General features: G+C 46.8%; 60 protein-coding genes, 2 tRNA genes, 1 pseudogene and 1 riboswitch (1 of these 64 only partly in view). Of the genes and pseudogenes, 32 read left to right on the forward strand and 31 right to left on the reverse strand.

All coding sequences use genetic code 11. The annotated features are described in order from the left end of the window. Positions 1-2 precede the first annotated feature (2 nt). Positions 3-93 (forward strand) — tRNA-Ser (locus FCU94_RS09330). 97 nt (positions 94-190) lie between these two features. On the opposite strand, the gene FCU94_RS09335 is transcribed toward FCU94_RS09330, so the two are convergent. The 6 genes from FCU94_RS09335 to FCU94_RS09360 all read right to left on the reverse strand — a co-directional run bounded on the left by FCU94_RS09335 (position 191) and on the right by FCU94_RS09360 (position 3,617). Next, positions 191-736: a hypothetical protein gene (locus FCU94_RS09335; RefSeq protein ID WP_176288260.1), complete on the reverse strand. Its 546-nt coding sequence runs from the start codon at positions 734-736 to the stop codon at positions 191-193. Beyond that, positions 733-1,179 (reverse strand): nucleoside deaminase, encoded by a 447-nt coding sequence (locus tag FCU94_RS09340; RefSeq protein ID WP_255199244.1) that lies wholly within the window; start codon positions 1,177-1,179, stop codon positions 733-735. Before FCU94_RS09340 ends, FCU94_RS09335 begins: the two co-directional genes overlap by 4 nt. A 102-nt stretch (positions 1,180-1,281) precedes the next feature. Next, entirely contained in the window at positions 1,282-1,671 is a 390-nt protein-coding gene (locus FCU94_RS09345) for a DMT family transporter (protein ID WP_176288262.1), read from the reverse strand. A gap of 45 nt (positions 1,672-1,716) precedes the next feature. Further along, positions 1,717-2,040 (reverse strand): DMT family transporter, encoded by a 324-nt coding sequence (locus FCU94_RS09350; protein ID WP_176288263.1) that lies wholly within the window; start codon positions 2,038-2,040, stop codon positions 1,717-1,719. Between the two features lie 51 nt (positions 2,041-2,091). Then, positions 2,092-2,679, reverse strand: a complete 588-nt coding sequence (locus FCU94_RS09355) for a DsbA family oxidoreductase (RefSeq protein ID WP_176288264.1) — start codon at positions 2,677-2,679, stop codon at positions 2,092-2,094. A 23-nt stretch (positions 2,680-2,702) separates the two neighbouring features. Further along, positions 2,703-3,617 (reverse strand): AMP-binding protein, encoded by a 915-nt coding sequence (locus tag FCU94_RS09360; RefSeq protein WP_176288265.1) that lies wholly within the window; start codon positions 3,615-3,617, stop codon positions 2,703-2,705. Positions 3,618-4,010: 393 nt separating this feature from the next. Between FCU94_RS09360 and FCU94_RS09365 the strand changes: the two genes are divergently transcribed. Together FCU94_RS09365 and FCU94_RS09370 are read left to right on the forward strand one after the other, a co-directional pair. Continuing rightward, positions 4,011-4,436, forward strand: coding sequence for a MarR family winged helix-turn-helix transcriptional regulator (locus tag FCU94_RS09365; protein ID WP_176288266.1), 426 nt, complete (start codon positions 4,011-4,013; stop codon positions 4,434-4,436). A 378-nt stretch (positions 4,437-4,814) separates the two neighbouring features. Further along, entirely contained in the window at positions 4,815-5,933 is a 1,119-nt protein-coding gene (locus FCU94_RS09370; protein WP_176288267.1) for a GGDEF domain-containing protein, read from the forward strand. 21 nt (positions 5,934-5,954) lie between these two features. Here FCU94_RS09370 and FCU94_RS09375 read toward each other — a convergent pair whose 3' ends face one another. Together FCU94_RS09375 and FCU94_RS09380 are read right to left on the reverse strand one after the other, a co-directional pair. After that, entirely contained in the window at positions 5,955-6,437 is a 483-nt protein-coding gene (locus FCU94_RS09375) for an NUDIX domain-containing protein (protein ID WP_176288268.1), read from the reverse strand. 14 nt (positions 6,438-6,451) lie between these two features. Beyond that, positions 6,452-7,375, reverse strand: a complete 924-nt coding sequence (locus FCU94_RS09380) for a histone deacetylase family protein (RefSeq protein WP_176288269.1) — start codon at positions 7,373-7,375, stop codon at positions 6,452-6,454. A gap of 104 nt (positions 7,376-7,479) precedes the next feature. Here FCU94_RS09380 and FCU94_RS09385 point away from each other — a divergent pair, with 104 nt between their 5' ends. After that, positions 7,480-8,160, forward strand: coding sequence for an SDR family oxidoreductase (locus FCU94_RS09385; RefSeq protein ID WP_176288270.1), 681 nt, complete (start codon positions 7,480-7,482; stop codon positions 8,158-8,160). Positions 8,161-8,224: 64 nt separating this feature from the next. Then, positions 8,225-9,202: a DUF3080 domain-containing protein gene (locus FCU94_RS09390; RefSeq protein ID WP_255199245.1), complete on the forward strand. Its 978-nt coding sequence runs from the start codon at positions 8,225-8,227 to the stop codon at positions 9,200-9,202. On the opposite strand, the gene FCU94_RS09395 is transcribed toward FCU94_RS09390, so the two are convergent. Next, positions 9,199-11,154, reverse strand: coding sequence for a DNA topoisomerase III (locus tag FCU94_RS09395; protein WP_176288271.1), 1,956 nt, complete (start codon positions 11,152-11,154; stop codon positions 9,199-9,201). The two genes, FCU94_RS09390 and FCU94_RS09395, sit on opposite strands and share 4 nt — an antisense overlap. Positions 11,155-11,242: 88 nt before the next feature. Beyond that, the gene (locus FCU94_RS09400) at positions 11,243-11,575 is read right to left on the reverse strand and encodes a Grx4 family monothiol glutaredoxin (RefSeq protein ID WP_176288272.1); all 333 of its coding nucleotides are present in this window, start codon (positions 11,573-11,575) and stop codon (positions 11,243-11,245) included. 300 nt (positions 11,576-11,875) lie between these two features. Between FCU94_RS09400 and sodB the strand changes: the two genes are divergently transcribed. The 3 genes from sodB to FCU94_RS09415 all read left to right on the forward strand — a co-directional run bounded on the left by sodB (position 11,876) and on the right by FCU94_RS09415 (position 14,017). After that, complete coding sequence (sodB, locus tag FCU94_RS09405; protein WP_176288273.1) at positions 11,876-12,460, forward strand: superoxide dismutase [Fe]; 585 nt, start codon at positions 11,876-11,878, stop codon at positions 12,458-12,460. Between the two features lie 132 nt (positions 12,461-12,592). Further along, entirely contained in the window at positions 12,593-13,096 is a 504-nt protein-coding gene (locus FCU94_RS09410) for a VC2046/SO_2500 family protein (RefSeq protein WP_176288274.1), read from the forward strand. 258 nt (positions 13,097-13,354) lie between these two features. Beyond that, entirely contained in the window at positions 13,355-14,017 is a 663-nt protein-coding gene (locus FCU94_RS09415; protein ID WP_176288275.1) for an SDR family oxidoreductase, read from the forward strand. Positions 14,018-14,039: 22 nt separating this feature from the next. Here the strand turns inward: FCU94_RS09415 and FCU94_RS09420 are convergent, their stop codons facing one another. Next, entirely contained in the window at positions 14,040-14,492 is a 453-nt protein-coding gene (locus tag FCU94_RS09420; protein ID WP_176288276.1) for a low molecular weight protein-tyrosine-phosphatase, read from the reverse strand. A gap of 110 nt (positions 14,493-14,602) precedes the next feature. Between FCU94_RS09420 and cobO the strand changes: the two genes are divergently transcribed. Both cobO and FCU94_RS09430 read left to right on the forward strand, forming a co-directional pair. Continuing rightward, on the forward strand, positions 14,603-15,208 hold the full coding sequence (gene cobO, locus FCU94_RS09425; RefSeq protein ID WP_176288277.1) for a cob(I)yrinic acid a,c-diamide adenosyltransferase: 606 nt from the start codon (positions 14,603-14,605) through the stop codon (positions 15,206-15,208). Positions 15,209-15,341: 133 nt separating this feature from the next. Continuing rightward, positions 15,342-16,106: a substrate-binding periplasmic protein gene (locus tag FCU94_RS09430; protein ID WP_176288278.1), complete on the forward strand. Its 765-nt coding sequence runs from the start codon at positions 15,342-15,344 to the stop codon at positions 16,104-16,106. 74 nt (positions 16,107-16,180) lie between these two features. On the opposite strand, the gene FCU94_RS09435 is transcribed toward FCU94_RS09430, so the two are convergent. From FCU94_RS09435 to apbC, 3 genes are all read right to left on the reverse strand, one after another. Next, positions 16,181-18,349, reverse strand: coding sequence for an AsmA family protein (locus FCU94_RS09435; protein WP_176288279.1), 2,169 nt, complete (start codon positions 18,347-18,349; stop codon positions 16,181-16,183). Positions 18,350-18,503: 154 nt separating this feature from the next. Continuing rightward, complete coding sequence (gene udk, locus FCU94_RS09440) at positions 18,504-19,145, reverse strand: uridine kinase (protein ID WP_176288280.1); 642 nt, start codon at positions 19,143-19,145, stop codon at positions 18,504-18,506. Between the two features lie 258 nt (positions 19,146-19,403). Continuing rightward, entirely contained in the window at positions 19,404-20,477 is a 1,074-nt protein-coding gene (gene apbC / locus FCU94_RS09445) for an iron-sulfur cluster carrier protein ApbC (RefSeq protein ID WP_176288281.1), read from the reverse strand. A gap of 157 nt (positions 20,478-20,634) precedes the next feature. On the opposite strand from apbC, the gene metG reads away from it, so the two are divergent. The 3 genes from metG (at position 20,635) to FCU94_RS09460 (ending at position 24,598) form a co-directional block, all read left to right on the forward strand. Further along, positions 20,635-22,710: a methionine--tRNA ligase gene (gene metG / locus FCU94_RS09450; protein ID WP_176288282.1), complete on the forward strand. Its 2,076-nt coding sequence runs from the start codon at positions 20,635-20,637 to the stop codon at positions 22,708-22,710. 199 nt (positions 22,711-22,909) lie between these two features. Continuing rightward, the gene (locus tag FCU94_RS09455) at positions 22,910-23,722 is read left to right on the forward strand and encodes a hypothetical protein (RefSeq protein WP_176288283.1); all 813 of its coding nucleotides are present in this window, start codon (positions 22,910-22,912) and stop codon (positions 23,720-23,722) included. Positions 23,723-23,851: 129 nt separating this feature from the next. Continuing rightward, complete coding sequence (locus tag FCU94_RS09460) at positions 23,852-24,598, forward strand: substrate-binding periplasmic protein (protein ID WP_176288284.1); 747 nt, start codon at positions 23,852-23,854, stop codon at positions 24,596-24,598. A 72-nt stretch (positions 24,599-24,670) separates the two neighbouring features. Here the strand turns inward: FCU94_RS09460 and udp are convergent, their stop codons facing one another. From udp to nrtS, 4 genes are all read right to left on the reverse strand, one after another. Next, entirely contained in the window at positions 24,671-25,429 is a 759-nt protein-coding gene (gene udp / locus FCU94_RS09465) for a uridine phosphorylase (RefSeq protein ID WP_176288285.1), read from the reverse strand. Between the two features lie 255 nt (positions 25,430-25,684). Next, complete coding sequence (locus tag FCU94_RS09470; protein WP_176288286.1) at positions 25,685-27,985, reverse strand: zinc/cadmium/mercury/lead-transporting ATPase; 2,301 nt, start codon at positions 27,983-27,985, stop codon at positions 25,685-25,687. 164 nt (positions 27,986-28,149) lie between these two features. Beyond that, a complete protein-coding gene (locus FCU94_RS09475) occupies positions 28,150-28,566 on the reverse strand; it encodes a CBS domain-containing protein (RefSeq protein ID WP_176288287.1) in 417 nt (138 codons plus the stop codon). Between the two features lie 124 nt (positions 28,567-28,690). Next, positions 28,691-28,891, reverse strand: coding sequence for a nitrate/nitrite transporter NrtS (nrtS, locus tag FCU94_RS09480; protein ID WP_176288288.1), 201 nt, complete (start codon positions 28,889-28,891; stop codon positions 28,691-28,693). An 82-nt stretch (positions 28,892-28,973) separates the two neighbouring features. On the opposite strand from nrtS, the gene FCU94_RS09485 reads away from it, so the two are divergent. Further along, positions 28,974-29,936 (forward strand): diguanylate cyclase, encoded by a 963-nt coding sequence (locus FCU94_RS09485; protein WP_176288367.1) that lies wholly within the window; start codon positions 28,974-28,976, stop codon positions 29,934-29,936. Between the two features lie 42 nt (positions 29,937-29,978). Here FCU94_RS09485 and moaE read toward each other — a convergent pair whose 3' ends face one another. The 5 genes from moaE to moaA form a co-directional block, all read right to left on the reverse strand. Further along, the gene (moaE, locus tag FCU94_RS09490; protein ID WP_176288289.1) at positions 29,979-30,434 is read right to left on the reverse strand and encodes a molybdopterin synthase catalytic subunit MoaE; all 456 of its coding nucleotides are present in this window, start codon (positions 30,432-30,434) and stop codon (positions 29,979-29,981) included. A 1-nt stretch (position 30,435) separates the two neighbouring features. Next, on the reverse strand, positions 30,436-30,681 hold the full coding sequence (gene moaD / locus FCU94_RS09495; protein WP_176288290.1) for a molybdopterin synthase sulfur carrier subunit: 246 nt from the start codon (positions 30,679-30,681) through the stop codon (positions 30,436-30,438). Then, positions 30,678-31,157 carry a cyclic pyranopterin monophosphate synthase MoaC gene (gene moaC / locus FCU94_RS09500; protein WP_176288291.1) on the reverse strand — a complete coding sequence of 160 codons (480 nt, stop codon included), beginning with the start codon at positions 31,155-31,157 and terminating at the stop codon, positions 30,678-30,680. The genes moaD and moaC overlap by 4 nt, the downstream gene beginning before the upstream one ends. Positions 31,158-31,170: 13 nt before the next feature. After that, positions 31,171-31,683 (reverse strand): molybdenum cofactor biosynthesis protein B, encoded by a 513-nt coding sequence (moaB, locus tag FCU94_RS09505; protein WP_176288292.1) that lies wholly within the window; start codon positions 31,681-31,683, stop codon positions 31,171-31,173. 70 nt (positions 31,684-31,753) lie between these two features. Further along, positions 31,754-32,743, reverse strand: a complete 990-nt coding sequence (moaA, locus tag FCU94_RS09510; RefSeq protein ID WP_176288293.1) for a GTP 3',8-cyclase MoaA — start codon at positions 32,741-32,743, stop codon at positions 31,754-31,756. Further along, positions 32,732-32,868, reverse strand: a riboswitch (molybdenum cofactor riboswitch). Its footprint overlaps the gene before it by 12 nt. A 166-nt stretch (positions 32,869-33,034) precedes the next feature. Here moaA and yvcK point away from each other — a divergent pair. Next, positions 33,035-33,922, forward strand: a complete 888-nt coding sequence (gene yvcK, locus FCU94_RS09515) for a uridine diphosphate-N-acetylglucosamine-binding protein YvcK (RefSeq protein ID WP_176288294.1) — start codon at positions 33,035-33,037, stop codon at positions 33,920-33,922. Here the strand turns inward: yvcK and luxU are convergent. The 3 genes from luxU to uvrB all read right to left on the reverse strand — a co-directional run bounded on the left by luxU (position 33,908) and on the right by uvrB (position 37,928). Then, positions 33,908-34,249 (reverse strand): quorum-sensing phosphorelay protein LuxU, encoded by a 342-nt coding sequence (gene luxU / locus FCU94_RS09520; protein ID WP_176288295.1) that lies wholly within the window; start codon positions 34,247-34,249, stop codon positions 33,908-33,910. The genes yvcK and luxU overlap by 15 nt on opposite strands. Beyond that, positions 34,249-35,643 carry a quorum-sensing sigma-54 dependent transcriptional regulator LuxO gene (luxO, locus tag FCU94_RS09525; RefSeq protein WP_176288296.1) on the reverse strand — a complete coding sequence of 465 codons (1,395 nt, stop codon included), beginning with the start codon at positions 35,641-35,643 and terminating at the stop codon, positions 34,249-34,251. Before luxO ends, luxU begins: the two co-directional genes overlap by 1 nt. Before the next feature lie 254 nt (positions 35,644-35,897). Then, positions 35,898-37,928 (reverse strand): excinuclease ABC subunit UvrB, encoded by a 2,031-nt coding sequence (gene uvrB, locus FCU94_RS09530; RefSeq protein ID WP_176288297.1) that lies wholly within the window; start codon positions 37,926-37,928, stop codon positions 35,898-35,900. 548 nt (positions 37,929-38,476) lie between these two features. Between uvrB and FCU94_RS09535 the strand changes: the two genes are divergently transcribed. Next, positions 38,477-38,552, forward strand: a tRNA-Asn gene (locus FCU94_RS09535). Between the two features lie 483 nt (positions 38,553-39,035). Here FCU94_RS09535 and FCU94_RS09540 read toward each other — a convergent pair. Continuing rightward, positions 39,036-39,173: pseudogene (locus FCU94_RS09540) on the reverse strand (LysR family transcriptional regulator); the annotation flags it as partial. 276 nt (positions 39,174-39,449) lie between these two features. Here FCU94_RS09540 and FCU94_RS09545 point away from each other — a divergent pair. The 12 genes from FCU94_RS09545 to FCU94_RS09600 all read left to right on the forward strand — a co-directional run bounded on the left by FCU94_RS09545 (position 39,450) and on the right by FCU94_RS09600 (position 49,792). Continuing rightward, the gene (locus FCU94_RS09545) at positions 39,450-40,607 is read left to right on the forward strand and encodes an ABC transporter substrate-binding protein (protein ID WP_176288298.1); all 1,158 of its coding nucleotides are present in this window, start codon (positions 39,450-39,452) and stop codon (positions 40,605-40,607) included. Then, positions 40,585-41,586, forward strand: coding sequence for a hypothetical protein (locus FCU94_RS09550; protein WP_176288299.1), 1,002 nt, complete (start codon positions 40,585-40,587; stop codon positions 41,584-41,586). The genes FCU94_RS09545 and FCU94_RS09550 overlap by 23 nt, the downstream gene beginning before the upstream one ends. Then, positions 41,583-42,329: an SDR family oxidoreductase gene (locus tag FCU94_RS09555; RefSeq protein WP_176288300.1), complete on the forward strand. Its 747-nt coding sequence runs from the start codon at positions 41,583-41,585 to the stop codon at positions 42,327-42,329. Before FCU94_RS09550 ends, FCU94_RS09555 begins: the two co-directional genes overlap by 4 nt. Positions 42,330-42,527: 198 nt before the next feature. Continuing rightward, positions 42,528-43,109, forward strand: a complete 582-nt coding sequence (gene rsxA, locus FCU94_RS09560) for an electron transport complex subunit RsxA (protein WP_176288301.1) — start codon at positions 42,528-42,530, stop codon at positions 43,107-43,109. Continuing rightward, entirely contained in the window at positions 43,109-43,693 is a 585-nt protein-coding gene (gene rsxB, locus FCU94_RS09565; RefSeq protein WP_176288302.1) for an electron transport complex subunit RsxB, read from the forward strand. The genes rsxA and rsxB overlap by 1 nt, the downstream gene beginning before the upstream one ends. Before the next feature lie 8 nt (positions 43,694-43,701). After that, on the forward strand, positions 43,702-45,762 hold the full coding sequence (gene rsxC, locus FCU94_RS09570) for an electron transport complex subunit RsxC (protein ID WP_176288303.1): 2,061 nt from the start codon (positions 43,702-43,704) through the stop codon (positions 45,760-45,762). Beyond that, on the forward strand, positions 45,762-46,808 hold the full coding sequence (gene rsxD / locus FCU94_RS09575; RefSeq protein WP_176288304.1) for an electron transport complex subunit RsxD: 1,047 nt from the start codon (positions 45,762-45,764) through the stop codon (positions 46,806-46,808). The genes rsxC and rsxD overlap by 1 nt, the downstream gene beginning before the upstream one ends. Positions 46,809-46,817: 9 nt before the next feature. Then, complete coding sequence (gene rsxG / locus FCU94_RS09580; RefSeq protein WP_176288305.1) at positions 46,818-47,453, forward strand: electron transport complex subunit RsxG; 636 nt, start codon at positions 46,818-46,820, stop codon at positions 47,451-47,453. Then, positions 47,446-48,135, forward strand: a complete 690-nt coding sequence (locus tag FCU94_RS09585) for an electron transport complex subunit E (RefSeq protein ID WP_176288306.1) — start codon at positions 47,446-47,448, stop codon at positions 48,133-48,135. The genes rsxG and FCU94_RS09585 overlap by 8 nt, the downstream gene beginning before the upstream one ends. A gap of 45 nt (positions 48,136-48,180) precedes the next feature. Further along, positions 48,181-48,822 carry an endonuclease III gene (nth, locus tag FCU94_RS09590; protein ID WP_176288307.1) on the forward strand — a complete coding sequence of 214 codons (642 nt, stop codon included), beginning with the start codon at positions 48,181-48,183 and terminating at the stop codon, positions 48,820-48,822. A 12-nt stretch (positions 48,823-48,834) separates the two neighbouring features. Next, positions 48,835-49,251 (forward strand): lactoylglutathione lyase, encoded by a 417-nt coding sequence (gene gloA / locus FCU94_RS09595; RefSeq protein ID WP_176288308.1) that lies wholly within the window; start codon positions 48,835-48,837, stop codon positions 49,249-49,251. A gap of 103 nt (positions 49,252-49,354) precedes the next feature. After that, positions 49,355-49,792: a DUF2753 family protein gene (locus FCU94_RS09600; protein ID WP_176288309.1), complete on the forward strand. Its 438-nt coding sequence runs from the start codon at positions 49,355-49,357 to the stop codon at positions 49,790-49,792. Between the two features lie 39 nt (positions 49,793-49,831). Here the strand turns inward: FCU94_RS09600 and motY are convergent, their stop codons facing one another. Then, the gene (motY, locus tag FCU94_RS09605; protein WP_441351740.1) at positions 49,832-50,653 is read right to left on the reverse strand and encodes a flagellar protein MotY; all 822 of its coding nucleotides are present in this window, start codon (positions 50,651-50,653) and stop codon (positions 49,832-49,834) included. 258 nt (positions 50,654-50,911) lie between these two features. Between motY and rnt the strand changes: the two genes are divergently transcribed. Both rnt and FCU94_RS09615 read left to right on the forward strand, forming a co-directional pair. Next, on the forward strand, positions 50,912-51,562 hold the full coding sequence (gene rnt / locus FCU94_RS09610; RefSeq protein WP_176288311.1) for a ribonuclease T: 651 nt from the start codon (positions 50,912-50,914) through the stop codon (positions 51,560-51,562). A 36-nt stretch (positions 51,563-51,598) separates the two neighbouring features. Further along, on the forward strand, positions 51,599-52,924 hold the full coding sequence (locus FCU94_RS09615; protein WP_176288312.1) for a Na+/H+ antiporter family protein: 1,326 nt from the start codon (positions 51,599-51,601) through the stop codon (positions 52,922-52,924). A gap of 70 nt (positions 52,925-52,994) precedes the next feature. Here FCU94_RS09615 and bamC read toward each other — a convergent pair whose 3' ends face one another. Both bamC and dapA read right to left on the reverse strand, forming a co-directional pair. After that, complete coding sequence (gene bamC, locus FCU94_RS09620) at positions 52,995-54,020, reverse strand: outer membrane protein assembly factor BamC (RefSeq protein WP_176288313.1); 1,026 nt, start codon at positions 54,018-54,020, stop codon at positions 52,995-52,997. Between the two features lie 52 nt (positions 54,021-54,072). After that, the gene (gene dapA / locus FCU94_RS09625) at positions 54,073-54,951 is read right to left on the reverse strand and encodes a 4-hydroxy-tetrahydrodipicolinate synthase (RefSeq protein ID WP_176288314.1); all 879 of its coding nucleotides are present in this window, start codon (positions 54,949-54,951) and stop codon (positions 54,073-54,075) included. A 299-nt stretch (positions 54,952-55,250) separates the two neighbouring features. Between dapA and FCU94_RS09630 the strand changes: the two genes are divergently transcribed. Both FCU94_RS09630 and bcp read left to right on the forward strand, forming a co-directional pair. Beyond that, the gene (locus FCU94_RS09630; RefSeq protein ID WP_176288315.1) at positions 55,251-55,793 is read left to right on the forward strand and encodes a glycine cleavage system protein R; all 543 of its coding nucleotides are present in this window, start codon (positions 55,251-55,253) and stop codon (positions 55,791-55,793) included. 13 nt (positions 55,794-55,806) lie between these two features. Beyond that, on the forward strand, positions 55,807-56,274 hold the full coding sequence (gene bcp, locus FCU94_RS09635; protein ID WP_176288316.1) for a thioredoxin-dependent thiol peroxidase: 468 nt from the start codon (positions 55,807-55,809) through the stop codon (positions 56,272-56,274). Positions 56,275-56,329: 55 nt separating this feature from the next. Here bcp and FCU94_RS09640 read toward each other — a convergent pair whose 3' ends face one another. After that, positions 56,330-57,162, reverse strand: the final stretch of a protein-coding gene (locus FCU94_RS09640) for a methyl-accepting chemotaxis protein (RefSeq protein WP_176288317.1). The gene runs 1,039 nt beyond the window's last position; the window shows 833 of its 1,872 coding nt (coding positions 1,040-1,872); its start codon lies off the right edge, out of view — the gene reads right to left on this strand; its stop codon occupies positions 56,330-56,332.

The raw sequence follows: 57,162 nt of genomic DNA on the forward strand, positions 1-57,162 counted from the left end.
ACGGAGAGATGGCTGAGTGGTTGAAAGCACCGGTCTTGAAAACCGGCATACGTTAATAGCGTATCTAGGGTTCAAATCCCTATCTCTCCGCCACTTTCATAAAGCCCAAGTCATTGATTTACAAAGACTTGGGCTTTTTTCTTGTCTGTCACTTTTTGCATGATCCTAACAGGTGTCACGATCATGTATCTTACAAAGAGCCGCAACTCCAGCTATTACACCAAAAGTAGTTTGCTCCTTGGTTTACAAGATCATCATCGAACCAAGCCGGGTTAATCATCGCTAATTTTTGGGTACCCAGCGTTGCAAATGCTCGCTCGGCATAAAGGCATGTCGAAACAATAGGTATCTCTCGCGAAACGCTCTTTAGTCGTTGTATCAAAGCACGTTCTCCCTCAGGGCCATGTTTATATGCCGAACTGGTAAAGGCAAGGCCAACTACATCCAGAGGGGAGGCGCAGAGAGATTCAACGGCATTGTCCAAATATGGTGCTTCAACGAACGATGTAACCGGTGCGTGAGGGATCTTTTCATCCATTTCACCGCCAGCTCGCATTGCTGAAAAGAAAATCCGGCTAGCGTGAACTGTAATATCGCTTGATGCCATAGCTTGGATTTCAACTTCTGGGCCTACATCAGCATGAGGGACGACAACTCCAATTCGAATTGTCCTGTTCCATCCATCAGGTTTGAACAAACGCTTTACATCGTCAGTGATTTTAACTGGATCACTCATCCTAAAATCCTCTTTTCTAATAAAATTTTGAAAGGCTCCAATGCACCTTCTGTTTGATGTTTGCTGATTTGCATTGGCCATCGAGTTGGGAAGTTAGCTAGCATTGAGTAAGTGCTACGGTAGTCAAAACCATGAACTGCCGCTTCGTTAGAGTCTGCTGCAAAAAGGACCTTACTAATTCCCGAATACATCGCATTCAGATAGCACATGGCGCAGGGTTCACCGGAAGCCAACAATGTCAGGCCGCGTAGATGTGGCTTTTTCGTGTTTTTGCACGCATCTCGAATAGCTTCTACTTCAGCATGCGCAGTGGGATCATTATTCTCTAAAACCCTGTTAACACCTCTTCCCAATATCTCGCCCTTGTCATTGATTACAAACGCCGTGAATGGAATACCTCCAGCATTCACATGCTCCTTTGAGAACTCGACAACTTTACTCATGCGTTGGTCTATGATGGTATGGTTCTTACACATTATTTATTTCCTGAAAGCCAACCAAATGACAGACCCGAACATTCAGGGTCTGCTCAAGGTGTTATCACATTACTGAATAGCCAGCTTGTGCTCTTTTTCTTGAAGCTTTTCGCTGCTAGAGAGTTTTAGCCAAATAACACCAAAGATGATGACTGCGAGCCAGAAAGCCTGCGCAAGAGTTAACATCTGGTCGAAGACAAATGCACCGAATACAGAAGCACCGATTGCACCAATCCCAGCCCAAACGGCATAGCCAATACCGACATCAATGGTTTTAAGGCTCACACTCAGGCAATACAAGGTTAACAGGAAGAAAATCGCTGCCGAAACTGACCAACTGACAACAGTAAATGCTTCGCTGCCACCAACACTAAGTGCGTACCCAATTTCAAAGATCCCTGCAAGGATTAACATTAACCATGCATGCGTGTTACTTGATTTCTTAATCGAAGAAGTCATATTTATTTCCTTTTAAATAATGTGAATTTTGTTTGAGTTAACGCTTTATGCTGCTCCGCTCATACGCAGCCCAACCACACCACCAATAACGAAGGTAATTCCAAGTAGCTTTTTGACGTTAAACCGTTCATTGAAGAACATCGCACCTAATATGACGATCCCTACACCAGCTGTAGATGTCCAAATCGAATAGCCAACACCTACATCAAAATCGAGTAAGGCAAGGCTCAAGAAGAATGTCGCGATTGCACCACTAATGAGTGTTGCAGCCGTCCAGCCTGGGTGTCTGAAGCCCTTCGCATTACCAGCAGAAATAGCTACAGCAATTTCGAAGATGACCGCAGATCCTAGATATATCCAACTTAACATTTCACTTCTCCTAATTTATCTTTTATTACAGTACGTTATTGAAATATGAACTTAGAGTTCCTTAAGGGCTTTTCTAAATTCGTCTGGGTTTGGCACACCGGTAAATTTCTTTTTACCGACAATGATTGTGGGAACCGAACTGATCTTTGCTTCCTCCACCGCATGACGTTGAGCTGCCTTGTGAGTAAGCAGGTAAATGTCTTCATCCAAAGCGGTAAGCACTTCGTTCTTATCGAGGCCAATTTCTGCCGCAATCTCAACTAGGACATCTATGTCACCGATGTTCTTGTTTTGTTGAAAAAAGGCCTCCATGGTCGCAATGTTGAACTCGTGGCCTTTGCCTTGCTGTTCTGCCATTGCAAAGATCTGAAACGCTTTGTCAGTTCTTGGTTGTGGTGAAATGGTAGGTAGCTTGATTGACACCCCCAGCTTTTCTGCCGTTGGATAGACCGACCGTTTCCAAATATCAGGGAGATAAGGATCTTCCGGACGAAGCGTCGGAACCGGATAAGGCCTTAATTCGAATGGGCGCCAACGGATACTGACGTCTTCATCTTTGATAAGATCGTGAATCGCATGTTCTGCCAACAGGCAGTACGGGCACACAAGATCCGTATAGATGTCGATTGTTTTCTCCATGATGCTTTCCTTAACTTGTAAATCTATAAAGATGCTGGCCTAGAAATTGTTTTGGGGACTTTACCGCTAGGAGTGACCATTTTGGGATGATAGGCGTCCACAAGTTTTATCAGCTCTGTTGGTACTGGGTTCTCAAACACCTCTGGTGAACCAAGATAGTTCATCTCACTATCGTTCTTGTATGGTTGCGCAATAGCGTCCGATACTCCATCAAATTCAAGAGGTTCTATGGCATACAGTTGGCAAAGTAACTTGTTGAATACTGGTGAAACCTTTAACCATTTGCCGTTCACTTTGACTTCGTTGTACCAGTGCAAGAAAACCTCTCCCCCGACTGAAAGTGTTGCCCGTACATCAAGGAGGCTAAGGTCAAAATTAAGAGGTGCGTACCTCAGAACTTTGCTGGCATGACCAAGATCAAAGAATGACTCTGCCCAGCAAAGAAATGCGCTAACGCCTGCTTCACTGAGGCAAACGACCTTTGGAATACCGGTTGTACCAGACGTTGTCAGCATAAGTGGAGAAGCTTTTAACAATGTAGAGCTTTGATTGATTTCAGTTTTTTCTGACTGAATCATTGATACAGAGATTCTTGCATTTCCAGAAATACGCTGAGCACTTACTTCACAAGACACACCAGCTTTGGAGAAAACGCCTGGTTTAACAGCACTACCGAGGTCAGGTGATAATACTAGAGTTGTGTGACCTCGCTCTCCCAATGCAATCATCAGAGCCAAAGTATCCACCGTCTTTCTTGCCGCAACAGCGACTGGCGTGTGTTCAACGAGATAATGTTTCTCTAGTTCGGAGTTGTACTCACTGATCAGTAAGACTAATTCCTGATAGGTCCAGTTTTTGTCATCAGTAATGACAGCTACACCATTTGGTCTTTGCTCAGCATTTGTCCTTAACGAAGTAATTAATGTCCGTAATTTCATTTTCCTAGTCACTTTTATAAACTTGTTGCATGTGCAAGCATATTACTAACAAAAAACAACTCGTCAATATGCTTGTACATACATGCAACTTCAAAAAAATTAATGACTTCCCAAGTGAGAATTTGATTTTTACAACCAGAAATTAAAAAATCTTTATTAAAAACAACTGCATAAATCACTCTATGTTTCAGGAAAGAATCTCCATAAACAACTAAAACACCGGAATATAAGCAAAAATAAAACTGAATATTCCTTTTATAGTGCGGTAGAGTTCACAAAACCTCGCTTACTGTTATAATTTGATTGACACATATGCATGTATGTACAAGCTAAATCGTGATTAAAGAACTAATTTCCAGCAAATACCCTCTAACAATATTCAAGGAAATCAATATGATACCTAAAAGTACGCTTTGGCTAAGGGTCAAAATAATTGTCGACAGTGTTGAAAACCAAATAGCAAAAGTGTTGCAAAGAGAACATGGTCTTGGCTTAACGGAATACAGAGCTTTGAAGTTACTTTCTGAGTCTGAAAATTCGGAATTGAGGATGCAAGAGTTAGCCAAGCTTCTCGGATTAAACCAAAGCTCGGTAACTCGCCTTGTCGAAAGACTTGAAAAAGGCGGGTATACAATTCGCGATATATGCCCGAAAGACAAACGTGGGGTGTACACCGTTTTAACAGGACGAGGACGGGAGATCCAAGAGAAGGTAGGGAAACATTTCACAACATACCTAAATAATGCACTAGATTCCGTTGCCTCAGAAGACGACAATAAGATCGTAGTGGACTGCTTGCGAAACATCACAAAGGAATGATAATCGCAATTTTATTATGTAGTTAAACGCTGATCGACTAGTTTTCTGGTGGAGGGCAGCTAAGGATCGGTGGCTCTCTTTTAGTCGTTATCTGGTTGCAATAAAATGTTCGGTTGCTAAGACTTTCAAAGAGATGGGGTTCAAATCCCTATCTCTCCGCCACTTTCAGTGAAAAGGCCGCTAAGAAATTAGCGGCCTTTTTCGTTTGCAGCTATTTTAAGCTTTTGTTTCCGAGGGTGTACTACTTGAACTGATATCTCTAGGCACAAAAGTTGATATGACATACAAAAAGCACCTCGACTCTCACCTCCTGCTACCAAAATTTGAACTAATATCCCATAATTGATATCTATATTAATAATTTAATTGAGCACGCATTTGTATAAGCAAAAACGCCTTGAGTTCGAACTTTATTCAAACGCCAGCGGCACTTTGTACTCACACTCGCTTTTCGGCTTAATCGCCGTCATTCTTCTATGGCCCTATCAAGATGCATGGCTACTCGTAATATGGCTTGGCTGTTTGTGGGGCAATATTGCCGTCAGAGGGCTGTTTGTTTGGCGCTGGTTACGTGCCACGAAAGCCGAACGCAACCCACCTCGCATGGCATTGATGGCTAAGCTCACCTCTTTAGTCAATGGCATTATTTGGCCTGTCTCCCTGCTGTTTCTTGATTTACACCTCTACCCAATTGAATCCATGGTGGTCGTGATTGCTATTCTCGGTCTTGCCGCAGGCTCTGCGTTTTATGCCAGTTTCATGCTATCTGCTTTCTATATTTCGACTACCGCGTATCTTCTCAGTCTCGGCGTGTTTTTTGCCGCTCAAAATGAAATGTATGGTTATTTAACCGCATTAGGCTTGGTAACAATTTGGCTGATGCTTCACTCGCAAGCCAAGCACTCACATAGTGTGTACCAAAAGTATTTAAGTAATGATGAAAGAAACCAAGAGCTGATGGCGCGTCTTGAAAAACTCAGCCTGACCGACCAAGTCACGCAACTGAGCAATCGACATTTTTATGCGCAGGTTGCGGAGAAAATCTGGCTCCAGCACGCCAGACATAATCAAGCGCTGTCCTTTTTGATGGTTGACCTAGATAACTTTAAGCACGTAAATGATGCCTACGGGCATCGGGTTGGCGACGATTTACTGAATCAGGTTGGACAAATACTCAAAAGCCATACTCGTAGAACTGACTACCTATTTCGCTGGGGTGGCGACGAGTTTTTAGTTATCCTTCCTTGTACAAGCGCCGACGAAAGCCTTAAAGTCGCAGAGAAAGTCAAACATGCACTTGAGCAGCATTGTCATAGTGTCCATAACAGACAGGTTAGCGTAACAGCCAGTTTGGGGACGTACAGCTGTTTTCCACAGCTTGGTAATTCTATCGCGGGTGCGATTGATTTGGCCGATCTGGCCCTGCTTAGAGCGAAGAAGTCCGGTCGCAATACTGTCTCTTCCTATACACAAGTCGAGCATGCCTCTCTAGGTTAAACGCCCAAACATTCCTGTCCGTTAAAGCTGATTGATGTCTTCACGCATACCTTGGACATAGCTCCCCAAGTGGTTTGAAAACTGGCCAGCTTCGATTAAATCGAGCAGTTTGCCTTTCAGTTCCTTAGGATAGACACGCATGTCTTCCAGCAGTGGGATCGGTACCCAGTCGAGCGCTTGAATATAGTTTTCATCATTGAGCCCAACTAGATTACTTAAATGAGGAACGCCCTCGAACTCGTCAATCAGATAAAAAAACTCGGCGTTATACCGATCTAGGTGGGTTTCATAGAACTCACGAACACAAATGAGTTCACCAACTTCCACCTCTAGCCCAGCTTCCTCCTTGAACTCACGAATTAAGCATTGCTTAGTGCTTTTATCGTCTACTTCTAATCCTCCGCCTGGTGGTATCCAATACTCACCACTGAAGTCTTTGACACGCAGTAACAACATAGCACCGTCTCGAATCAGAACGCCCGCAGCGCGAATACGATGTTGCATAACAACTCCCCCTTTTACTTTCCATGTACTTGAAAAGCGGCCTCTATTAGCTGCATATGGATTGGCACTAATTGCTGATGATCGTTGCGATAACCGCCGCCAACAACACAGGCAAGCGGTAGCTGCTTTTCCTTAGCCAACGAGAGCATAAAGTGATCACGTTGAGCTATGCCATCAGTCGTCACATTAAAGTACCCCAGTTCGTCATCCTGATGAATATCGACACCTGCATCGTAAATAATGATGTCGGGCTGATGAAAGTTGACGGCCATAGTCACCACATGGGTAAAAGCCGATAAAAACTCGTCGTCATCGGTCTCACGCGGTAAGGCGACGTCTAAATCAGAGTCTGGCTTGCGCGCTGGGAAGTTCTTATCACAATGAAATGATAAGGTTACGATCTGATCCGTTTCATTACATAGTGTAGCCGTCCCATCGCCATGATGCACATCGCTGTCGATAATTAACACCTTATCTACTTCGGGTTGCTGTAGCGCCCGCCTTGCCGCCAATACAAGATCGTTAAACAGACAAAAACCACTACCAAAATCATAGTGTGCGTGATGGTAGCCACCGCTTAGGTGAATCGCTAAGCCATGTTGCCACGCTTCGGCCACCGTGCGACATGTTCCGCCAGCCGACTTGAGCGTGCGTTCAATCAATCGCTCACTCCAGGGAAAACCAACTCTGCGCATTTTCGCCGCCGCCAGTTGCCCGCAGATCAGAGCCTCGACATATTGACGACAATGGGTCTGTGCCACTTCTTCAACAGAAACAGATTGAGGAGATATGATGCTAAACAAGGCTTGCCAATCCGCATCTTGGGCTCGACGTTGCTCGATGGCTTGATAGAGCAGACGATATTTATTAATCGGATAACGATGACCATCTGGAAGAGGCAGTTGTGAATAAATGGAATCGTAGATGAGTGGGATCATAATCTGCGTCGTCGGAGAATGTGAGAGCAAATGGTATCACAGTGACGTAGAAATCATGAATCGAGCAGGGTAAGGTTAACCTTATCAACCTAAGAGGTAATTCTATGCACACCGTATTAATCACAGGCGCTAACCGTGGTATCGGCCTAAGCTTGGTCGAACACTACCTCGATCAAGGCTGGCAAGTTCACGCCACGTATCGCTCAGAAACGGATTCACATTCACTACTTGCTATTAGTCATCCACACCTGGTCTGCCATAAACTGGATGTTACCCACTACCAAGAACTCGACAAGTTGGCTGGCGCTCTCCCTGCCCTCGATTTACTGCTCAATAACGCTGGCTATTATGGCCCCAAAGGTTACGGTTTTGGCAACACAGATGTTGAAGAGTGGCGAAAAGTGTTTGAGATCAACACCATCGCTCCTTTGAAACTCGTCGAAGCGCTTTACCCTAGTTTGCAACGAGGCCAGATGAAGAAAATCGCTTGCCTCTCTTCCAAAGTCGGCAGTATGACGGAAAACACATCGGGGGGTGGTTATCTCTATCGTTCGTCAAAAGCGGCGCTCAATTCGGTAGTCAAAAGCTTGAGTAATGACCTAAGCAAAGAGGGATATACCGTTTTAGCACTGCACCCGGGCTGGGTAAAAACGGCCATGGGCGGGCCCAACGCTCTGATCGATACATCGACGGCGGTTCAAGGGCTGACAAGAGTCATTGAGCAAGCGACTCAGCTTAGCACAGGTCAGTTCTTCAACTACGATGGTTCGAGTATTCCTTGGTGAGCGATTGGCGCTCTTATTGCGTAACAAGATGAGGCAATAAGCAAAGAAACGAGAGGCGAAAGTATTGGTTAGATTGTGCGTGTTGCTGCTTGCGAGTTCAGTACTCATTCTGGTCGGTTGCCAGCCGAGCAGCCCTGATTCGATGTTTGATGACTACCTCACGCGAGTCGCTCGGGTGCAAAGTGCGCCTACAGTCGATATCGCGTCGGATGAACAGATCACTTTGCCTCGTAAGCGACACCTTTACATCGATATTCCAACTTTGTCTATTGGCTTACTCGACAGTTATCAGCTTAGGCAGTGCGGACTTTTTAACCTCATCGCTGAACGGAATTCGGTGTTAGGCAAAGTTGCCGATGAATTTCATAACTATGACTATCAGCGTGACATTCTCAAAGGGCTATCACACTGTCTCGAGCATGACGATATCGAGCCATTGCTCAAGACGACACTGATTGAGATAGCAAAGCAAAAACGGACTCAACTGGCCTTACATCAATGGAACCTCATCTATACCAGCGCGGCGATGCAAGCACAGCTCAACGGGTCGCAGTGGCTAAGTCGCGATCTCGGCCAAAGCGTCTCGGCGGTGAATCAAGCGCTTGGTCAGATAGCAGCAGCCTTTGATGGGCAAGGTGACGCTATTGCCAAAGCCCAAGAAGTATTAGATAAACAGCCCATCATTGGCCGCCTTAACTACTCCTTAGCGCAAGCGACTCGGCATCTCAATCGTGTCACCCATCAACTCTACGCGTACGACCAACATATCGTCTGTAAGAAAAACCGTGACAAAACCAAATTTAACTATTTGAACAATGTGTTTGAGCAGCAATATGTTACCAAAGTACAACCTTATCTAGCCCAGCTCGACACCTATTACCAGACACTGTCGCCAAATTTAGCGCTGTTTGAGCCCAAGCCTAACATTCACACTTATGTCTATCCACTGGAACGCCATCACCGCGAGTTTCGTCATGCGACTCGTCAACATATTGAATATTGGCAACAGCTATTTAAGCGCTGTGGACGAAAAGTTGGCTAAGCACGCTTAGCCGTTGACTTTGTTACAGACTTTTTGCGATAGCCGCCTTTTTTGCGTTTGAAAGCAGGGCGCTCCACTTTAGGTAAATGGCGCAATGATTCTGGTACGCCTCCACTTCTTACTTGAACCATCAGCCCATCAATACGTTGCTCTAATGCACGCATAAACGGTTGATAGGCTTGGCTACGCTCTGCCATTCCTTGCAGTTGATGTTCCCAATTGGCCGTCATATCAGGGTAGGTAGACTCAGAGGGTAAGGTATGAACAAGCCCGCGACCTGCGGCAGAGCTGAGTATCGACTTTCCTTGCCGAACCAACAACTGACGTTTAAACAGGGTATCCAAGATACCCGCACGCGTCGCCTCCGTGCCGAGACCATCCGTTTCTTTGAGAATTTTTTTGAGTTGTTTGTCTTCAACAAAACGCGCGATCCCTGTCATCGCTTGCAGCAGCGTTGCCTCAGTAAAGTGTTTAGGCGGCTCCGTTTTTCGGTCTTTGATCTCACCTTCACGGCAGGTTAGTACGTCCCCTTGTGACAAAGGCGGGACAGCATCCACCGCAGCATCCTCATCATCCGCTTTGCCCATCAGTGCTTTCCAACCGGCAGAAACAAGCTGACGCCCTTTCGCGATAAAAGCTCCACCAGCAATATCGAATACCAGCTTTGCCTCTGCGTAGACTGCTGCTGGATAGAACTGCATCAGATACTGGCGCGCAATCTGCTGATAGATCTTCATCTCGTTGCCAGACAGCGCGTTCAATGCGGCCTTCTTCGGCGTAGGGATAATGGCATGGTGCGCATCCACCTTTTTGTCATTCCACGCTTTCGATTTTAGCGACAGCGAAGCGCCTTGTACCGCCGACATCAATTCCTTGGCATTATTACCGATAGCGTCACACACGCTCTGAGCTTGAGCATAATGCTCCATCGGCAAATAACGGCAATCTGAACGCGGGTAGGTGATCAGCTTATGTTTTTCATACAGAGACTGACAGGTATCGAGAACCTGTTGCGCACTCATACCAAAGCGCTTAGCGGCGTCAATTTGTAACGTCGACAGTGAGTAAGGCAATGGCGCGGATTGTTTAGTTTGCTTTTGCTCTGATTCAACGACCTTCGCGGGTTGATTGGCGATCCGGTTGGCGACATTCTCGACCAGTTTTCGATTCAACACACGCCCTTCTTCATCTTGCCAAGGCTGACACGCGTCACTCGGTTTCCAGCGAGCACAGATATCAAACTGACCAAACTGGCCTTGATAGGGAATCAAAGCATCGAGGGTAAAATAATCACGCGGGATAAAGTGCTCGATCTCTTCATCGCGGCGCACAACTAAGCCGAGTACTGGAGTCTGCACTCGCCCAACGGACAATACCCCTTGGTAGCCTGCCTGCTGACCAAGCAAGGTATACGCGCGCGACATGTTCATCCCATAAAGCCAGTCAGCTCGTGAGCGCGCTAACGCAGAGACAGAAAGAGGAATGAAATCGCGGTTGTTGCGCATTTGATTTAAGGCACGCTTCACCGCTGGCAAGTTAAGGTCGCTAATCAAAAGACGTTGAGCGGCCTCTTTCTTAGCCTTAGTGACTTTGCAGTAATCGAGCACTTCATCAACCAGTAGTTGACCTTCTCGATCTGGATCGCCGGCATGGATGATATGTTGGCTCTCTTTGAGTAGCTTTCGCACCACACTAAGCTGTTTGCTCGCCGATTTTCTCGGCCTGAGTTGCCACTGCTGGGGCACAATCGGCAAGTCGGCTAAGTGCCACTTTTTATAACGCTCATCATAAGCATCAGGCTCAACCTGCTCTAGCAAATGGCCGATACACCAAGTGACCACATCACCGTTGCCACAACGGATAAAGCCTTGTTCATTTTTTTTCGGCCCAGGCAAAGCGGCTGCAATAGCGCGGCCAAGGCTAGGTTTTTCGGCAATAAAGAGACGCGACATAAAGTAAAAAGTGTCAGATACAATAAGGGCCACATTAGCGAATGTGGCCCTTAAAAATCAAGAAAAACTGTAAATATAAACAGTATTATTAATCTTCTGATGTCGCTCGTTCTGCCGCCTCTTTAATTAGGGGCTGAAGTTCGCCTTTCTGGAACATCTCGATAATGATGTCACAACCGCCGATCAATTCACCTTCTACCCACAGTTGAGGGAAAGTTGGCCATTGGGCATATGCAGGTAGCTCTGCACGGATATCTGGGTTTTGCAGAATATCAACGTAAGCGAACTTTTCACCACAGGCCATCAAGGCTTGAGCGGCTTGAGAAGAGAAACCGCAGCTTGGAAGTTTTGGCGAGCCTTTCATGTAAAGAAGGATCGTGTTCTCTGCGATTTGTTGTTTGATTTTGTCGATCGTTTCCATTGCTTCCTCTTAATGGAGTTTTTGCAAGTTTGTGGACATTCTAAACCATTAGCACAGAATAAAAAGCCTATTATCTGTATGGTTATGGTGACTTAGACAGTTTTGAGATCAATCACCACTGACTAATAAAGAAATTTCATATAGAAATTTGCCACCGACGCTTTTAATAAAGTAAAAACTTGCTAAACTATAGCGCAAGTCAGCAAATCATTCTTAGCAAAGCGATTTGCCAATCAAGAATAAATAACACTGGAAGCAATCGAAAGGGGCAACTCTTTCCTATAAATGGAGAATCGAGTAATGGCATTTGAACTACCAGCTCTTCCTTACGCAAAAGACGCACTAGAACCACATATCTCTGCAGAAACACTAGATTTCCACCACGGTAAGCACCACAACACTTACGTTGTTAAGCTAAACGGTCTTATTCCTGGCACTGAGTTTGAAGGCAAGTCTCTAGAGGAGATCATCAAAACGTCAACAGGCGGTGTGTTCAACAACGCTGCTCAAATTTGGAACCACACTTTCTACTGGCACTGTCTAGCGCCAAACGCAGGTGGCGAACCAACAGGTGCCGTTGCAGACGCGATCAACGCTGCTTTCGGCTCTTTTGAAGCGTTCAAAGCAAAATTCACAGATGCAGCGATCAACAACTTCGGTTCATCTTGGACGTGGCTAGTTAAGAAAGCTGACGGCTCTCTAGAGATCGTTAACACATCTAACGCAGCAACGCCTCTAACAGAAGAAGGTACTACACCACTTCTTACTGTTGACCTATGGGAACACGCTTACTACATCGATTACCGTAACGTTCGTCCAGATTACATGAATGGTTTCTGGGCTCTGGTAAACTGGGACTTCGTTGCAGAGAACCTAGCAAAATAATCCTTCCCCGAGGATTGAGTATTTAGTCGATTGAAAAGCCAGCATTCGCTGGCTTTTTTACTGCCTGTCATCCTGAATTTCCTAAAGTTTTTTCTTGCTGAGTCGCTATAAAGGCATCACAAGAGAGGCACTATGCAAATTCACACTTTAGACAAAGCAGCGATTATTAACGAGCTTCAATTCGGCGTTGGTATCAACCATGCAGTTCATGAAGGTCGCCGTGCTGATTTTGCCTTGATTTTGTCGATGTTCTCCGGTGATGTTCGTGATAACACCCCGCTTGAACGGCTTGATCAAGTCGACACCAGTGAGCAAGCACTACGAAAACGATTTGAACTGCAAGCCCCTCAGCAGCTACGTTCAGACCAAAGTTCCTATCAGTACTCGGCACAACAAGCGGAGCTATTCCATACTGGAGGACTCCCCGGCGCGAAGCTGAGCCATTACCTCACGCCAGACGCATTGGCTTACTTACCTGAAGAGACTCATGGTCTTCCTGAAGAGATCTATCACAACTTATCTGGTCATCAGCGCAGAATGCTTAATGATCAGCAACCGAAAACGTTAATGCCTATCGATCTCTATAATCAGCTAGTCAAAGCCCAGCGTACTTTTCAGCTTCAAACTCAGGCTTAATCGCCCTAACTGACAGTGACAAAAGATCACTAACAAACACAATAAATGCACAAAGGATCGTTACGATCACACATTACTCGTCTCATTTGTTGAACAGATAAAACATATTCGATCGAGAGTGTGAATGACGCCATAATTTCGCACATTGCTTGAGTATCAGACAAGGTTATTTGACCTTATTCACAACTAAGTCACAGTTAATCTACCATGCTATGTAAGCGCAATCATGCGCGAACATTGCTTATGGGGGATAAGCCAGTGGACATAAAAAATGCTGTAATATTAGTCACTTCTGCGGGTTCTCAAATTGGTAGCACACTCGCTCATCACTTCGCCTCGCTCGGAGCGACCGTGGTATTATGTGACAAAAGAACTCAACAACTGACCCAAGCTTATCAACAGTGCAGTGAGATTTCTCATCAGGTGTACCAATTTGCCATTGACGACCATTCATTGTCCTCAATTCAAGATTTATTTGCGTTTATTGATCAACAAGTGCAACGTTCCCCCGACGTTTTAATCAATGCGCTGACCGCAGAAGCCATGCCCCACTTCTTCGATCAAAGCGCGAGCGATCTTGTTACCCAACGGCTATCGCTGATGGCAACGACCTTATTTAGCTTTGGTCAAGCCACCGCAGAAAGAATGCGGTTAGAGAAGAAAAACGGCGTAATTGTCAATGTCATTGCTCACGCCGACTATCAAGATTTATCCGGTTTTGACAACGCCACTTCAATGATCGCAGGCTTTACCCAAAGCTGGGCGAAAGAACTGACCCCATTTAATATTCGTGTCGGCGGAGTGGTTCCAGCCGTTAAGCATGACGACTCACACTGGGCCGAAATTCAAGATGAACTGATCCGCAACGCCGAGTACATTGTCTCCAACGACTACTTTAGCGGCAGGGTAATGGCTGCCTAAACGACATCGATAAACGGCAGTCTTACAATGATTTCAGCAAGTTCTCGGATGCTTGCTCCACTAAATCGAGCACCAGCTCAAAGCCATGCTCGCCACCATAGTAAGGGTCCGGAATCTCGTCACAATTAGCCTCAGCGTAGCTCAAGAACAGTGTTACCTTATGCTGTAAATGCGTTGGGCACTGCGCAATAAGATCCGATAGGTTGTCGCTATCAGCCGCTAAAATCAGGTCAAAATAGTCAAAATCCTCACTGACGACTTTACGCGCCCGAATCCCTTTAAACGAATAGCCACGATTTTCCCCCGCCGCTTTCGCACGCGGATCGGGCGGATTGCCTTGGTGGTAACCAATGGTACCCGCAGAATCTACCTCGATATCCACACCTAGCTGATTAGCCTTGGCTCTCAGTACCGCTTCACCCGTCGGTGAACGGCAAATGTTGCCCATACACACTACTAACACTTTTGTCTTCATGCTTCTCCCTTCGCGCCAAAACTCGCAGTTTCCCTAAAGAACATAGGTATTTACCTTGCTGTGATTAAGCTATCATAGCCGCAGTTTGATGAGATAAAAAAGGAATTACCATGACGTCTGAAACCAATAAAGAAGCGCGTCACAAAGCTCGGCAGCAAAAAGTAAAAGAACAAGTGGATGCGCGCGTCGCAGCGGCACAAGAAGAAAAAGGGCTCTTGTTGATCATTACCGGTAATGGGAAAGGTAAATCCACTTCAGGTTTTGGTACCGTAGCGCGAGCAGTTGGCCACGGCCTAAAATGCTCAGTGGCTCAATTTATTAAGGGAACCTGGGATAATGGTGAACGTAACCTATTGGAAAAACTAGGCGTTGAGTTCCAGGTAATGGCCACTGGCTTTACTTGGGACACCCAAGACAAAAAAGCCGATACTGAGGCTGCTCAAATTGTCTGGCAAGAGTGTAAACGCATGCTCGCAGACGAGTCTATTGATGTGGTTTTGTTTGACGAGCTAACCTACATGGTCAGTTACGGCTATATCGAACTCGACCAAGTCATTGAGGCGCTAGAAAATCGCCCGAAAATGCAATCGGTGATCATTACTGGTCGCGGCGCACACCGCACACTTATTGAGATGGCTGATACCGTATCTGAAGTAAAAAACGTCAAACACGCTTTTGAGTCCGGCGTCAAAGCGCTTAAAGGTGTCGACTGGTAATTCTCGCTTAACCGCAACATAAAGAACGAGGGCACACTGGTTTGAAGCCGCCCTCTCTGTTTACCCCCCACTCTGCCTCCACCCAAACTGTTTGATTTGCCACATCGCTAAGTTGTTCGACTATGATTAATAAATGGCGAATCACATCTGGGCTTGCACTATGTCTTACTTGAGAAAAGGGCTAATTTTTGCCTGCTGCCTCACCGCTCTCGCGGTGAATGCAAAAGTCGTCCTTATGACCGAAGAATTCGCACCGTTTGGCTTTTACGATTCAAGTGGAAAACTGACTGGTATCGGTGTCGAAATTGTTCAGAACTTAGCGCAACGGCTTGATGTCAGCAGTGAAATACAAGTGTTGCCTTGGTCTCGCGCCATCAAAGAACTGGAACTGCTGCCGAACAAAGCGCTATTTTGTGTCGCCCGCACCCCCGCGAGAAATGATAAGTTTGACTGGGTAGGGCCTATTCTCTCTGATGGTGTCTACTTATTTCACACCGAACAGCTCGATTCGAGTCACGACAACCTCGATAGCGCAAAACAGTGGGACAGTATTGCGGTGACAGCTAACTACCCTGAACACCAAGTTTTACTCGATTTAGGTTTTAACAACCTTTGGATAACCAATCAACCACAAGACAATGCACGCTTACTGCTTCATAACCGAGTCAGCGCCATGGTCGCTGGCGAGTTCGCAATGCCAAGCCTGTTGAAAGACCAAGGGCATGATGCCGATAGAGTCGTGCGTTCGGATATTCTTCTGTTTGATATCGACTTATACATCGCCTTTTCGAAAGGCACCGACCCGAAAGTATTGGCAAGATGGCAACAAGCGCTAGAAGCGTTTCAAGCCACATCCGAATATCAAAAAATAAGAGAGCGCTATACTGTGTCTGACTGACATTTAGAAAACAAGCCACGAAGAAAGACAAAGCCAGTATTCTGTACTGGCTTTGTCTAAGGTACTCGCCTCGCTTAGTTAAATAAGCCTTTAATCAAGCTATTGACGGCCTCTTTGGTTTTCTCATCTTTGATCTTATCACCCAGCTTTTCATCAAGCTTCTTCAAGCCTCGGTCGATTTCTTTTTCTGCTTTTTGTTTCAGCACGTCATCAAACACAAGTTTAAATTTAGGCTCAGACCAGTTTCCTGAGACATTAATGGGAATGGTCACATCCTTCAGCTCGTCAATGTCTTTCCCCCCCTGACCTTCTAACGAGCCCACAATCGAGGTGCTGACCGTAAAATCAACGGTTTGCTCAAGGTAGTTGGCACCACCCTTGCCACGAATGCGCAGCAACGGCGATTGCATCGTCATATCGTCAGTCGAGACATTGCCTTTGTTCAGTTTTAACGTCGCCTTCATGGCACTAAAATCGGTCTTTTGCACTTCGTTCGACGCTTCGACTTTTTCGCCCTTAATCTTGGCGTAGTTTTCTCGAATCAGTTGAGCGACATTAATTCCATTCACTGCACCGTCGGCAAAGTTAATCACCATAGTACCAACCAGGTTCTTTTGCATTCCGGTCGGGGTCAGGCTGCTGCCTTGAATATCAACATCAATGTTACCCGTGCCTTCTAACTTGTCGTTACTTGCGACGTCCATGAGAAGAGGTTGTACTTTAACCCCTTTAATCCGTTTGGTTGCTGTATAAGTCGCGGGCGTTTTACGCGCGTCTAATCGAGCAATCGCATCGATTGAGCCTTGATACAGATCTGAGGTAAACGAATTGAGCTCTGCGATACCGCGATTAACAGAAAAGCTCGCCTGTACATTTTGCATTTTGGCATTGTTCGCTTTGAACTTGTCGATGGTCACGTCGCCTTTCACATCAAGTGTCTGTAATGCAGAGAGATCTGGCTCAACTTCTTGCGCGGCAGGGGCTGGCGAAGTTTGAGAAGGCTGCTGAGCCTCGCTGTTACTCGTGTCACTTGAAGCGGTCTGCGCCGGCGAATCGGATGCACTCGTTTGACCAAGACCTAAGAACTCGTCTAGGTCAATATTAGGACTGTGCAGCGCAAAACGCACCTTTGGAATTTCAGCTAATGTAACATCGGCTTGACCATCAAACTGCAACGCATTGGCTGTCAGCTTTTCCAACACAAAGCTTAAGTGGCTCTTAGTCAAATCGAAAGACAGATCCGAAGCCATATCGACTTTCATCGGCGACTGGGGAAGTGCATCGCCGATAAACTGTGCGTCCAATACCAGCTGGTTCATCAATACCTTGCTGATGGCCTTATCCACCACCAGTGAAGCCGATCCTTTCATATCGATATCCAGCACGGCGGCGTTTCCTACCACTGAGTAGGTCATCGCATTGGCTTTATCAAACTCAAAGGTCTCTAACGCCAATTGCGCGCGCTCAATATTGGTGCCAGGTTGGTTGAAGCTCGCGTCAAGGTTAATGTTACGCAAAGCGTACTCGGTAAACCCTTGCGCGAGTTTAAATTCTACCTCCCCCTTGGCGCTGAATGCCTGCGCGTTCGTTTCGCCTTTTGCGGCAAAATTAGCGTGAGTCCAAGTATCGATAGCAAACTCAGATAGATTCAAAGACACATCATAAAGCTTGGTCATTGAACCAGCTTGCTTATCGAGAATGTCGACTGAAGCGTTGGATATAGTCACACCTGCTAGGTTAATCGTCCAAGCAGAGCGGTTATTCGGTGCAGAGGCGGATTCGGCCTGCTGCGACGGTGCGGCAGCACTGACATCGGCTGATGTGTCACTAGACTGAGGCTGCTGACTTTGGGCTTGAGTTAAGGCATCGATGTTTTTGCGACCATCTTGAAGAGTTTCAAGTGAAAAGGCCGCTCCATCTAGGGTTACGTTGCCAATCTCGAGTTGCTGGCTAAACAGCGGCATCACCGAGACATCAATCCCGACCTTGTCGACTTTAAACAAGTTAAGGGAATCAAAACCTTGCGGGTTACGCAGCGCCGTTTGCCCCAGTTCAAACCCAATCGACGGGAAGAATTGCCAACTAATGTCACCGTCGATCACCAACTCTAGTCCAGTGTGAGTCTTGGCTTGTTCAACGATTAGAGGCTTAAATTGATTTGGGTTGACTAAAGTCACCAGTGCGATGAGCGCACCGAGGATAGCAACCACAGGAATGGCAATTATTAACAACAGTTTCTTCATCAGCATTATCCTTGCTTGGTGAGTGATGCTCGATATGGCGAGATCAGCTCCAAGTATAAATGATCAGGGTAAGTTTATGACGAGCATAAAAAAAAGTGGCACTAAAAGTGCCACTTATCTCATAAAAAATAAAGCTTTAAGCTATCAATCATCACTAAGCTTTCAAAAGTTTTGCAATGTGAGCTTTAAGAACATCGATCGCAATACGGTTTTTACCACCGCGCGGTACGATGATATCGGCATACTGTTTAGAAGGCTCAATAAATTGCATAAACATAGGACGAACCGTCTTTTGGTACTGTTTCAATACCGATTCCATCGTACGTCCTCGCTCTTCAACATCACGCTTCACTCGACGTAGCAGACAGATATCCAGCGGGGTATCCATAAACACGGTGGCGTGCATCAGGTCACGTAGACGCGGGTCTGTTAAAAGCAAAATGCCTTCCAAAATGATGACTTTTTTCGGCGTCATGGTGGTGGTGTTTTCAGTACGCGTATGATCGGTATAACTATATTCCGGAACTTCAACCGATTGACCTTGAACCAGCTGCTCAAGGTGCTGACAGAGTAGGTCATGGTCGAGTGCGCTCGGGTGGTCGTAGTTAGTTTTAACACGCTCTTCCATGCTCAAATGACTTTGATCGTTGTAGTAGCAATCTTCCGTAATCACACCAATTTGATGATCGCCTACTTTGGCTCGCAGTTCATTATAAATAGTACTTGCGATTAAGCTTTTTCCAGAAGCAGACGCGCCAGCAATACCGACGATGACGCATTGATTATTATCAGACATTATTCTTGCACCCGATGATTGAGATTGGTGTCATATGCTAATACTAGCAGTGCTCAAGGGCTTGAGCTCTAAGCATTAGGACAATTTTAGATAAACCGCCTGATTATAGGGAGTTCGCGCCTTTGTTGCTAGTCACGATTGAACGGTTTTAGCGAAATAGAAGAAAACAATTCAGCGCAATCGATTACAACGAATAAGAATTAAAAAGAGCACTTTGATGGTGCTCTTTTTATGTCCAATTCCTTATGGAATGATACGCTATTCAACCATGGTGAACAGAATGGAATCTGGCTTGGCTTTACCCTGCCAATAGAGCCTAGCGCTCACTGCCTGAGCGAGCGACAGATAAGTCTGTGCGTGTTCTGATTCCGGTCTTGCCGCGACAGTCGGGGTGCCATTATCGATATCTTGACGCATCTCGATGTTCAAAGGGACTTGAGCTAACAAGTCGAGTCCATAATCTGCCGCCATTTTTTCACCACCACCCGCGCCAAAGATATGCTCTTTATGTCCGCACTGACTGCAAATGTGGTAACTCATGTTTTCAACCAAGCCAACCACTGCGACATCCACCTTGTTAAACATCGCCGCGCCTTTACGTGCGTCCGCTAGCGCCAAATCTTGCGGTGTGGTGACAATCACTGCGCCTGTCACCGGAACTTGCTGCGCCAGACTCAGTTGAATATCCCCGGTACCTGGCGGCATATCGATGACCAAGTAATCAAGCTCAGGCCAATCCGTTTCGTTGAGTAGCTGCGCCAACGCTTTGGCCGCCATAGGCCCGCGCCAAATGGCCGCTTCATCCTTGGCCACTAAGTAGCCGATGGAGTGAGTGTAGATACCGTGCGCCTCGATTGGTTGCATCCACTTGTTGTCGCGAACTTGTGGGTGCGCGTCGCGCTGACCCAACATCAGTGGCACTGACGGCCCATAAATATCTGCATCAAGTAAACCGACTTTGGCCCCTGATTTGGCAAGTGCCAAAGCTAGATTCACTGAGGTGGTCGACTTACCAACGCCTCCTTTAGCAGACGTTACAGCGATGATATTTTTCACCCCTTTAACCTCTGACCCTACATGGGTTTCAAGTGCTTTGGGCTGCACTTCAAGGGTATATGAAAAATGCGCCACCTCACCGGATTGCTGGGCACGTTCTATCCAGTGCGTCAATTCCTCAATTAAAGTATTTGCCGCGAACGGAATCTCAATCTTGAAATGGTCTGCGGCCACCGACACTAGGTTTGTCACACTCGCCCACTCGGGTGCCAAATTAGGGTGCTCAAATTGGTTTAACCAATCACAAAAATCTTGCTTAGAACTGAACTGACGCATAGGTCCTCCTTATGCATCTCATCCTATCACTGTGCAACGGGATACTGAACCCTGAAAAAACTAAGGTAATCCCGTCGTTCCGACCTTGGAGTCACTGGTGGGATAAGGTAGTATTACTCTCTATTTTTTTATACCTATCTAGAAGCGAATATTAAGTATGGCAAACGATCCAAGACCTCTTTCTTCGAGAAAAATGCTGGTAACTTGTGCCCTTCCGTACGCTAACGGTTCGATTCACCTAGGTCACATGCTTGAGCACATTCAAGCGGATATCTGGGTGCGCTACCAACGCCTACGTGGCAACACTGTAAACTTCATCTGTGCTGACGATGCTCACGGCACGCCAATCATGCTTAAAGCACAACAGATGGGTATCACACCAGAAGAGATGATCGCCGCTGTCAGTGAAGAGCACCAGAAAGACTTTGCTGGTTTCGATATTAGCTTCGACAACTACCACAGCACGCACTCAGAAGAGAACCGCGAACTGGCTTCTCACATTTATCTTGAGCTGAAAAAAAACGGTTTTATCTCTAGCCGCACCATTTCTCAACTGTTCGACCCTGAGAAAGAGATGTTCCTGCCGGACCGTTTCGTTAAAGGCACCTGTCCGAAATGTAAGTCAGAAGACCAATACGGCGACAACTGTGACAACTGTGGCGAAACATATAGCCCAACCGAGTTGATTGAGCCAAAATCAGCCGTCTCTGGTGCGACGCCAGTGATGAAAGATTCAGAGCACTTCTTCTTCGACCTGCCTCAGTTTGAAAGCATGTTAAAGGAGTGGACTCGCTCTGGCTCACTGCAGTCTGAAACCGCCAACAAGATGCAAGAGTGGTTCGAATCTGGCTTGCAACAATGGGATATTTCTCGTGACGCGCCTTACTTCGGTTTCGAGATCCCTGGAGAAAAAGACAAGTTCTTCTACGTGTGGCTAGACGCACCAATCGGCTACATGGGCTCGTTCAAAAACCTGTGTGACAAGCGTGACGATCTCGACTTCGACGAGTACTGGAAAAAAGACAGCACAACTGAGCTTTACCACTTTATCGGCAAAGACATTGTCTACTTCCACTCTCTATTCTGGCCTGCAATGCTAGAAGGTAGCGGTTTCCGTAAGCCTGATAACGTATTCGTACACGGCTACGTAACGGTGAACGGCGCGAAGATGTCTAAATCGAAAGGCACCTTCATCAAAGCGGCCACTTACCTTGAGCACCTAGACCCAGAATGTCTGCGTTACTACTACGCTGCTAAGCTCAACAGCCGTATTGATGACCTAGATCTAAACCTTGAAGACTTCACTCAGCGCGTAAACGCGGACGTGGTCAACAAGATTGTTAACCTAGCGTCTCGTAACGCAGGCTTCATCACCAAACGCTTTGAAGGCAAGCTATCTGAGACATTTGCAGAGCCTGAGCTGTACAACGAATTTATTGCCGCTGCGGACCGCATTGCAGAGCTGTACGAAACACGTGAGTTTGGCCGTGCAATCCGTGAGATCACTGCCCTAGCAGACAAAGCAAACCAATACGTTGATGAGAAAGCACCGTGGGTTGTCGCGAAAGAAGAAGGTAAAGACCAAGAGCTTCAAGACATCTGCTCTGTGGGTATCAACCTATTCCGCGTGTTAATGACTTACCTAAAACCCGTCATGCCGGAACTTGCTGCTCGTACTGAAGCGTTCCTAAATGAAGAGCTTACTTGGGAAGGCATCGCTGCACCACTGACTGGTCATGAGATCACTAAGTTCAAAGCCCTATTCAACCGCATCGACCCTAAGAAGGTTGAAGCGATGATTGAAGCTTCTAAACAAGACGCAGCCGCAGAAGTTGCAGCTAAAGAAGCGGCAGAAGCAGCCAAGAACCAAGCCAGCCAAACCGAACTTGATAAAGATCCTATCGCAGACGAAATTGAGTTTGATGCTTTCGCAGCAGTCGATATGCGTATTGCGCGTATCATCTCTTGTGAGGAAGTGCCAAAAGCGAACAAACTGCTTAAGTTCCAATTGGACATCGGTGGTGAAACTCGTCAGGTATTCTCAGGCATCAAGTCTGCGTACAAACCTGAAGAGCTAGAAGGCAAGCTAACGGTAATGGTAGCAAACCTTAAGCCGCGCAAGATGAAGTTCGGCATGTCTGAAGGCATGATCCTAGCCGCTGGCCCTGGTGGCAGCGACCTATGGATTCTTGAACCGCACGAAGGCGCACAGCCGGGAATGCGCGTAATGTAATCTCGCTGAACCACAAACAGCCCCGTGAGTCTCACGGGGCTTTTTTTGTGTCCAAACTCACACTTTCAGTGCTGTATCGCACCATCTTGGATCACCAGCTACTAGCCATAAACACTAAGTTACTGTTTTTAAAAATAAAAAATTTTGGCATCAAACCTGCTCTACCTAGTTAGTAGTACACATTAACAAGGAGTAAGTTATGTTTGTGCTGATTTCTTTGGCTCTTTCTTTACTGATATTACTAGGCCTATTTTACTTTTCAAAACAGCGTCATAGTGGTCTAGAGCGCAAGTTCGATATCTTAGTTTCATTACGTCAACTGTTGTTATTGAGCCGCCAACACCGTGCCATTACTCATCAGGCTTTAAGCAGTCACCATTTCGACATTCATCAAGCTCAGCTCGAACAAACATTTGATGAGATGATGAACTGCTCTAATCAGCTGATCGCCAATGCCCACTTCGACAACAAGCCGATGTACCGCATTTTACAACTCAAACTCAAAGCGCTGCATAAGGATTGGAACACTCGGTCCGTCGCTCGTAACCAAGTGATTCATGGTAAGACTATTCGTCATTGTATGTTTCTTATGGACGAAATCGCGATTGCGTGGCTGATTGAGTCAGGTCGTGAAGATATTAGCGACGAATACCATATGAACTGGCAGCAAGTCCTCGATAGTATGGAAGTACTCACTCAATTAAGAATTTCGATTCAAGACGCGCACTACCCTGAAGGTATGCTGAGAGTGAAGTACTACTGCGACAAAATGCGTCGTAAGCTCAACCAGCTATCAATCATTAGTCCGCTTTCAGTTGCGTCACCACTGAGTTCAAAAGCGATGCACTCGTTGACCGAGCTCAACGCTACTGACGAACTCACACTCAGTAACGAAGAGCTCTATCAGCTAACGACTGATATTTCATTGGTGATATCTCAAGTTTACGATCAGATGCTGTCAGATATGACCGAAAGCTTGTACCAGCCTTTACCTAAAATCGCGTTCAATTAAAGTCATCGAACAACAAACAGCGGCTCCCGAGAGGAGCCGTTATGGTTTCCGCCTTCAGAAAGAGCGCCGAAGGGATAGATTGACAGATTTCAACTAAACTTAGCGTTAGCGGTTATCAATGGAGCCATCATGAATACATTACGCCTACTCGCGCTCGCTTTGCTTCTCTCTGCGAGCACCATGGCCGAAGAAAAACTCGTTACGTTCGCGATTGGCGAATGGGCTCCCTACACCAGTTCATCACCACATGCTTACGAGAAAGTCGCTCAACAGGTGGTTATCGAGTCCTTTGAGAGCCAAGGTTATCAGGTCAAACTTGATTACTTCCCATGGTCACGTTCCTTAAAGCTCGCCAGTGAGGGAGCCTACGATGGCACTTTCCCCTGGATAGAAAACGCTGAGCGAAGCACTTTATTTCTCTACTCCGACCCTATTTTCACTCAAACTGTGGTGTTCTTTCACCACCAAGAAGCTGACTTCAACTGGCAACAGTTTGATGATCTCCATCAGTACGCAATTGGTGGGACTCAAGATTACCAAGCCGTTTTCTTCCTCAACCAATATGGTATAAGCCAAGAGATCTCGATTGACGAAGAGACCAATTTCAACAAGTTAGTAAAACTCCGAATAGACGCCTATCCAACTGGGAAAATACGGGGACAGTACCTAATTAAACAAACGCTCACCCCTGATGAAGCACAGTTAATCACATTTAACGACAAACCACTGTTTGAGGATGAAATGCATATCTTGTTCACTAAGCAGAATAAGGCGCGAAGCGAAATGCTGATGAAAGTTTTTGCCAAGGGATTGGAGGGACTGATCGCGAGTGGCCGTTATGATGAAATCATGATCGACAGTAATCATATTGAATAGTCACGATAATCAGATGTAAAAAGCCCTGCGTGACAACGCAGGGCTTTTTGCAATACTTATGCTATCAGGAAGCTACAGCATTTTACGCGCCGCTTCCACTACCACTTTAATAGAGCGAGCTTCGGTCTCTTTTAATGTTGAGTGATCTGGGATCTCTTTTTGTGTGCGGTTAATGATAACGCCCGCCACACAACCGGCTTTCAAACCAGAACTTGCACACATAGTAAGCAGGGTTGCTGATTCCATTTCGAAGTTCAGTACGCCCATATCTTGCCACTCTTGCATCGAACCTTGGAAACGCTTAACCACTCGACCAGAGAAGGTATCGTAACGCTCTTGACCTGGGTAGAAAGTATCACTTGATGCCGTGACGCCCATGTGCACGTTTGCACCGCTTTCTTCTACTGCCGCTTTCATTGCCGTGGCAATTTCAAAATCTGCCACCGCCGGGAACTCCATTGGCGCAAAGTGTAGGCTTGCACCATCAAGACGCACAGAGCCCGTTGTTACGATCATGTCACCCACATTGACATGTGGTTGAATCGCACCTGTCGTGCCGACACGAAGGAAAGTACGCACACCAAGTTGAGCCAACTCTTCTACTGCAATTGACGTTGAAGGACCACCGATACCAGTGGAACACACCACAACAGGTTTACCATCTAGCTCTGCGCGGTAAAGAGTGTATTCGCGGTGACTGGCAAGAAAAACAGGATTTTCCATTTCTTCAGCAATCTTTTGCACGCGTGCTGGGTCACCAGGAATGATCGCTAATGTTGCACCAGCCAAATCAGATTCAGTAACACCAAGGTGGAATACAGCTTGAGACATAGGGGGAACTCCTTATTGTGGCGTAGTCAGGTCGTGTGTTTGACTTGTTACGCTCTAAAATTCATCGGGTACGAATATACTCTAACTAACTAACCAAACACTTATAGTGATAACGATCACAACAATGATCGCAACAAACAACACCATTGCACGCAAAATCGTTTTGCGTCACATTTTTAAGTAAATGCAACCCATGGTTGCATAAAAACTACCCATTGCATCAAACAAAGAATGAGTAGTCTTAGTGTAGAACGATTAGTTTTGTTGTGAGTTAAATCTGAGCAAACGTAGCGCATTTAACGTCACGATAGCCGTCGCACCACTGTCGGCCAAAACCGCCACCCACAGCCCGGTTATGCCAAGAAGGCTAGTCACTAGAAACACACCTTTTAACCCCAAGGCTAACGCAATATTCTGGCGAATAATCGCCAATGTGGCTCGCGACAACTCGATCATCCCCGCCAGTTCAACCAGACGATTATGGGTTAACGCCGCATCAGCCGCTTCTAGCGCGACGTCCGTCCCTCCTCCCATCGCAATACCGATATGAGCCGCTTTCATCGCTGGTGCATCGTTGATCCCATCGCCAACCATAGCAACATGGCTACTTTGAGCCAGTTGTTCCACATAATGCACTTTGTCTTGAGGCAATAAACCGGCTTTGTAGTCAATGCCAATCATTGCGCTGATAGCCATAGCACTGCGCGGATTGTCCCCAGTGAGCATCATCGCATTGACCCCAATTGATTTCAGTGCTTTGACCGCCTCAACCGAGTCGCTGCGTAACGTATCTTGCCACGCGACTAGGCCAATGATCTGCTCCTCTTGTAGGGCAACGACCACGGTTTTACCTTGCGCCTCTAACGCTTCAATTTGTCTACTAATGGCTGGTGCAATCACACGCTGAACTTTGCTCGGTGCCAGTACTTGGTATTGTTTGCCAGCAATCGAGCCACTGACCCCGCTGCCGACCAGCGCACGTTTATGGTCAGCTTCGACCAAATTGAGTCCTAACCGCTTCGCTTGCGCAACGACAGAAAGCGCGAGTGGGTGATTGGACCCCACTTCAATGGCCGCAACTGTCGCCAATAACTCGTTGTCGCTCCAACCATTGATGCCAACCACCTCGGTCACTTGAGGCTTTCCTTGAGTAAGAGTGCCGGTTTTATCAAAAGCGATAGTTTGAATGTTTCCAAGTTGTTCTAGAGCTGCACCACCTTTAATCAAGGCTCCTCGTCTCGCCGCCGCCGCAAGACCCGAAGTAATCGCTGCAGGAGTGGAGATCACCAAGGCACAAGGGCATGCGATCAGTAACAATGCTAAGCCACGATAGAGCCATGTTTCCCATGGCTGGGCAAACATCAGTGGCGGCAAGACAATCACCAGTAGCGCCACCAGCATCATTAGCGGGGTATACCAACGACTAAACTTATCCAGAAAGCGTTCTAATGGTGCTTTGCGCGATTCCGCTTCCTCAATTAAGTGGAGTATACGATCAATCGCGTTTTCCCCCTGTTTTGACGTGATTATCACCTCGGCAACGCGATCAACGGCGACGGCGCCAGCCATGACACTCTCACCCTGAGTGCGCTCGACGGGTATCGACTCCCCCGTCAACGCGCTTTCATCGAACGTCGCCATCACTTGATCGAGCTTTCCATCGGCTGGGAGCCTGTCTCCGGGCGACACTTCAATCCTGTCGCCAGGGTGTAGTTCACTCGCCTTTACTTGTACCCGTTGACCATTGACAATCTTGGTTGCCTTCTCTGGCACCAGCGCCATTAGTGCCTGCACACCACGTCGTGCTCGGGATGCAGCAAACGCCTCAAGACGCTCACCGACTAAAAACAGCAGTAACACCATTGCTGCCTCAACGGTTTCGCCTAAATAGAGCGCGCCGAGCGCCGCCACACTCATCAGAGTTTCTATGGCAAAAGGGGTTCCAGACTTGGCCAGCGCCAACGCCTTTCGGCCAATGGGATAAAGCCCGGCTAGACAGGTTAAGACGAAAATCCAATCGCTCAACTGAGGGAGCGTTGGCTTAAACATCCCAGCCACCGCCATTGCCAAAGCAATGGCGACAATTTGGCCATTTCCCTTGAGGTATTTTTTGACAAGCGATTGCGGCTGGTTCGATTGTGAGAGCTTAGTTTTGCTGGCATAGCGAAATCCACTCTCAACGACGGCTTGTTCAACAAGCGCCTCAATGCCTGGATGACAAGCTTGAACCATCAGTTTCTCTGTCGCAAAAACCACCTTAGCACTGGTAACGCCATTGACACGGTTCACCGCTGTTTCGACTTTACGCGCACAAGAAGGACAATCCATCCCCTCAATTTGCCAACTAAAGGTCAAAGCTTGATCTGTACTGGGGTCACTCTCCTCATCGGCAGGATCATTGCCGCTGGTACAGTCACTTGACGCACAGCAACTTGAACCTGAACTGTCACCTTCTTGGACAGAAATAGAGGTTATTTTAGGGCTAGAACATGATCCCATTTGTGAAAGGGCGAGCGTCGCTTTTTGAGCGCGACAAGCGTGGTGTTTGGTGCACATAAATTCATCTCCATTGATGTTACACCTACAGTTTAAACCTTGGAGTCCACTCCAAGGTCAAATAGTATTTTCTGTTTTATCGCGACATTAAGCATCCAACCGCTGGGGTAAACTAAAAAGAGGTGTGAATACACCTCTTGTTGGCAGGACCGTGTTGCGTTTATCTACACTGGGTGTTTGAAGCAATCATTGATGTTTTTGCCAATGGCACGCAAGACATCTCGACGAGTGATGATCCCAACTAACTTACCACTGTCGATAACAGGGTAAACCTTAGGCTTACCGACTTTCATCATCTCTGCTAACTCGATGATCGAGGTTTCCGAGGTAACAGAGAGAACTTCAGGATGCATACAATCTGCAACAGTATGGCTGTCTTGACAGTAGTAACTAACGTTAATCAATTTCTCGAGTAAATCTTGACCGGATAAAAAACCAATGACTTCACGACGCTCGTTAACAACAGGCCCACCGAGATAGCGAGAATTCATCACTTTGTCGAGCGCGGCACTGAGCGACATTTCTGGGGTAAAGGTAACCGCTTGCAGGGTCATGTAGTCTTTTACTTTGAGTGATTCCATTTGAGTCTCCTTACTAGCAAGCTAAGCTGCATATACTGTAAGTGTTGCCTAATTTCTTGATTTTACTAAATGGAATTCAACAATTTTTCCGATAGGTCCCAGCTATCGGTGAAATAACTTAACATCAATCAACTTTAGGAGCATCGCGCTTGGCAAGCCATGCACTAAAAAGTGACACAGCAAATGGAACACAGTATGTCAGTAGTAGCTTGAGCCAATTGAGTGTCTCCCCACTCAGCATTGCATCATACTGGTTAATGACGTTGAGCAAGGTTCCAACAACCAGAGCGATAATCAACGCCCGTTTCAATGCTAGTTTGGACATCATATTCCCCTTAGTTTCCTACCCTTCTAGTATTAACTGTCTAAACTATAAATAGCAGTAACTTCAACTTGGGGATTACATGGTGAACTCGACTTTCTCTGCCCACCTCGCTCACAACCCCGATTTGATGCACAGCGTTTTTGAAGCATTACCAGAGCCGACCTTCCTTATCGATAAGTCAGGGACGTATGTCGAAGCCTGGGGAGGTCAAGACAAGAAACGACACCACGATCCAGCGGCGCTAATAGGGCTCAATCAGTACCAAGTGCTGCCCCCCGACAAAGCCATTTGGTTTAGCCAAGTGATTGTCGATGTATTAGACAGTCAGCGGCCGTCTGAACTCGAGTATAGCTTAGATCCCAAAGCGCTCCCCTGCTTTAAAGGTATGGATGGACCAAGAGAAGTGCAGCACTTTAGTGCATTGGTCATCCCCTTGCCTGAGACTTCCTTAGTATTGTGGACGGTTAGAAATATCACCGAATACAAAAAAGCACTCGAAACGATGGCCGAGCAACAACTCGAACTAGAAAAACGTACCTATGTCGACCACCTCACGCAAGTTTACAATCGCTATGCTCTCGATTCGTTGCTTCCCGATGCGATTGAACTTGCCAAAGTGAAGCTCACTGGCTGCGCCGTTTTGATGATCGATGTGGACTGTTTTAAGGAGTACAACGATTTTTATGGTCACCTCAAAGGCGATGAGGTACTCAAAGCCATCAGTCATGCCATTGTGCGGTGGTCGTCAAGTCGAGAGCTCTGTTTTCGGTACGGCGGCGACGAGTTTCTCGTTTTTATGCCTAAGGTATCTCAATCAGAATGCTTGGCCCGTGCCCATCAACTCCAGCAAGAGATAAAAGCGCTGGCAATCGCCCATCGAGCCTCTTGTGTCGAGGATTACCTGACTGCAACCATCGGCATTCAGCACTGTGCTTTAGTGCCAGAGCATATGGATGCCGAACAACTGATCGCCATTGCCGACAAAGCCCTGTTTTATGCCAAAAGTCGGCAAAGGGGCTCTATTCATCAATTGAGCGAAAAATAAAAAAGCTCCCTCATGCTTGGGAGCTTTCGATAGTATTAAGTTTTAGCACTGCCAGCGTTTGGCCGCTTGTGCGTCAGAATCACGCGATTCAACCCAGCGCGATGACTCTGTCGTGCGCTCTTTTTTCCAAAATGGCGCTTTGGTTTTAAGAAAGTCCATAATAAATTCACACGCTTCAAACGCCGCACCACGATGAGCACTTGAGACACCGACAAACACGATCTGGTCACCAATGTCTAAGTCACCAATCCGATGAATTATACGGGTTCGGAGTAACGGCCAGCGCTGTTCCGCTTGATCGCAAATCTCACTCAACGCTTTTTCTGTCATTCCCGGGTAATGCTCAAGCGATAGGCCAGTGACGCTATCGCCTAGATTCATATCACGTACTTTACCAACAAAGGTCACCACTGCGCCCGCAGAGGCGCCCTCGGCTAAGGAATGGTATTCGTCACCAACATTAAAATCATCGCGAGAGACTAAGACTCGACTCTTCATCTTAACCTCCAGTGACGGGCGGGAAAAAGGCCACTTCATCACCGGGTTTTACAGCATGGTCGAGAGGCACAATGGATTGATTGACAGCCGCAAGCAGCTTACCGGGCTCTAGCGCTAAGTCCCATTTACCTGGCTGTTGTACAAGGTGGCTTCTGACTTGCTCAACGGTAGCAAACTCACCCGTTAGCTCAAGTTCATCGACGCCAACCAGCTCACGAGTTTGGGCAAAAAAGAGTACTTTAATCATGCTTCTACCTTAAAGTGGCCAGACTTGCCGCCTGTTTTTTCTAATAAACGTATTTGACCAATTACCATGTCTTTTTGCACGGCTTTACACATATCATAAATGGTCAACGCCGCCACAGACGCAGCCGTTAATGCTTCCATCTCAACGCCGGTTTTGCCCGCTAACTTACATACAGATTCGATACGCACCATATTCTGAGCTTCTATTGCCTCCAACTGCACTTCGACCTTGGATAGTAATAGCGGGTGACAAAGCGGAATCAGATCCCAGGTTTTCTTAGCGGCTTGAATCCCCGCAATACGTGCCGTAGCAAACACGTCCCCTTTGTGGTGTTGTCCAGAAACAATCAACTGCAAAGTTTCAGGCGCCATATGCACAAATGCTTCGGCACGGGCTTCTCGGACCGTTTCAGCCTTTGCAGACACATCGACCATATTCGCCTCACCAGAGGCATTGATGTGGGTAAAGTCATTCATCACTGCATCCTAATTACACGGCTAGGTGAGGCATAAAATTACAAGGGCGATGACTGGCATCCAGTTGCTGCTTGATGATTTTGGTCCAACCCGTGCGACACGCGCCAGTCGAGCCCGGCATGGCGAAAATCACGGTATGATTGGCAAAACCCGCGATAGCACGCGATTGGATGGTTGAAGTACCAATTTCTTCGTATGAAACCATACGAAACAGCTCGCCAAAACCTTCCACCTCTTTATCGAATAGTGGTTTTAATGCCTCTGGCGTACTGTCACGAGAGGTAAAACCTGTGCCACCGGTAATCATCACAGCTTGAACACTTTCATCGGCAATCCACTGTGACACTATGGCGCGAATCTTATACATGTCATCGATAACAATTTGCTTATCGACCACTTTATGCCCTGCTTCTTTAGCTTGATCCACAAGGTAGCCGCCCGAGGTATCATTCTCTTCGGTGCGTGTATCTGAAACCGTCAGTACTGCAATGTTTGCTGGTTGAAATTTGCTTTCTGCGTGACCCATTTGTTCACCTATTTTAATCAAAGAACTCGCCTGTTAAACGTACTGTTTAAAGACCAAAAATATCAATATATTAACCGCCGATGGACGCCAAGTGTGGTGTCATCCCTGAGTTACCATCGTGAAGGAAGTGACTGACCGACTTAGTTTGCAACTGCGACTGAATGCGCTCAATCAACGCACCTTGCTGCTGTTCGTGCTCAAGCAGATCACGCAGTTCTACACCTTGTTCACCAAATAGGCACAAGTGCAGCTTTCCGGTCGCGGAGACGCGAAGGCGGTTGCAACTCGCACAAAAGTCTTTTTCATAGGGCATGATAAGACCAATTTCCCCTTCATAATCGGGGTGAACAAACACTTGAGCGGGACCATCATTATTGGCTCGAACCTTTAACAACCAGCCGTTTGCGATCAGTTGATTGCGAATCGCCACTCCAGAGACGTGATGACGTTGGAACAGTTGGTCCATTTCCCCCGTCTGCATTAGTTCTATAAAACGCAGTTGAATCGGTCTATCTTTAATCCATTTGAGAAACGCTGGTAACTCATGAGCGTTGAGATCTTTCATCAACACCACATTCACTTTGACCTGCTCATAGCCAACTTCAAAAGCGCGGTCTATCCCTTGCATCACCTGAGTAAACTTGTTTTCACCCGTGATCTGATGGAACATGCGCGGATCTAGGCTATCAACACTGACATTAATATGCGTCAGACCAGCTTCTTGCCACTGTGCGACCTGCTTGGCCATACGGTAGCCGTTAGTGGTTGTCGCAACCTTTTCGATCCCAGGCGTTGAAGCGACCGTCGCAATAATCTGATTAAAGTCTTTGCGCAGGCTGGGCTCCCCCCCAGTGATACGTACTTTTGACGTACCACACTCGGCAAAGGCACTGACTACACGTTGAATTTCGGGTAGAGATAAAAAGGATGAGTTTTTCTGCCCCGAAGGTTGATAACCATCAGGCAGGCAATATGTGCATTTAAAGTTACAAACGTCTGTAACAGAGAGTCGCAAATAATAAAACTTGCGATGGAATCTATCTTCGAATTGTTGCGCCACGGAACACCTTTCCAAACACGGGAGGCATAATCATTTCCAATTATGCCCTTGTGACGGTATGTCACTGGCTCAGTCAGCGTATTCATTGTGAACTTAGCCTACTGAGCTCGGAGCTATGGCAACTACCTATTCGCGGTAGTAGCTGGGTATTAAAATACTTAATAATTATGTGTGATTCCAGCCCACAAACGAAAAAATCGTGCTTAGGGCGCAAATTACCTCATAATGAGTATTTAATATGAATACAATATTCTAAATTGTAGTTGGTTATGACAAAAATAGAAGCTCAGCATGACACTTTACGCTAGCAAAAAAATAGTCGCCGTAGGTGGAGGTCACGGCCTCGGTCGGATGCTCGCGGCACTCAAAGACTTTGGTTCCAATGCAACTGGCATCGTCGCAACAACCGATAATGGCGGGTCGACGGGTAGGATTCGTAACTGCCAAGGTGGCATTGCTTGGGGAGATACCCGTAACTGTATCAATCAGTTAATTACGGAGCCTTCGATTAGTTCCATGATGTTTGAATACCGCTTCAAGGGAACAGGTGAATTAGATGGACACAACTTAGGCAATTTAATGCTCACTGCGCTCGATAACCTTTCCGTGCGTCCACTCGATGCCACCAACCTGATCCGCAATATGCTCAAAGTCGACGTCAATATTATTCCCATGTCGGAGTACCCTTCAGATTTGAAAGCGCTCGCTGGCAACGGACAGTGGGTAACAGGCGAAACAAATGTCGATGAAATGCCAGACAAATTGATTCGCCTTGATTTAGAACCAGAAGTACCTGCGACCAAAGAGGGCGTACTAGCGATAGAGCAGGCCGATGCGATTATTCTCGGCCCGGGGAGCTTTCTCACCAGCATTATGCCGCCTCTACTTCTTGCCGAAGTGGGACGTGCCATCGCCAGTAACCGCAAGGCTCTCTTGATCTTTGTCGAGAACTTATCACCAGAATTTGGCCCTGCTGGCAAAATGAGTTTAGAAGAGAAGCTTGGTTGGTGCGAACGGGCCTGTCACGGTCGTCGAATAGACGTAGTGTTAGGCGACGAACCACACCCTGAATTAACACAATGGAACTGTGTCACAACGCCACTCGCCTCAACCAATCGAGATTGGCGGCATGACCGTACTAAACTGCAACAAGCGATCGAGAGCTTACTTGCCGACTAACTGTTGATATCTCTGCTCGGTTTGCTGTAGCAGAGATAGCATCTGCTGCTTGTCTTGCTCTGAGTCTAAAGCCTCGCCGGCTTTCGCTCGCGAGTCTAACTCTACCGAATAGTGGCGTAATGCCTCCGCTCCAAAACTTGCCGCGCTGCTTTTTAGTGCATGGCTAATCTCTTGCAAATAAGCGTCTTGATCTTGGCTTCCCTGACTGGATAAGGTTGAAATGTAGTTTCTCAGTTCACCAAGAAAAATCTCCAGTAATACGGGGACATTCTCTTGGCCAATTTCATTAGCCAATCTGTCTATCTTCGCTTGCTCTAATATGTCCACTATTGCACTTCCTTCGCGTTCCAAGATTGTAATTTACGATAGATAGTCGACGGACTCACATCCAAGTATCCTGCGGCTTTAGGAATGTTACCATCGCACGCTTTGATCGCCTGCTCGATCGCATTTTTTTCTGTCAGCCATAATGGAAAAATATCCTGAACAGAGACGGTGTCATTGGTTGTCAACGCCACACGAATTTCGCTCTTTGCAGGCTGGTTGAGCGGGGGTGGCAGCATGTCTAGGGTAATTTCACGACCATTATTGAGCACGACAACATTGCGCAACACATTTTGCAGTTGGCGTACATTTCCCGGCCACTCATAACGCGCAAAACGCTCGACCACTTCCGGCGCTAAACGGACAAAATCTTTTCCTTCTTCTTTAGACATATAGCCAAGCAACGAATAGGCTATCTCAATAATATCATCACCACGCTCCCTCAAAGGGGGTAAATGCAATGGGATAACATACAAACGATAGTAGAGATCCTCACGAAAACGCCCTTCTTCCACCTCTTTCCAAGGGTCTCGGTTGGTGGCGCACACAAAGCGCACGTCGACACTTTTCATCTTCGACGAGCCGACTTTTTGAAACGTCCCCGTTTGAATAAAGCGCAATAGCTTAGTTTGTAGGTCTAAGTCCATCTCACACAGTTCATCCAAGAACAAAGTGCCGCCGTCGGCGAGCTCCGCAGCCCCTTGCCTATCAGTGGCAGCACCGGTAAACGCGCCTTTAACGTGACCAAATAGCTCACTTTCAATCAAATCTTTGGGAATAGCGGCACAGTTAATCGCAATAAATGGCTTATCACCGCGTTTACTGGTGGCATGGATCGCCTCAGCACAGACTTCTTTACCCGTACCACTTTCACCAGTAATGAAAATACTGGCTTTACTGCTTGCGGCTGAATCGATAGTGCGATAAACCGCTTGCATGGTCTGGCTACTGCCAATAAACCCTTGATAACCTTGGCTACCTGACTTATCAGCCTCATTTTTTAGTTTGTTCGCTTTGCGCAGCGCATTGTTCACGGTCACGCGCAATCGGTCAGCTTCACAGGGCTTAATCAAAAAGTCTTGAGCACCATGGCGCATCGCCTCTACCGCGGTGTCGATAGAGCCGTGTGCAGTCATAAAAATAACGGGCACATCGGGATTTTTCTCTTTTACTGCATGAAGGACATCCATCCCTGTCATATCAGGCAGACGTAAATCAAGTAGGATAAGATCGGGAGTGCGGAAATTGAGGCTCTCTATCGCGTCACGTCCTGTGCCGACAATATTGATGTCTATTTGTAGTGGTGTCAGATACGATCGATACAACGCCGCGACTGACGCCGTATCTTCTACCATCAACAAATATTTCGCTTTTTGAGCATCGAGTACTTGTTGCATAACCTAGCCGTTTTATATTTGCATTCTGTGTAAATGATTGCATTCAGCTTTGCATTTTGCAAACATTTTACAAAAAAAGCCGCTTTGGACCCGCAAAAGCCCTTAATTAGGGCCAATTAACGACTGGCACACTCTATGCTACTTTTCTTTTGACCCTTCTGGGTCACCTAGCCAACTGACGTTGTTAGTGAACTTAGTATTCACAAATAACAGCCAATAGAAGCCATTTCTATTGGCTATTTTTTTGCTGCATACTAACTATTAGCAATAAAGCGTTGGCGGAGCTGGTCAATTTGGTCGCGTTTCTCTGCCGCCAATTCAAACTCCAAGTCTTGCGCGTGCTGATACATCTGAGCTTCCAGCTTACGGATCTCTTTATCCAATTCTTGTGGCGACATCGCTTGGTAGCTTTGTGACGGCTCGGCCACTTTAGCCAGCGGTACCGCTTTACTGGTTCGCTGCTTCTTACTCTTAGTGATATCCCCCAGCTCCATAATGTCTTTGATGTTACGCTTAAGAGCTTGAGGTTCAATGCCCATTTCTTGGTTGTAGGCTTGCTGTTTTTCACGACGTCGGTTGGTTTCGTCCATCGCTTTTTGCATCGACTTTGTCACTCTATCAGCATAGAGAATCGCTTTACCGGCGACATTTCGTGCCGCGCGGCCAATGGTTTGGATCAATGAGCGTTCTGAACGTAAGAAGCCTTCTTTATCTGCGTCAAGTATTGCAACTAAGGAAACTTCAGGCATATCTAGCCCTTCTCGCAATAAGTTAATCCCGACCAAAACATCAAACTCACCCAAACGCAGATCTCGGATAATCTCGACCCGCTCCACGGTATCGATATCAGAGTGCAAGTACCTGACCTTGACTTCATGTTCGGTAAGATACTCGGTCAAATCTTCCGCCATTCGCTTGGTTAACGTGGTTACCAATACTCGCTCATCTTTTGCTGCCCGAATCCGGATCTCGGACAGCAAATCGTCAACTTGCGTCGCTACCGGACGTACTTCTAATTCTGGGTCGAGTAGCCCGGTAGGGCGAACCACTTGATCCGCTATGTCACTCGCCGATTTTTCCAGCTCATAATTGCCTGGTGTGGCAGACACAAAAATAGTCTGCGGCGCCAAAGCCTCAAACTCTTCGAATTTTAACGGGCGATTATCCAATGCCGACGGCAAGCGAAAGCCAAACTCAACCAAAGTTTCCTTGCGTGAACGGTCGCCTTTATACATAGCGCCAATCTGTGGCACGGTGACGTGAGATTCATCGATGATCAAAAGACCATCATGGGGCAGATAGTCGAACAGAGTCGGTGGCGGCTCCCCCTCATTTCGCCCACTTAAATAACGCGAGTAGTTTTCAATACCGGAACAAAAACCCAGCTCATTCATCATTTCAATATCGAATTGAGTACGTTGAGAAATCCGTTGTTCCTCGAGCAGTTTGTTGTTGTCTAGTAGATGCTTTTTACGCGCTTCTAGCTCTAGTTTAATCTGTTCGACCGCCTCGAGCATGCGATCGCGCGGGGTAACGTAATGGGTTTTAGGATAGATGGTATATCGAGCTAGATCGCGTTGTTTAACGACCCCGGTCAAAGGGTCAAATACGCTGATACAGTCGATTTCATCATCAAACATCTCGATACGCACCGCGTCTTGATCTGATTCAGCCGGAAAGATATCGATGACTTCTCCACGAACACGAAACTGACCACGTTCAAATGCCACATCGTTACGGCTGTATTGCAACTCTGCCAAACGGCGCAAGATATCACGCTGGTCGATCATGTCACCACGCCGAATATGCAACATCATCTTTAAATAGGACTCTGGATCGCCCAAACCATAAATCGCCGATACTGAGGCAACAATAATGGCATCCTTTCGTTCTAGTAACGCTTTGGTCGCAGAGAGACGCATCTGCTCAATGTGTGAGTTAACCGAGGCGTCTTTTTCGATGAATGTATCTGTGGTGGGAACATACGCTTCGGGCTGATAATAATCATAATATGAGACAAAATATTCGACCGCATTGTTGGGGAAAAATGACTTCATTTCTCCGTACAATTGAGCAGCTAGTGTTTTGTTCGGAGCGAGCAGAATGGCAGGGCGTTGTGCATTTGCAATCACATTGGCAAGAGTAAAAGTCTTACCGGACCCTGTCACCCCCAACAAAGTTTGATGGGCAAGGCCGGCATCTAGCCCTTCGATCAGTTGTTTTATCGCGGTAGGTTGATCACCAGAGGGCTGATAATCTGAAACCAAGTCGAATACTTTACTCATCACTTCTCTCTTGTTTGGATATCCAGCGGACGTTCTATTGTGACTGTATAGATATACAGACTCAATAGTATAGAATGAAATTTATCGCTGTTTTTTGTTAAGTCGCACATAGTGGCTAGATCAATCATTTTAATCCTGATATCATGCTTGCCCTCGCTAGGGTTTGAGCCCTCAAAGTCCAAAAATATCACCCACAAGATATTCACATTCCATCAGGTTTTCACCAGATACCCACAACCACTAACTGATGTAACTAAACGAGTTAATCTCAATAAAAAACATCACAACGCATTGATTTTATTGCATTCAACTAGCTATCACTGGTGGAATCAGCTTAACGCTACCAACTATCAATTTATGCCCTAAAAAGATACCCAAAACCAACTCACACACTTATCCACAATTTTAGTGGATAAGTAAACATAGCCCTTACCCCGTAAGGGCTACAGAAAAGTAAAGTAAAAATATCGAGTTTTTTTTACTAATTTGCTTGATAAAATATTGACACTACACTAACTGCTGGCTACTATTCGCATCGCTAACGCAATTCCCCCTTAGTTCAGTTGGTAGAACGGCGGACTGTTAATCCGTATGTCGCAGGTTCGAGTCCCGCAGGGGGAGCCAGTTTCAAGAAGCCAAGTCGAAAGACTTGGCTTCTGTCGTTTTTAACAGCGACTTACTTGTACCAAGTAAATGTCTCAGAGCTAGCCGCCCGCGTTGAGTTCCGCAGGGGAACCAGTTTTAAGAAGCTAAGTCGAAAGACTTGGCTTTTGTCGTTTTTAACAGCGACTTACTTGTACCAAGTAAATGTCTCAGAGCTAGCCGCCCGCGTTGAGTTCCGTAGGGGGCAAAATTAAGAAAAAGCCTCATCAGTCGATGAGGCTTTTTCATTTCTGTTGTATCGAAAATGGGTGCCTACCCGCTCGCACTCTAGTGCTTGTGTTGCTCGAGTCGGTGAACACCGCGCCCGGTGGGTTTCATTACTTAACGAATACCTCAATCTATACTGCATCGCTTATTAGAGAGAATAAGCCCGAACTGAGTTCGGGCCTTTCCCATGTGCCGGGATTTTCTCCTCGGCGTTCGCCCTAGCCAGACGTGTTATATAATTCGTTTGATTTGCTGCGAAACCGCAGGCTGAGTCATAGATAAGTAATCTGCTGCAGCTGTAAAACTTTTCAGTTTTGCCACCTGGGAAAACGTGCGCAAATACTTAGCATCTATCGTTTGTCTTTTATTATTCATCTTGCCACCTAACGCTATATTCCACTTGTCACTTATAGTTAATTCTTCAGCGGTTTATTCATTTACCTTTTATTGCTGAAATGAATGACATTGCATATCTGTGGTAATTACTGACTCGACAAATATTATTTAATCCTGCAATCAGTTCAATTATAATTCGATAGCTCATTAACTAAAAATATAAAAAAATATCAAAAACAAACAACAACCAATATAAATCAAATGGATAGGTTGTTTTTTCGCTATTTTAAGTTTATCTAAAATCGGGGTTCATGAATGAATTTGGTTAATACTAGGGGGAGAAATTGGTGGTGCATTGCCTATTTTTTACTCACCATTGCAAGCTTATCGTTTGCGTCTTTGCTACACGCACAGGAAAATGAGCGGATAAAAGTTGGAGTGATCGTCGGACAAGAGTCTAAGAAAAGTTCGACATCCAATATCGAGAAAGTTTGCATACTGAAAAGCGTCTCTAATCACATTAGTTCATATAGAGATGATGTTGAGTTCGTTTTTGTTGAGAATGAACGTTCTGCACGTAGAAGCGCACAAGCGGCACTAGAATTAATAGAGAACAATGTAGATATTGCGTTGTTACCTTTAATATCGAAAGAAGCAGAGCCCGCGGCAGATATATTAACGGCCGCCGGTTTGCCCTTTATTACATCGGCCTCAGGTCTTCAGGTCATCAAAGACCCTCGTTACGGCTTATCCACTATGCCTTCAAATTTATATCAAGCACAACTTCTTGCAGACTATTATTTGAGCCACTATATAGGCCGCAGAATTCACATTGTAAAAACCCTTTCAAGCCGTTACTCAATTGAAGTCGCCAATGAATTTTCTCGCTTGGTCCTCGAGCGTAAACCAGAGGTCAACATTACCACCCATCATTTTCATTTAGGGTCTGAGAAAGCAATCAGCAGCCATATCGAACCAGGGGACGTGGTGTTTGCCCCACTATTTAATCCATACATCGCCATCTTATACCACGAGATCGCGAGTAAAGAGGTGGCCGACATTACGATACTGGGACCAGATTCCATAGGCGGTCGCACTGAATTTTATGACATTATTGAGCAGGTCTCGCCTCATATTACGCTTAGGTTCCTTAAAAATTGGGATAATATCACCAAAGGCATAAACTCTAACCTATTGCATTCTTATGCGAACACTTATTGCCCGTTTGAAAACGTCTCTTTCTTAACATCCTACTCCTTTGATCTCATACAGCTCATCGAGACAAACCTAGATAAGTTTGTCGCCCTTGATAATAAAGTGGACATTGTTGATATTATTAAACAATCTGAATATCAAACCACCATTGATGGAACGCGAATGTCTATAAACGGAATGGGTTACAACCAAAAACCTATGTACCTATTCGAAATATCTCCTCAAGGTAATATTCTTGTTGACCAATTATCTCGATAATAAAATGAGAAAATCCGCTTCTCCATTTAAATCAATCATGATTATTTGGCCGATATTACTATTCAGTCAGGTTGCTTATTTATACGGATACTACCATCTAGCAAACAATAAGCAGCCCGATTTTAAATTAGCGGCTTCTTTAATCACTGCTTGGACTCAAACCGACTCCTTTCTAGATGATGTTTACACATTTAATATCCGTGGTATTGAGTCAAGTTTGGAGGCCTTTCTTGTCGCCTATCATGACTCTGATATTGATGCCCATATCTGCATTCGAGTCACGATAAATAGTCTCGCGTTTGATAATAGAGATACGACTGAACACTGCACTCAAGGGGCATCGGTTACGCTTTTAACCGCCAATGCGTCTAACTTGGATTTAAGAACCGGGTCTGTCCCTATTCAGGTCGCGAGTAAAAGCTTGGCGGTCGTCGACTTTTTTATATCGAAAGGCAACAGAACACTGTTTAACAGCCCTGTCTGGGTCGTCATTTTGGCCATAATGTTGTCCATCGGCGCTTTTTTGTTGCACTGCTGGCTGTGCCGCATCGATGAGCCTATGGCCCAAAAGGAGTTAGATAAATCAACAGGCAAACGCAGCGAAACAGAACAAAACCTCGCCAACATACATAAGGTGGTGAACAACAATAAACGCTACTTTGCGATCAATGACGACATAGTGGTTGTGGTCTATAAGCACCCCTACTCAGAGCTGATATACAAGACGGGCTTGTCAAACAAGATCAAATGCTCACTCTCTGACTTAGAACATTCGTTCTCGTTGCCTTTGGTTCGGCTCAATCGCTCGACATTGGTCAATCGAGACATACTCGCCAACGGTGAATGTTCAGACATCAAGTCTCTCAAAGAGGGCTACGTGGTTAAGCTCAACATTAAGCAGCGGACGTTAGATATCAAAGTCAGCAATCACTATAAGAACAACTTAGTCGATACTATTTCTGGAGGGAAGTCGTTATGACAACGACATTGATCACGTGCGCCACCAGTGGAATGGGGAGCGCTATCGCTCAGTCTCTTGATGATGAACTGATTCTAACGGGTAGAAACGTCGATAAACTGTCTCAGCTTTGTCAATCACTCCCGAATAAAGCGAATGCAATTGAGCTTGATTTCTTTAGTGAACACAGTGTCGGTAAAGCGGCCAAACAGATCTCACAACTCAATCAAATCGATAGAGTCGTTTTTATCATCCCTCGAATCCCCCCATCGAGTTCGCTTTTCCCCGATAACCAGACTTGGCAAGAGCTCTACAATCATTATTTTATTCGCCCGCTTGGGCTGTTGAAATACTTAGTCGAGCAGGAACGTTTAAACCGCGGCGCTAAGCTGGTTTTTCTTTCTGGGTTAAGCAGTAAGAGCGCATTGGAAAATTACAGCACTAACAACTGTTTGCGCAGTGCTTGGTTAGGCCAAGCCAAGACCTTAGCGCTAGGGCTCGGGGAACTGGGGATCTCAGTCAACACCTTATCACTTGGAGGAGTGATGACCGAGAGTTATACCGACAAGTTACGCGCGAAAGCGCTCGCAAATCACGTTGATTTTGACCAACAGATGTCTCGCGAAGTCTCCAACGTGCCATTAAAAAAGTATGCGTCAGTACAAGATGTTGTCGACGCTGTTCACGGTTTACTGGGGCCGCTGACCAACCACATGACCGGGCAAAACATTCTGTTAGATGGCGGCTTCTTCAGAGGATATTAATTCGATAACGTTAGGGATCGCCCGGCAACACCCGGTCATGGCTGCAAACAAGCCGCTTTAGCGGCAACGCGACTCAACTTTTTCGGTACAATTTCGTATATTTATCACTCAACAACATAAAACCTTATCTTTCCTTGGTTGTTATTGAGCAAGCAAAGCGAGATAATATCGAGATCGGATTCCTTACTATAAATAACTATGACCGAATATCTTTTGTTGTTGGTTGGCACAGTGCTGGTCAACAACTTTGTACTGGTGAAGTTCTTGGGCTTGTGTCCATTTATGGGCGTTTCAAAGAAACTCGAAACAGCCATAGGAATGGGGTTGGCGACAACGTTCGTCTTAACCCTCGCCTCTGTGTGCGCATACCTAGTCGAAAGCTACATTCTAGAGCCGCTTAATTTACAGTATTTACGCACCATGAGCTTTATCTTGGTGATTGCGGTTGTGGTTCAGTTCACCGAAATGGTGGTGCACAAAACCAGCCCAACCCTCTATCGCCTATTAGGTATCTTCTTGCCCCTGATCACCACCAACTGTGCCGTTTTGGGTGTGGCGCTACTCAACATCAATGAAAACCACAATTTCATTGAATCGATCATTTACGGCTTCGGTGCGGCTGTCGGTTTTTCTTTAGTCTTGGTGCTGTTCGCATCGATGCGCGAGCGAATTGCCGCCGCCGATGTGCCTATGCCATTTAAAGGCGCTTCCATTGCCATGATTACCGCGGGCTTGATGTCGCTTGCCTTTATGGGCTTTACCGGTTTGGTGACATTGTAATGAGTGCAATTCTTATCGCAATTATCGCTATCGTAGCGCTAGCGGCTATATTTGGTGCCGCACTCGGTTTTGCTTCCATTCGCTTTAAAGTCGAGGCCGACCCGATTGTGGATCAGATCGATGGCATTCTGCCTCAAACCCAATGCGGTCAGTGCGGCTACCCGGGTTGTCGCCCCTATGCCGAAGCGATTGCCAATGGTGACGATATCAATAAGTGTCCTCCTGGCGGACAAGCGGCGATTGAAAAGTTAGCCGATCTGATGGGCGTTGATGCTCCAGACTCTGCTCATGACTTGGACAACGCGGTTAAAACGGTCGCCTTTATTCATGAAGATATGTGTATTGGCTGCACTAAATGTATTCAAGCTTGCCCTGTTGATGCCATCGTTGGCGGCACCAAAGCACTGCACACAGTAATCAAGGACGAGTGTACCGGTTGTGACTTATGTGTCGCCCCCTGCCCAACAGACTGTATTGAGATGATTCCAGTAGCAACGACTACTGAGAACTGGAAGTGGCAGATGGACGCCATTCCTGTTGTTGATATTACCGATTCTGCCACTAAGCAGAATAGCGTGAATTAAGGACTGGTATGTTGTCATTAATCGAACAAATTCAATCGGGCGCCCTTTGGAATTTCCCCGGCGGTATTCACCCTGCTGAGAACAAAGCCCAGTCGCTGAAAACAGCACTCACGCGAGCCAGTATCGCCAACGAAATAGTACTGCCCATCAAACAGCATATCGGCAAGCCTGGTATGCTCACGGTGACCGTCGGTCAACAGGTGCTTAAAGGTCAGCCGCTAACTAAGTACGACACCAGCTTTATGCTCCCCGTACACGCACCGACGTCGGGCACAATTGTCGCGATAGAGAAAAGAACGACAGCCCATCCTTCCGGGCTTGAAGAAATGTGTGTTGTCCTTAAGCCCGATTTCAACGATCAGTGGCTTGAACGCGATCCGTGGCCAAATTTCGGCGACTACACACCCGATGAGTTAATTGAAAAGATTCGCCAAGCAGGTGTTTCAGGTATGGGCGGAGCCGGTTTTCCTACCGCTAAAAAAATCCAATCCGGTCTTGCGCGAACAGAGATCCTGATCGTCAACGCGGCCGAATGCGAACCTTATATCACCGCTGATGATAGCTTGATGCGCGAGCACGCTGATGAAATCATTCAAGGTATCGAGATTGTCGAACATATCCTAAAGCCCAAGTTGACCGTCATCGGTATCGAGGACAACAAACCTCAAGCGATCGAAGCGTTACAAAAAGCGGCTCAAAACAAGCATGTGATCATCCGTGTCATTCCAACTAAATACCCTTCAGGAGGGGAAAAGCAGCTCATCAAGCTGCTCACCAACAAAGAAGTACCCAATGGTGGGATCCCCGCCGACATTGGTCTTATGGTTCAAAACGTCGGGTCACTGCATGCGATTAAGCGCGCGGTTTGTGACGGAGAAGCGTTAATCGAGCGCGTGGTGACTTTAACTGGAAATACGTTCCAACAGCCTCGTAATGTTTGGACATTGCTTGGTACACCTGTCAAAGCGCTGCTCGACGAGTTTGGCTATCAAGCAGACAAACGTTTACCGCGTTTGATCATGGGTGGGCCTATGATGGGCTTTACGCTCCCTCACGCTAACGTCCCAATTACCAAAACCTCTAATTGTATTTTGGCCCCCACACGCAAGGAAATCGCGCCTAGCGAGCACGAAATGGCTTGTATCCGCTGCGGTCAATGTGCGGAGGTCTGTCCGGCCTCTTTGCTTCCTCAACAATTGCAATGGCATGCGAAAGCAGAAGAGTACGACAAGTGCCAAGAGCTGAATCTAAAAGACTGTATCGAATGTGGAGCCTGTGCCTTTGTTTGCCCGAGTGAAATTCCTCTCGTGCAATACTATCGTCAGGCAAAAGCGGAAATCCGTACCCGCAAAGAAGAGGCCGAAGCGGCAGAGCGCGCGAAAGTACGCTTCGAAGAGAAGAAAGCCAGGCTTGAGCGCGACAAAGCGCAGCGCGAGAACCGCTTTAAAAAAGCGGCCGAAGATCGTCGTAAAGAGATGAAAAAGACCGACAGTGATGATGCCATCGCCGCCGCCATTGCTCGCGTCAAAGCGCAGAAAGCAGATAAAGAGTCCGATTCAGCTGCGGTTAAACCTGCAGTCGCCGCTGCTATCGCAAAAGCAAAAGCCAAGCAAGCAGCGGCGTTAGAGCAAGGAAACCTAGAGCCAGATAATTCTGAAATGGCGAAACTTCGCGAAGAGCGCAAACGCCAAGCTCGCGAGCGAAAAGCGCAAAAAGAGCAGCAAGCAGACACCGCAGGCGAAAGCGAGCAAAAGAAAGATGCTGTCGCCGCCGCCATCGCCCGCGCCAAAGCGCGTAAAGCAGAGCAAACGCAGCAAGATAGCGATAACGCTCAGCCATCGAGTGAGCCACCAACTGAAGATGGCAAGAAAGCCGCCGTCGCCGCCGCTATTACCCGCGCCAAAGCGCGTAAAGCAGAGCAAACGCAGCAAGATAGCGATAACACTCAGCCATCGAGTGAGCCATCAGCCGAAGATGGCAAGAAAGCCGCCGTCGCCGCCGCTATTGCCCGCGCCAAAGCGCGTAAAGCAGAAAAAGAACAACAAAAACAATTTGAGGAGAAAGAGTAGTGGCCTTTTTTATTGCCAGCTCACCCCATGCGCATAACCGCAGAAGCACTCCTGATTTGATGAAGTGGGTGGCCATATGCGCCCTTCCCGGCTTAGTCACACAGAGCTATTTTTTCGGCTGGGGGACCATCATACAACTTATGCTCGCGCTGGTGATTGCACTTAGCTTAGAAGCATTGGTTATGCTGGTAAGAAAACGTTCTCCCCTCGCCGCATTAAGAGACAATAGTGCCCTCGTGACGGCTTGGTTGCTAGCGGTTGCGATTCCTCCTTTGTCACCTTGGTGGATTTTGGCCATTGGCTTAGTGTTCGCTATCGTGATTGCCAAGCACCTATACGGCGGCATTGGCCAAAACCTATTTAACCCAGCCATGGTCGCGTACGTCGTCTTGCTCATTTCTTTCCCGGTACAAATGACCAGCTGGATCTCACCAACTGAGTTACAAGCCACCACGATAACAAGCGGCGATGCCTTTTCATTGATCTTTACCGGATTAAACTTAGAAGGTTTGTCACTACAACAACTGAGAACCGGCATTGACGGTATTACCATGGCGACGCCACTCGATGCTCTAAAAACCTCAATGCGTGCAGGTAACACACTCAGTGAAGCTATGTCAGCACCGCAATTTGGCGGTTTAGCTGGTATCGGCTGGGAGTGGGTGAACCTCGCCTATCTTGCTGGCGGGTTAGCGCTTATCAAGTTACGAGTGATCAATTGGCATATCCCGGTGGGATTCTTGGTCGGTTTAAGCGTATTAAGTGGCGTATTCATGCTCATCGCACCGGGTACGACCGCCTCACCGGTGATTCACTTGTTATCGGGGGCCACCATGATCGGTGCCTTTTTTATTGCGACAGACCCAGTGTCCGCGTCTACTACGGTGAAAGGACGCTTGATCTTTGGCGCATTTATTGGTGCGATGGTGTTTATCATTCGTAGTTGGGGCGGGTTCCCAGATGGTATCGCCTTTGCTGTGTTGCTTGGAAATATGTGCGTTCCCTTGATTGACTACTACACCAAACCAAGAACTTACGGACATTAAGGAGTCTCAATGATCAATGCGATTCGAAAAAACGGCCTTGTTCTTGCGATTTTTGCTTGTGCGTCTACTGGCGTAGTGGCACTCACCCACGCGCTGACTCAAAACCAAATCCGCCTCCAAGAACAAAAGCAGTTACTGTCGGTACTCAATCAAGTCATTCCCCATCAACTGCATGACAATGAGCTCTATCGAGCCTGCACCTTGGTAACGGCTCCTGAACTTGGTAGCTCACAGCCTACGCCTGTTTATCTGGCAAGTTTAAACGGAGCACCTTCTGCGCTAGCGATAGAAGCCATCGCGCCCGATGGTTACAATGGTGCGATTAAAATCATTGTTGGGGTAGACCAAACGGGGACCATTACAGGAACTCGAGTATTAAGCCATCAAGAGACACCGGGATTAGGCGATAAAATCGATTTGCGTATCACCGACTGGGTTTTGAGCTTTGCCGGTAAATCCGTCAACGAAGACAATTTAGCTCAATGGGCCGTGCGCAAAGATGGTGGTCAATTTGATCAGTTTACTGGCGCCACCATTACGCCACGCGCCGTGGTCAATGCGGTTAAACGTACTGTCCAATATGTCAACGCTAATCGAGAGCAAATTCTCGCCCAACCACTCAATTGTGGAGGCAACAATGAGTGAACATAAAACCCTAATTAAGAATGGTTTATGGGACAACAACCCTGCCTTAGTGCAGCTGTTGGGGCTATGCCCATTGCTGGCCGTGTCGTCTACTGTCACCAACGCACTGGGTTTAGGTATCGCCACCTTGCTGGTTTTAGTTGGTTCTAACGTCACGGTTTCTTTAGTACGCGACTATGTGCCAAAAGAGGTGCGCATTCCCGTATTTGTGATGATCATTGCCGCCTTAGTGACTTGCGTACAATTACTAATGAATGCGTACGCATACGGCCTCTACTTATCGCTTGGTATTTTTATTCCACTAATCGTCACCAACTGTATCATCATCGGTCGCGCTGAAGCGTTCGCATCTAAGAATGACGTTATCCCAGCCGCTCAGGATGGTTTCTGGATGGGCCTTGGCATGACCAGTGTCTTGGTCTTGCTCGGTGCAATGCGTGAATTAATCGGTAACGGTACGCTATTTGATGGCGCCGACTTACTCCTTGGCTCTTGGGCACAATCCCTGCGTATCGAGGTGTTCCAGTTCGATAATAGCTTCCTACTCGCGCTGCTACCGCCAGGGGCTTTTATCGGAGTTGGCCTGTTGATAGCAGTAAAAAACATCATAGATAAACAGCTCGAAGCGCGTCAGCCGAAAAAGAAACAAACTATTGAACGTGCTCGTGTCACCAACGCCTAGTAGACCAATCACCCAATTGGCATTTGCACCGGAAGTTAGCTCTACATGAATAAAGAAAAGCGAAGACTCATACTAGAACGCCTGCGAGAAAACAATCCTAACCCTCAAACCGAGCTTAACTGGAGTACACCGTTCGAGCTTTTGATTGCGGTATTGTTGTCGGCGCAGGCGACAGACGTCAGCGTGAATAAAGCGACCGATAAACTCTACCCAGTCGCCAATACACCGCAAGCATTACTCAATCTCGGCGTTGAGGGCGTGAAAGAGTATATTAAGACCATTGGCCTTTTTAACTCCAAAGCTGAAAACGTCATTAAAACCTGTCAAATCTTAATCGAGAAACACCACGGCGAAGTCCCTGAAGATCGAGACGCGCTCGAAGCGCTGCCTGGCGTTGGGCGTAAAACCGCCAATGTGGTACTCAATACAGCTTTTGGTTGGCCAACAATCGCCGTCGATACCCATATCTATCGTGTGTCAAATCGTACTAAGTTCGCGATGGGTAAAAACGTCGATCAGGTTGAAGAGAAACTGCTCAAAGTGGTACCCAAAGAGTTCAAACTCGATGTCCACCACTGGCTGATACTGCACGGCCGCTATACTTGTGTCGCGCGTAAACCACGATGTGGCAGTTGTATTATTGAAGATCTTTGTGAGTACAAAGACAAAGTATACCCAGAAAACTAGGAGAGCAAGGCAATGTCAAACGGCAGAATTTTACACACTATGCTTCGAGTTGGCGATCTCGATAAATCGATCCAGTTCTATACCGAAGTTATGGGCATGCAACTACTGCGCACCAATGAAAATAAAGAGTATGAGTACACTTTGGCTTTTCTTGGCTACGGTGATGAGTCTCAAGGCGCGGTCATTGAACTCACCTACAACTGGGGAACCACCGAGTACGATCTCGGTAGTGCATTTGGTCATATTGCTATCGGTGTAGACGATATCTACTCGACTTGTGATGCAATCAAGGCTGCGGGTGGCAATGTAACGCGTGAGCCAGGTCCAGTGAAGGGCGGTACCACCCATATTGCCTTCGTTAAAGACCCAGACGGCTACATGATTGAACTGATTCAAAACAAGCAAGCGACAGCGGGCTTGGAAGGATAATAGAGCATGGCAACAAGAGCAGTGTTTAGCTGCTCTTGTTTATTTAGCTTTACTTGATAATGATTATCAATTAACCTTCGTATGGTTACTGGAGGAGATGATCATGACGATTAACGACTGGGAGAGACACACGCTCATTGCAGACCTTGCGCTACGTGATGGGGACCATCTGAGAGGTGTCCTTCATTACCAACAAGCGCTCACCTTAAGTGAAGAGATCAGTCACAGTGAACAAATTGAACTAGAAGACCGCTTGGTTATTTCTGTGATCTCTTGCCACAACATGGCTCAGTTTTGGCGTAGCATCGGCGACTCGGGTTATGAACTCAAGTATTTACAACTTGCCTCAGAAAAAGTCCTCACCTTACTTCCTCAATGCCCAAACAGCCACTGCGATGCATTCGTCGATACTCTCGGGTGCTGCAAAAAAGCGCTAGTCGAGTTTATAAAGCGCCATCCCAATCCTGAAATCGCGCACTTAGTACAAGATTTCGATAGTGCAGCGAACTGCAACCTCATCGCCAAGTTCCAACTCAACTAAAAAAAGCCAGCATAAACTGGCTTTCGATAAATCGGTGCTCTAAACCTGAGTCCGACCGAGTGAAATAACCACACGACGGTTCTTGTCTCGGCCAAGCGGCGAAGCATTATCATCAATAGGACGACGTTTACCATAACCTTGAACTTGAATTCTATCTTCGGGCAAGCCTAGGGATTTAAAGTAGTTTTGTAATACTTCTGCTCGCCTTTCAGACAAGCTTTGGCTGACACTTTTGCTGTCAACTGCGTCGGTATAAGTCGACACTAAGACCAAATCGATATCTTGATTATGCTTAATGTACTCGGCAATTTGAGCCAAGCGCTTTTGTGATTGTTTGTTGAGTTCCACACTGGTTCGATCATAGTGCAGAATGGTAAATGCAATATCTTCAAAGCTATACGGAAGCAAGTTAGCGATACAGTCACTGAACACGTTATAGGAAGGCTGAAATAGCACGGACGACAGACCAATTTCAATTCGCTCATCACTACTGCGCCATTCTTGGTAACTGAACGTAGGGTAACGGCCCTTTTCCAGCTCGCTCAAGATGTTCCAAGCGGTTTGTCCACCCACATAGCCGTCAAATTGCTGGAAAAAACGAATCGTGGTTAAGCGGTCAGCGCCCTCACCAGGACGCCAAGCAGGTGGCATTGATACTAAGCTCACATCGCGAGTTTTCCCCATCGGGCGCTTCATTTTAAGTTCAAAATCTAGGTTGATTTTTTTACTCGCATAGGAGGAAAAAACCGCATCCCCATAGTTAGGGATCGGGTGGACTAAGCGACACTCCAAAGGGGTATTGGCAACCATTTGCCACGTTGACTGCGTCGGTTTAGCGACATAGTGCTTATCCAACGCCATGGCGTTGACACTGAATGACGCTAATACGGTCGCGATTGTGGTAGCAAACAACTTATTCATACTGCACTTAATCTCTTCACTTGCCTGAGCCGCTCAAATTTGCCGCTCGATTCTCTGCTCTGATAGGTAAGCAAAAACTACGCCAATACATTTGTATAGTACAAATTACCAGTGATTCATTTTCATTCAGGATTAACGGTTTTTCTTAGGTAAAGAATCTGCAATAATGCCAGCCCTGTCACATAAAATGAAGCACACATGACTATTGAAAACGAAGCTTTGACGCTAAAAAAACGATTTCGTGGCTACTTTCCTGTTGTCATCGATGTTGAGACGGCTGGCTTTAATGCTAAGACAGATGCCCTACTCGAGATCTGCGCAATAACGCTAAAAATGGATGAAAACGGCGAATTGTCACCCGCGTCAACCGTTCATTTTCACGTCGAACCTTTTGAGGGCGCCAACTTAGAAAAAGAAGCGCTCGAGTTCAATGGTATTCGTGACCCTTTCAGCCCGCTTCGTGGCGCAGTGACAGAATCCGAAGCCCTAAAAGAGATCTATAAGCTGGTGCGCAAAGAGCAGAAAGCGGCCGATTGCAGTCGCGCAATCATCGTCGCTCACAACGCCAATTTTGATCACAGCTTCGTTATGGAAGCCAGTGAGCGCAGCAAGCTAAAACGCGTCCCGTTTCATCCCTTTGCCACCTTTGATACCGCCGCTCTAAGTGGCCTTGCTTACGGTCAAACCGTTTTGGCAAAAGCCTGCAAAGCCGCGGGGATGGACTTCGACAACAAAGAAGCCCACTCAGCCCTTTATGATACCCAAAAAACGGCCGAGCTCTTTTGCGGCATTGTCAATAAGTGGAAAGCCCTCGGTGGCTGGCCACTTGTCGAGCCCAATGCCGAATAAACACAATAAAAAGTAAACACAACACACGAGAATATTATGAACCCTGTTGTCATTTCTGTATGCATTATGCTGGCGCTAGCCCTAATGCGGGTGAATGTCGTCGTCGCATTGACATTCAGTGCCATTGTCGGCGGTTTGGTCTCCGGTATGGACTTAAATCAAGCGATTGCTTCTTTTGAAAGTGGTCTCGGCGGCGGCGCAACCATCGCTTTGAGCTACGCAATGCTCGGTACATTCGCCGTCGCCATCTCACGTTCAGGTATCACAGACCTGCTCGCAAATAGCGTGATTAAACGCATCCACGGCAAAGAAAATCCTCATGCCTCCACAGGTTTGAAGTACGCCGTTCTGGTTGCCTTGGTTTTAGTGACCATGTCGTCACAAAACGTGATTCCAGTGCATATCGCTTTCATTCCAATTTTAGTTCCACCACTTTTGGGCGTGTTTGCCAAACTCAACCTTGACCGCCGTATGATCGCCTGTGTGTTAACTTTTGGCTTAGTGACCCCTTACATGGTGCTGCCCATCGGTTTCGGTGGTATTTTCCTCAACAATATTCTGCTAAAAAATCTCCACGACAATGGCCTCGATAATGTCGTCGCGAGCCAAGTGCCGGTGGCGATGTTGCTCCCTGCTGCAGGTATGGTGTTTGGGTTAGTCACCGCGATCTTCTTTAGCTACCGTAAACCGCGCCACTATCCAGAAACAGAGCTCACTCACGTTGAAGACGACACCAGCTCAATCGATAAGAAGAACGTTCTGGTCGCGGCTGTGGGTATTGTTGTCGCACTGAGCGCCCAATTGTTGACTGGCTCAATGATTGTTGGAGGTTTGGCAGGCTTTATGGTGTTCACTTTTGGTGGGGTTATCGCTTGGAAAGAGACACACGATGTATTTACCAAAGGCGTACATATGATGGCCATGATTGGTTTCATCATGATTGCTGCGGCTGGTTTTGCAGCGGTAATGAAGCAAACAGGTGGCGTAGAATCACTGGTTGAAGCGCTGTCGACCAGCATTGGAGACAACAAACCGCTAGCTGCACTATTGATGCTGGTGGTCGGACTGTTGGTTACCATGGGAATCGGTTCTTCGTTTTCGACTATCCCTATTATTGCCACAATTTACGTTCCACTCGCCGCTGCATTTGGTTTTTCACCAATGGCCACCGTCGCGTTGGTCGGCACCGCTGCCGCTCTGGGTGATGCTGGTTCACCTGCTTCGGACTCAACCTTAGGTCCTACATCTGGCCTAAACGCCGATGGCCAACACGAACATATTTGGGAAACCGTGGTTCCAACGTTTATCCACTATAATATCCCACTGATCCTCTTCGGTTGGATTGCGGCGATGGTCCTCTAAGACCAATCTGCTGCTCACCAGACAATAAAAAAGCTGACGTGATGTCAGCTTTTTTATTTGAGCCAGGTGTTTATTGGCTGAGCTTGTCCGCTGTCGCGGCCAGTACGGGCACCATATCTTCCAACAGTTTTTCCTCCACCGGTTTACCCGTTGAGTCAGTCACGTTGATTGAAGTTCGGTTACCTAAATCCCCAAACAGGAAGGTGTAAGAGCCTGGAGCCAAATCGATAGGTTGTACACCAATGTCATTCCAGAACGCATCATCTGGGGACGCGTACTTAGCTTTGATTGTCCCTTGAGATTGGTTACGTTCTTCGAGTGTAAAGCCCATCTTAGGTAACAGAGTTGGAAGACGGTTCCACAATACATTGTAGGAAGAACGCGCGATGATCACTGGGAATCCACTTCGGTCTGACCCCATTGTGACCTGAATTTTCTTCACCAACTGCTCGGCTTTACGTGCGGCTTCCTCACGTAGGTCGAGATCGTAACGTGCTGTGACTAGATTGGTCATCAATGCGTTGTAACGCTCTTTATTGGTGGCCGTCACCGGACGTTGCTTGCCGCCTTCACGCCAGTCAATCAGCGAAATTCTAAAGCCATGACGACCTGCCGAAGCGACGCGGTCAATCTGATAACGTGAACCAATTTCAAGATCCTCATCTTCTGAAACCCATGTCACCCAATCGGTTTCGATGCGAGTTGGTGTTTCTTGACGAATCTTAATAGCTCGTTCATTCAACATCTTTTGCGCAGTTTGCCAAACTTTATCCAACTCGTCTTCACGTAGCAGCCATAACGTGGTTTCCCCTCTTTTACGCTCTGCTCTCGCGCCAGGAATAAGCTCTAGAACTTGCTGAGGGGGACGAATATCCACCTCTCGTCCAGTACCACCAGTAAATTCACCTTGCGGGATTTGATAATTGGCGTAAAACTGAGCTTGAGCGTCGTCAGGTAAACTCCACGCTTTCAACGGTGGGGAATCGAGATACTCAAAATCGTCTTTTGCCTGACGACGTTGAGTCGCACTGCCGGAACACGCACTCAAAACAAAAACAGCTAGCGAACTGAGAACTAGCTGGTGAGAAAATTTCATTGAAACTCCTGAAAATCATTTGCCGAGCGATGCTCGGCAAGGTATCTAAAACTTAATAAATGCAAGCCTCGGTCATGGCTTGTGCAACAATTGGTCGAGCTTGCTCGGACAGTTCAGTCAATGGCAAACGCAGACCACCATGCTCAATTAACCCCATTTTATGGGCCGCCCACTTAACTGGGATTGGACTCGACTCGATAAACAGGTTTTCATGCAATGGCATCAAACGCTGGTTGATGATTTCCGCCTCTTCGAACTTACCTTCACGGGCCAAACGGAACATCTTCGCCATATCTTCAGCGGCAATATTATTGGTCACTGAGATAACACCCTGACCACCTTGCTTAACAAAATCGAGCCCGGTCGAGTCATCGCCACTAAGTAAGATAAAATCTTCGCCACAAAGTTCACGATGAATAGCAATTCGGCTTAGATCGCCCGTCGCATCTTTGAGCGCAACAATACTGTCGATTTCAGCAAGACGCGCCACTGTCTCTGGTAATAGGTCTACCGCAGTACGTCCAGGGACATTATAAAGAATTTGAGGAACGTCGCTCTCTTCGGCTATCGCTTTATAGTGCTGGAAAAGCCCTTCTTGAGTCGGTTTGTTGTAGTAAGGCGTTACACTCAAACAACCAGCGATACCTGAGTTGTTCAGTAAACGGCTAAAGGTAACGGACTCGTGGGTCGCATTCGCACCAGTGCCCGCGATTACCGGAATACGGCCATCAGCAAACTCAACCGTTTTCATGACCACTTTGACATGCTCTTCAATTGTTAACGTTGATGACTCACCGGTCGTACCTACTGCTACAATACCGTCGCTACCCGCTGCTACATGGTACTCGACCAGCTTCTTCAGGCTAACGTAGTCTACTTCTCCATCGAGATTAAACGGTGTAATTAACGCTACAATACTTCCTGAAAACATGTCCTTCTCCCTAAAATAGTTACTCATCGCATGGTACTGTAAGGCGATTGAAAAAGACAAGCGCTTAACGCCGCTTAAATCACCTAAATGAATGAATATTTATCAGATGTTAGATATCTGGCAAATTACGCTTCTTATTTGCTCGTGTGTCAGTCTGACGTGAGAATTGATCGAGCTCTAACGAGGCGGGACAAAATACCACCACACAAGACAAGAAAAGCGTATAGCAACCATTTTTATCCGACTCTTCTGTGCTAAGCTATCTGGTTAATAAACATAACTTTGATAAGAGTGAAACTATGACTCAACATCTGGTGATTACAGCGGTTGGAACCGATCGCCCAGGGGTATGCAATCAAGTGGTACACCTGGTCACTCAGTCTGGATGCAATATTGTTGACAGTCGTATCGCTTTATTCGGCAACGAATTTACCTTGATCATGCTCCTTTCTGGCACAAATGCCGCCGCCACTCGCGTCGAGACAACGCTGCCACTGCTTGGTCAAGAGCATGATCTTATTACTATCATGAAACGTACATCTCCTCATGCTCATCTCAACCACACGTACACGTTAGAAGTATTTGTTGAGTCTGAAGACAAACCCGGATTAACGGAAAAGTTCACCAACTTTTTCGCAGAAAAAGAGATTGGTCTCTCCTCACTGAGCGCACAAACCATAGATAAAGGGAAAGTCGATTCTCAGAGCGACCAGTTTCATATTGCTATTACGGCCACCGTTGAATCGGAATGTAATCTGATGCAACTGCAAGAAGAGTTCGATACGCTCTGTCGCTCTTTGGCCGTTCATGGCTCACTAAACTTTATAAAAAACAGTCAATAAAAAAGGAATCTTCATGAATACTCTGACAGCAGGCACTCCCGCTCCTGAGTTCTCTCTTCTTGACCAAAACGGCGAAACCGTAACCTTGAACGATTTCCAAGGAAAGAAGGTCCTCTTTTACTTTTATCCAAAAGCCATGACACCAGGTTGTACCGTTCAAGCTCAAGGGCTTCGCGATATTAAGGCGGAGTTAGACAAGCACAACGTTGCGGTTCTGGGCGTGAGTATTGACCCAGTTAAGCGCTTGGGGAAATTCATTGAGCGCGACGAGCTTAACTTCACTCTGTTGTCTGATGAAGACCATGCGGTTGCCGAACAGTTCGGTGTATGGGGTGAAAAGAAGTTTATGGGTAAAATTTATGACGGCCTGCACCGCATCAGTTTTTTGATTGATGAGCAAGGCGTTATCGAGCATGTATTTAACAAGTTCAAAACCAAAGATCATCACCAAGTCGTACTGGATTACCTCAACAACCAATAACGATTGAAACCAAAACGCCAGCGAATTCGCTGGCGTTTTTTGTTATTACTCAATTCTAAACAATAAACTTGTTCAGTATCGCATCTTGCTCGCGTACGTTTTCAGTTTGCGCTTGCATGGCGATGTTAGAGTTATCGGCAGAATCGGCCACTTGAGTGGAGAGATCTTTAATCTTAACCGTATTACTATTGATTTCTTCCGCGACTAAGCTTTGCTCTTCCGCCGCAGACGCAATCTGCATATTCATATCACTGATACGTTGAATAGCATCACGAATACGTTGCAGAGCCCCATCCGCTGCTTGCGCTTTGTCTACGGCATCAATAGCTGTGGTTTTACTCTCACTCATCGCGGCAGATACCGAGCTCGCGCCCGCTTGAAGCTGCTCAATCATGTTACGGATTTCCGTGGTTGACTCTTGAGTACGCTGCGCCAACGTGCGTACCTCATCGGCCACCACGGCGAAACCACGACCAGACTCACCCGCGCGGGCCGCCTCAATCGCGGCGTTTAATGCCAAGAGATTGGTTTGGTCCGCGATATCGTTAATCACTTTTAAAATCGTTTCAATGTTAGCCGTCGCAGACTCCAAACCATGAACTTCTTCTACCGCTTGATCGATGCGGGCGGCCAAGTTGCCAATCGATGCTGTCGTATCACTCACAACCGATGAGCCATCCTGTGTCGCCTCATCCGCTTCTTTTGCTGCCGCTGCAGCGCCTTGAGCATTATTGGCGACTTCTGTTGCCGTGACCGCCATTTCGTTCATTGCGGTTGCCAATTGCTCGAGTTCTTCCAACTGACTGCGCATGGCAGTTGCCGACTCTTGTACGCCTGACACCGTCATTTCGGTTCCACGTAAAATCTCTGCACCAATCGCTTTCGATT

It is taken from the genome of Vibrio sp. JPW-9-11-11 (assembly GCF_013369335.1).
Taxonomy (GTDB): Bacteria; Pseudomonadota; Gammaproteobacteria; order Enterobacterales; family Vibrionaceae; genus Vibrio.

Coding starts and splice junctions, on each gene's coding strand:
- apbC (WP_176288281.1), bottom strand. CDS start 20,477: ATGCGTCAGTTCAGTTCTAAGCAAGATTTTTGTGATTGGTTAAACCAA.
- moaE (WP_176288289.1), bottom strand. CDS start 30,434: ATGAAGAGTCGAGTCTTAGTCTCTCGCGATGATTTTAATGTTGGTGAC.
- bamC (WP_176288313.1), bottom strand. CDS start 54,020: ATGAAATTTTCTCACCAGCTAGTTCTCAGTTCGCTAGCTGTTTTTGTT.
- FCU94_RS09360 (WP_176288265.1), bottom strand. CDS start 3,617: ATGAAATTACGGACATTAATTACTTCGTTAAGGACAAATGCTGAGCAA.
- bcp (WP_176288316.1), top strand. CDS start 55,807: ATGAATACTCTGACAGCAGGCACTCCCGCTCCTGAGTTCTCTCTTCTT.
- FCU94_RS09420 (WP_176288276.1), bottom strand. CDS start 14,492: ATGAAGACAAAAGTGTTAGTAGTGTGTATGGGCAACATTTGCCGTTCA.
- FCU94_RS09375 (WP_176288268.1), bottom strand. CDS start 6,437: ATGCAACATCGTATTCGCGCTGCGGGCGTTCTGATTCGAGACGGTGCT.
- FCU94_RS09395 (WP_176288271.1), bottom strand. CDS start 11,154: ATGTCGCGTCTCTTTATTGCCGAAAAACCTAGCCTTGGCCGCGCTATT.
- FCU94_RS09385 (WP_176288270.1), top strand. CDS start 7,480: ATGCACACCGTATTAATCACAGGCGCTAACCGTGGTATCGGCCTAAGC.
- FCU94_RS09345 (WP_176288262.1), bottom strand. CDS start 1,671: ATGACTTCTTCGATTAAGAAATCAAGTAACACGCATGCATGGTTAATG.
- FCU94_RS09545 (WP_176288298.1), top strand. CDS start 39,450: ATGAATTTGGTTAATACTAGGGGGAGAAATTGGTGGTGCATTGCCTAT.
- cobO (WP_176288277.1), top strand. CDS start 14,603: ATGACGTCTGAAACCAATAAAGAAGCGCGTCACAAAGCTCGGCAGCAA.
- FCU94_RS09410 (WP_176288274.1), top strand. CDS start 12,593: ATGCAAATTCACACTTTAGACAAAGCAGCGATTATTAACGAGCTTCAA.
- gloA (WP_176288308.1), top strand. CDS start 48,835: ATGTCAAACGGCAGAATTTTACACACTATGCTTCGAGTTGGCGATCTC.
- FCU94_RS09615 (WP_176288312.1), top strand. CDS start 51,599: ATGAACCCTGTTGTCATTTCTGTATGCATTATGCTGGCGCTAGCCCTA.
- FCU94_RS09630 (WP_176288315.1), top strand. CDS start 55,251: ATGACTCAACATCTGGTGATTACAGCGGTTGGAACCGATCGCCCAGGG.
- FCU94_RS09460 (WP_176288284.1), top strand. CDS start 23,852: ATGAATACATTACGCCTACTCGCGCTCGCTTTGCTTCTCTCTGCGAGC.
- FCU94_RS09380 (WP_176288269.1), bottom strand. CDS start 7,375: ATGATCCCACTCATCTACGATTCCATTTATTCACAACTGCCTCTTCCA.
- nrtS (WP_176288288.1), bottom strand. CDS start 28,891: ATGTCCAAACTAGCATTGAAACGGGCGTTGATTATCGCTCTGGTTGTT.
- luxO (WP_176288296.1), bottom strand. CDS start 35,643: ATGCAACAAGTACTCGATGCTCAAAAAGCGAAATATTTGTTGATGGTA.
- nth (WP_176288307.1), top strand. CDS start 48,181: ATGAATAAAGAAAAGCGAAGACTCATACTAGAACGCCTGCGAGAAAAC.
- yvcK (WP_176288294.1), top strand. CDS start 33,035: ATGACACTTTACGCTAGCAAAAAAATAGTCGCCGTAGGTGGAGGTCAC.
- FCU94_RS09475 (WP_176288287.1), bottom strand. CDS start 28,566: ATGGAATCACTCAAAGTAAAAGACTACATGACCCTGCAAGCGGTTACC.
- FCU94_RS09585 (WP_176288306.1), top strand. CDS start 47,446: ATGAGTGAACATAAAACCCTAATTAAGAATGGTTTATGGGACAACAAC.
- FCU94_RS09355 (WP_176288264.1), bottom strand. CDS start 2,679: ATGGAGAAAACAATCGACATCTATACGGATCTTGTGTGCCCGTACTGC.
- rsxB (WP_176288302.1), top strand. CDS start 43,109: ATGAGTGCAATTCTTATCGCAATTATCGCTATCGTAGCGCTAGCGGCT.
- FCU94_RS09340 (WP_255199244.1), bottom strand. CDS start 1,179: ATGAGTAAAGTTGTCGAGTTCTCAAAGGAGCATGTGAATGCTGGAGGT.
- motY (WP_441351740.1), bottom strand. CDS start 50,653: ATGGCGTTGGATAAGCACTATGTCGCTAAACCGACGCAGTCAACGTGG.
- rsxG (WP_176288305.1), top strand. CDS start 46,818: ATGATCAATGCGATTCGAAAAAACGGCCTTGTTCTTGCGATTTTTGCT.
- udp (WP_176288285.1), bottom strand. CDS start 25,429: ATGTCTCAAGCTGTATTCCACCTTGGTGTTACTGAATCTGATTTGGCT.
- metG (WP_176288282.1), top strand. CDS start 20,635: ATGGCAAACGATCCAAGACCTCTTTCTTCGAGAAAAATGCTGGTAACT.
- FCU94_RS09470 (WP_176288286.1), bottom strand. CDS start 27,985: ATGTGCACCAAACACCACGCTTGTCGCGCTCAAAAAGCGACGCTCGCC.
- moaC (WP_176288291.1), bottom strand. CDS start 31,157: ATGAATGACTTTACCCACATCAATGCCTCTGGTGAGGCGAATATGGTC.
- moaB (WP_176288292.1), bottom strand. CDS start 31,683: ATGGGTCACGCAGAAAGCAAATTTCAACCAGCAAACATTGCAGTACTG.
- FCU94_RS09435 (WP_176288279.1), bottom strand. CDS start 18,349: ATGAAGAAACTGTTGTTAATAATTGCCATTCCTGTGGTTGCTATCCTC.
- FCU94_RS09555 (WP_176288300.1), top strand. CDS start 41,583: ATGACAACGACATTGATCACGTGCGCCACCAGTGGAATGGGGAGCGCT.
- FCU94_RS09455 (WP_176288283.1), top strand. CDS start 22,910: ATGTTTGTGCTGATTTCTTTGGCTCTTTCTTTACTGATATTACTAGGC.
- FCU94_RS09400 (WP_176288272.1), bottom strand. CDS start 11,575: ATGGAAACGATCGACAAAATCAAACAACAAATCGCAGAGAACACGATC.
- FCU94_RS09350 (WP_176288263.1), bottom strand. CDS start 2,040: ATGTTAAGTTGGATATATCTAGGATCTGCGGTCATCTTCGAAATTGCT.
- dapA (WP_176288314.1), bottom strand. CDS start 54,951: ATGTTTTCAGGAAGTATTGTAGCGTTAATTACACCGTTTAATCTCGAT.
- FCU94_RS09335 (WP_176288260.1), bottom strand. CDS start 736: ATGAGTGATCCAGTTAAAATCACTGACGATGTAAAGCGTTTGTTCAAA.
- rnt (WP_176288311.1), top strand. CDS start 50,912: ATGACTATTGAAAACGAAGCTTTGACGCTAAAAAAACGATTTCGTGGC.
- rsxA (WP_176288301.1), top strand. CDS start 42,528: ATGACCGAATATCTTTTGTTGTTGGTTGGCACAGTGCTGGTCAACAAC.
- FCU94_RS09430 (WP_176288278.1), top strand. CDS start 15,342: ATGGCGAATCACATCTGGGCTTGCACTATGTCTTACTTGAGAAAAGGG.
- rsxC (WP_176288303.1), top strand. CDS start 43,702: ATGTTGTCATTAATCGAACAAATTCAATCGGGCGCCCTTTGGAATTTC.
- udk (WP_176288280.1), bottom strand. CDS start 19,145: ATGTCTGATAATAATCAATGCGTCATCGTCGGTATTGCTGGCGCGTCT.
- FCU94_RS09365 (WP_176288266.1), top strand. CDS start 4,011: ATGATACCTAAAAGTACGCTTTGGCTAAGGGTCAAAATAATTGTCGAC.
- sodB (WP_176288273.1), top strand. CDS start 11,876: ATGGCATTTGAACTACCAGCTCTTCCTTACGCAAAAGACGCACTAGAA.
- FCU94_RS09600 (WP_176288309.1), top strand. CDS start 49,355: ATGACGATTAACGACTGGGAGAGACACACGCTCATTGCAGACCTTGCG.
- uvrB (WP_176288297.1), bottom strand. CDS start 37,928: ATGAGTAAAGTATTCGACTTGGTTTCAGATTATCAGCCCTCTGGTGAT.
- moaD (WP_176288290.1), bottom strand. CDS start 30,681: ATGATTAAAGTACTCTTTTTTGCCCAAACTCGTGAGCTGGTTGGCGTC.